Annotated in this window: 51 protein-coding genes and 1 pseudogene (1 of these 52 running past the window's edge); 28 read left to right on the top strand and 24 right to left on the bottom strand. The window is 64.1% G+C overall.

Features of this window, described 5'->3' with window-relative positions:
* Window positions 1-101 precede the first annotated feature (101 nt).
* Window positions 102-734 (bottom strand): tetratricopeptide repeat protein, encoded by a 633-nt coding sequence (locus RAD10_RS29285; RefSeq protein WP_461620225.1) that lies wholly within the window; start codon window positions 732-734, stop codon window positions 102-104.
* Window positions 735-839: 105 nt separating this feature from the next.
* Complete coding sequence (ykgO, locus tag RAD10_RS29280; protein WP_006611362.1) at window positions 840-965, bottom strand: type B 50S ribosomal protein L36; 126 nt, start codon at window positions 963-965, stop codon at window positions 840-842.
* Between the two features lie 309 nt (window positions 966-1,274).
* Between ykgO and RAD10_RS29275 the strand changes: the two genes are divergently transcribed.
* A complete protein-coding gene (locus tag RAD10_RS29275) occupies window positions 1,275-2,159 on the top strand; it encodes a 4-hydroxyphenyl-beta-ketoacyl-CoA hydrolase (protein ID WP_018321552.1) in 885 nt (294 codons plus the stop codon).
* A gap of 242 nt (window positions 2,160-2,401) precedes the next feature.
* Here RAD10_RS29275 and RAD10_RS29270 read toward each other — a convergent pair whose 3' ends face one another.
* The gene (locus RAD10_RS29270) at window positions 2,402-3,136 is read right to left on the bottom strand and encodes an SDR family NAD(P)-dependent oxidoreductase (RefSeq protein ID WP_461620224.1); all 735 of its coding nucleotides are present in this window, start codon (window positions 3,134-3,136) and stop codon (window positions 2,402-2,404) included.
* An 86-nt stretch (window positions 3,137-3,222) separates the two neighbouring features.
* Here RAD10_RS29270 and RAD10_RS29265 point away from each other — a divergent pair, with 86 nt between their 5' ends.
* Window positions 3,223-3,645, top strand: a complete 423-nt coding sequence (locus RAD10_RS29265; RefSeq protein ID WP_461620223.1) for a winged helix-turn-helix transcriptional regulator — start codon at window positions 3,223-3,225, stop codon at window positions 3,643-3,645.
* A 107-nt stretch (window positions 3,646-3,752) separates the two neighbouring features.
* On the opposite strand, the gene RAD10_RS29260 is transcribed toward RAD10_RS29265, so the two are convergent.
* The gene (locus RAD10_RS29260; RefSeq protein WP_461620222.1) at window positions 3,753-4,100 is read right to left on the bottom strand and encodes a MerR family transcriptional regulator; all 348 of its coding nucleotides are present in this window, start codon (window positions 4,098-4,100) and stop codon (window positions 3,753-3,755) included.
* 82 nt (window positions 4,101-4,182) lie between these two features.
* Here RAD10_RS29260 and RAD10_RS29255 point away from each other — a divergent pair.
* Window positions 4,183-5,087 (top strand): annotated as a pseudogene (locus tag RAD10_RS29255) (zinc-dependent alcohol dehydrogenase family protein).
* A gap of 51 nt (window positions 5,088-5,138) precedes the next feature.
* Here RAD10_RS29255 and RAD10_RS29250 read toward each other — a convergent pair.
* Window positions 5,139-5,840, bottom strand: a complete 702-nt coding sequence (locus tag RAD10_RS29250) for an alpha/beta fold hydrolase (protein WP_461620221.1) — start codon at window positions 5,838-5,840, stop codon at window positions 5,139-5,141.
* Between the two features lie 129 nt (window positions 5,841-5,969).
* The gene (locus tag RAD10_RS29245) at window positions 5,970-6,674 is read right to left on the bottom strand and encodes an alpha/beta fold hydrolase (RefSeq protein ID WP_461620220.1); all 705 of its coding nucleotides are present in this window, start codon (window positions 6,672-6,674) and stop codon (window positions 5,970-5,972) included.
* Window positions 6,675-6,784: 110 nt separating this feature from the next.
* Between RAD10_RS29245 and RAD10_RS29240 the strand changes: the two genes are divergently transcribed.
* From RAD10_RS29240 to RAD10_RS29225, 4 genes are all read left to right on the top strand, one after another.
* Window positions 6,785-7,708 (top strand): LysR family transcriptional regulator, encoded by a 924-nt coding sequence (locus RAD10_RS29240; RefSeq protein ID WP_461620219.1) that lies wholly within the window; start codon window positions 6,785-6,787, stop codon window positions 7,706-7,708.
* Between the two features lie 84 nt (window positions 7,709-7,792).
* Window positions 7,793-8,524: a haloacid dehalogenase type II gene (locus tag RAD10_RS29235; RefSeq protein WP_461620218.1), complete on the top strand. Its 732-nt coding sequence runs from the start codon at window positions 7,793-7,795 to the stop codon at window positions 8,522-8,524.
* 41 nt (window positions 8,525-8,565) lie between these two features.
* Window positions 8,566-9,033, top strand: a complete 468-nt coding sequence (locus RAD10_RS29230; protein ID WP_461620217.1) for a YbaK/EbsC family protein — start codon at window positions 8,566-8,568, stop codon at window positions 9,031-9,033.
* Between the two features lie 58 nt (window positions 9,034-9,091).
* Window positions 9,092-9,922: an adenylate/guanylate cyclase domain-containing protein gene (locus tag RAD10_RS29225; protein ID WP_461620232.1), complete on the top strand. Its 831-nt coding sequence runs from the start codon at window positions 9,092-9,094 to the stop codon at window positions 9,920-9,922.
* Between the two features lie 170 nt (window positions 9,923-10,092).
* Here the strand turns inward: RAD10_RS29225 and RAD10_RS29220 are convergent, their stop codons facing one another.
* The gene (locus tag RAD10_RS29220; protein ID WP_091965988.1) at window positions 10,093-10,437 is read right to left on the bottom strand and encodes a hypothetical protein; all 345 of its coding nucleotides are present in this window, start codon (window positions 10,435-10,437) and stop codon (window positions 10,093-10,095) included.
* Window positions 10,438-10,749: 312 nt separating this feature from the next.
* On the opposite strand from RAD10_RS29220, the gene RAD10_RS29215 reads away from it, so the two are divergent.
* Complete coding sequence (locus RAD10_RS29215) at window positions 10,750-13,365, top strand: autotransporter outer membrane beta-barrel domain-containing protein (protein ID WP_461620216.1); 2,616 nt, start codon at window positions 10,750-10,752, stop codon at window positions 13,363-13,365.
* A 67-nt stretch (window positions 13,366-13,432) separates the two neighbouring features.
* Here RAD10_RS29215 and RAD10_RS29210 read toward each other — a convergent pair whose 3' ends face one another.
* Window positions 13,433-14,419 carry a tripartite tricarboxylate transporter substrate binding protein gene (locus RAD10_RS29210; RefSeq protein WP_461620215.1) on the bottom strand — a complete coding sequence of 329 codons (987 nt, stop codon included), beginning with the start codon at window positions 14,417-14,419 and terminating at the stop codon, window positions 13,433-13,435.
* A 147-nt stretch (window positions 14,420-14,566) separates the two neighbouring features.
* On the opposite strand from RAD10_RS29210, the gene RAD10_RS29205 reads away from it, so the two are divergent.
* The gene (locus RAD10_RS29205) at window positions 14,567-14,824 is read left to right on the top strand and encodes a hypothetical protein (RefSeq protein ID WP_038947524.1); all 258 of its coding nucleotides are present in this window, start codon (window positions 14,567-14,569) and stop codon (window positions 14,822-14,824) included.
* 280 nt (window positions 14,825-15,104) lie between these two features.
* On the opposite strand, the gene RAD10_RS29200 is transcribed toward RAD10_RS29205, so the two are convergent.
* Entirely contained in the window at window positions 15,105-15,449 is a 345-nt protein-coding gene (locus tag RAD10_RS29200; protein WP_461620214.1) for an REP-associated tyrosine transposase, read from the bottom strand.
* Between the two features lie 135 nt (window positions 15,450-15,584).
* Complete coding sequence (locus RAD10_RS29195; RefSeq protein WP_461620213.1) at window positions 15,585-16,520, bottom strand: LysR family transcriptional regulator; 936 nt, start codon at window positions 16,518-16,520, stop codon at window positions 15,585-15,587.
* A 117-nt stretch (window positions 16,521-16,637) separates the two neighbouring features.
* On the opposite strand from RAD10_RS29195, the gene RAD10_RS29190 reads away from it, so the two are divergent.
* The 3 genes from RAD10_RS29190 (at window position 16,638) to wrbA (ending at window position 18,877) form a co-directional block, all read left to right on the top strand.
* On the top strand, window positions 16,638-17,390 hold the full coding sequence (locus tag RAD10_RS29190; RefSeq protein ID WP_461620212.1) for an SDR family NAD(P)-dependent oxidoreductase: 753 nt from the start codon (window positions 16,638-16,640) through the stop codon (window positions 17,388-17,390).
* Between the two features lie 35 nt (window positions 17,391-17,425).
* Window positions 17,426-18,124: a pirin family protein gene (locus tag RAD10_RS29185; protein ID WP_461620211.1), complete on the top strand. Its 699-nt coding sequence runs from the start codon at window positions 17,426-17,428 to the stop codon at window positions 18,122-18,124.
* Between the two features lie 153 nt (window positions 18,125-18,277).
* Window positions 18,278-18,877 carry an NAD(P)H:quinone oxidoreductase gene (gene wrbA / locus RAD10_RS29180; protein WP_091965995.1) on the top strand — a complete coding sequence of 200 codons (600 nt, stop codon included), beginning with the start codon at window positions 18,278-18,280 and terminating at the stop codon, window positions 18,875-18,877.
* A gap of 61 nt (window positions 18,878-18,938) precedes the next feature.
* Here the strand turns inward: wrbA and RAD10_RS29175 are convergent, their stop codons facing one another.
* Entirely contained in the window at window positions 18,939-19,415 is a 477-nt protein-coding gene (locus tag RAD10_RS29175) for an Lrp/AsnC family transcriptional regulator (RefSeq protein WP_461620210.1), read from the bottom strand.
* A 122-nt stretch (window positions 19,416-19,537) separates the two neighbouring features.
* On the opposite strand from RAD10_RS29175, the gene RAD10_RS29170 reads away from it, so the two are divergent.
* Complete coding sequence (locus RAD10_RS29170) at window positions 19,538-20,077, top strand: RBBP9/YdeN family alpha/beta hydrolase (RefSeq protein WP_461620209.1); 540 nt, start codon at window positions 19,538-19,540, stop codon at window positions 20,075-20,077.
* 21 nt (window positions 20,078-20,098) lie between these two features.
* Here RAD10_RS29170 and RAD10_RS29165 read toward each other — a convergent pair whose 3' ends face one another.
* The 3 genes from RAD10_RS29165 to RAD10_RS29155 form a co-directional block, all read right to left on the bottom strand.
* Entirely contained in the window at window positions 20,099-21,241 is a 1,143-nt protein-coding gene (locus RAD10_RS29165; protein ID WP_461620208.1) for a GNAT family N-acetyltransferase, read from the bottom strand.
* 119 nt (window positions 21,242-21,360) lie between these two features.
* Complete coding sequence (locus RAD10_RS29160) at window positions 21,361-22,713, bottom strand: O-antigen ligase family protein (RefSeq protein WP_461620207.1); 1,353 nt, start codon at window positions 22,711-22,713, stop codon at window positions 21,361-21,363.
* A gap of 15 nt (window positions 22,714-22,728) precedes the next feature.
* A complete protein-coding gene (locus RAD10_RS29155; protein WP_461620206.1) occupies window positions 22,729-23,829 on the bottom strand; it encodes a glycosyltransferase in 1,101 nt (366 codons plus the stop codon).
* A gap of 245 nt (window positions 23,830-24,074) precedes the next feature.
* Between RAD10_RS29155 and RAD10_RS29150 the strand changes: the two genes are divergently transcribed.
* On the top strand, window positions 24,075-25,067 hold the full coding sequence (locus RAD10_RS29150; RefSeq protein ID WP_461620205.1) for a glycosyltransferase: 993 nt from the start codon (window positions 24,075-24,077) through the stop codon (window positions 25,065-25,067).
* 3 nt (window positions 25,068-25,070) lie between these two features.
* Here RAD10_RS29150 and RAD10_RS29145 read toward each other — a convergent pair whose 3' ends face one another.
* Window positions 25,071-26,099: a glycosyltransferase family 2 protein gene (locus RAD10_RS29145; RefSeq protein ID WP_461620204.1), complete on the bottom strand. Its 1,029-nt coding sequence runs from the start codon at window positions 26,097-26,099 to the stop codon at window positions 25,071-25,073.
* Between the two features lie 395 nt (window positions 26,100-26,494).
* Here RAD10_RS29145 and RAD10_RS29140 point away from each other — a divergent pair, with 395 nt between their 5' ends.
* The 5 genes from RAD10_RS29140 (at window position 26,495) to RAD10_RS29120 (ending at window position 32,293) form a co-directional block, all read left to right on the top strand.
* Window positions 26,495-27,295, top strand: coding sequence for a class I SAM-dependent methyltransferase (locus RAD10_RS29140; protein ID WP_461620203.1), 801 nt, complete (start codon window positions 26,495-26,497; stop codon window positions 27,293-27,295).
* A 291-nt stretch (window positions 27,296-27,586) separates the two neighbouring features.
* Window positions 27,587-29,956, top strand: coding sequence for an exopolysaccharide transport family protein (locus RAD10_RS29135; RefSeq protein ID WP_461620202.1), 2,370 nt, complete (start codon window positions 27,587-27,589; stop codon window positions 29,954-29,956).
* Window positions 29,949-30,752, top strand: coding sequence for a WecB/TagA/CpsF family glycosyltransferase (locus tag RAD10_RS29130; protein ID WP_461620201.1), 804 nt, complete (start codon window positions 29,949-29,951; stop codon window positions 30,750-30,752). The genes RAD10_RS29135 and RAD10_RS29130 overlap by 8 nt, the downstream gene beginning before the upstream one ends.
* A 19-nt stretch (window positions 30,753-30,771) precedes the next feature.
* A complete protein-coding gene (gene galE, locus RAD10_RS29125) occupies window positions 30,772-31,764 on the top strand; it encodes a UDP-glucose 4-epimerase GalE (RefSeq protein WP_461620200.1) in 993 nt (330 codons plus the stop codon).
* Between the two features lie 187 nt (window positions 31,765-31,951).
* Window positions 31,952-32,293 carry a hypothetical protein gene (locus RAD10_RS29120; RefSeq protein ID WP_461620199.1) on the top strand — a complete coding sequence of 114 codons (342 nt, stop codon included), beginning with the start codon at window positions 31,952-31,954 and terminating at the stop codon, window positions 32,291-32,293.
* Here RAD10_RS29120 and RAD10_RS29115 read toward each other — a convergent pair.
* Window positions 32,267-36,382 carry a bifunctional diguanylate cyclase/phosphodiesterase gene (locus RAD10_RS29115; RefSeq protein WP_461620198.1) on the bottom strand — a complete coding sequence of 1,372 codons (4,116 nt, stop codon included), beginning with the start codon at window positions 36,380-36,382 and terminating at the stop codon, window positions 32,267-32,269. The genes RAD10_RS29120 and RAD10_RS29115 overlap by 27 nt on opposite strands.
* Before the next feature lie 298 nt (window positions 36,383-36,680).
* On the opposite strand from RAD10_RS29115, the gene RAD10_RS29110 reads away from it, so the two are divergent.
* From RAD10_RS29110 to RAD10_RS29100, 3 genes are read left to right on the top strand one after another with little or no spacing between them, the layout of a single operon-like run.
* A complete protein-coding gene (locus tag RAD10_RS29110) occupies window positions 36,681-37,733 on the top strand; it encodes an Ldh family oxidoreductase (RefSeq protein ID WP_461620197.1) in 1,053 nt (350 codons plus the stop codon).
* 21 nt (window positions 37,734-37,754) lie between these two features.
* On the top strand, window positions 37,755-39,122 hold the full coding sequence (locus RAD10_RS29105; RefSeq protein WP_461620196.1) for an LLM class flavin-dependent oxidoreductase: 1,368 nt from the start codon (window positions 37,755-37,757) through the stop codon (window positions 39,120-39,122).
* Window positions 39,123-39,137: 15 nt separating this feature from the next.
* Window positions 39,138-39,923, top strand: a complete 786-nt coding sequence (locus RAD10_RS29100) for a fumarylacetoacetate hydrolase family protein (protein ID WP_461620195.1) — start codon at window positions 39,138-39,140, stop codon at window positions 39,921-39,923.
* 122 nt (window positions 39,924-40,045) lie between these two features.
* Here RAD10_RS29100 and RAD10_RS29095 read toward each other — a convergent pair whose 3' ends face one another.
* Window positions 40,046-40,501, bottom strand: a complete 456-nt coding sequence (locus RAD10_RS29095) for an Lrp/AsnC family transcriptional regulator (RefSeq protein ID WP_461620194.1) — start codon at window positions 40,499-40,501, stop codon at window positions 40,046-40,048.
* 152 nt (window positions 40,502-40,653) lie between these two features.
* Between RAD10_RS29095 and RAD10_RS29090 the strand changes: the two genes are divergently transcribed.
* Window positions 40,654-44,103: an indolepyruvate ferredoxin oxidoreductase family protein gene (locus tag RAD10_RS29090; RefSeq protein WP_461620193.1), complete on the top strand. Its 3,450-nt coding sequence runs from the start codon at window positions 40,654-40,656 to the stop codon at window positions 44,101-44,103.
* A gap of 75 nt (window positions 44,104-44,178) precedes the next feature.
* Complete coding sequence (gene iaaH / locus RAD10_RS29085) at window positions 44,179-45,603, top strand: indoleacetamide hydrolase (RefSeq protein WP_461620192.1); 1,425 nt, start codon at window positions 44,179-44,181, stop codon at window positions 45,601-45,603.
* Here iaaH and RAD10_RS29080 read toward each other — a convergent pair.
* Complete coding sequence (locus tag RAD10_RS29080) at window positions 45,598-46,509, bottom strand: LysR family transcriptional regulator (protein ID WP_461620191.1); 912 nt, start codon at window positions 46,507-46,509, stop codon at window positions 45,598-45,600. The genes iaaH and RAD10_RS29080 overlap by 6 nt on opposite strands.
* A 299-nt stretch (window positions 46,510-46,808) precedes the next feature.
* Between RAD10_RS29080 and RAD10_RS29075 the strand changes: the two genes are divergently transcribed.
* From RAD10_RS29075 to RAD10_RS29065, 3 genes are all read left to right on the top strand, one after another.
* Window positions 46,809-47,990 carry an HlyD family secretion protein gene (locus RAD10_RS29075; RefSeq protein ID WP_461620190.1) on the top strand — a complete coding sequence of 394 codons (1,182 nt, stop codon included), beginning with the start codon at window positions 46,809-46,811 and terminating at the stop codon, window positions 47,988-47,990.
* A 117-nt stretch (window positions 47,991-48,107) separates the two neighbouring features.
* A complete protein-coding gene (locus tag RAD10_RS29070) occupies window positions 48,108-49,718 on the top strand; it encodes an MDR family MFS transporter (RefSeq protein WP_461620189.1) in 1,611 nt (536 codons plus the stop codon).
* Window positions 49,719-49,745: 27 nt separating this feature from the next.
* Window positions 49,746-50,207, top strand: coding sequence for a carboxymuconolactone decarboxylase family protein (locus tag RAD10_RS29065; protein ID WP_461620188.1), 462 nt, complete (start codon window positions 49,746-49,748; stop codon window positions 50,205-50,207).
* Between the two features lie 136 nt (window positions 50,208-50,343).
* On the opposite strand, the gene RAD10_RS29060 is transcribed toward RAD10_RS29065, so the two are convergent.
* The 6 genes from RAD10_RS29060 to RAD10_RS29035 all read right to left on the bottom strand — a co-directional run bounded on the left by RAD10_RS29060 (window position 50,344) and on the right by RAD10_RS29035 (window position 56,069).
* Complete coding sequence (locus RAD10_RS29060; RefSeq protein WP_461620187.1) at window positions 50,344-51,204, bottom strand: D-amino-acid transaminase; 861 nt, start codon at window positions 51,202-51,204, stop codon at window positions 50,344-50,346.
* Window positions 51,205-51,383: 179 nt separating this feature from the next.
* A complete protein-coding gene (locus tag RAD10_RS29055; RefSeq protein WP_018321511.1) occupies window positions 51,384-52,115 on the bottom strand; it encodes an amino acid ABC transporter ATP-binding protein in 732 nt (243 codons plus the stop codon).
* Between the two features lie 12 nt (window positions 52,116-52,127).
* Complete coding sequence (locus tag RAD10_RS29050; protein WP_091966017.1) at window positions 52,128-52,820, bottom strand: amino acid ABC transporter permease; 693 nt, start codon at window positions 52,818-52,820, stop codon at window positions 52,128-52,130.
* A gap of 3 nt (window positions 52,821-52,823) precedes the next feature.
* The gene (locus RAD10_RS29045) at window positions 52,824-53,555 is read right to left on the bottom strand and encodes an amino acid ABC transporter permease (protein WP_104463171.1); all 732 of its coding nucleotides are present in this window, start codon (window positions 53,553-53,555) and stop codon (window positions 52,824-52,826) included.
* Between the two features lie 115 nt (window positions 53,556-53,670).
* Window positions 53,671-54,582, bottom strand: coding sequence for an amino acid ABC transporter substrate-binding protein (locus RAD10_RS29040; RefSeq protein WP_461620186.1), 912 nt, complete (start codon window positions 54,580-54,582; stop codon window positions 53,671-53,673).
* A 101-nt stretch (window positions 54,583-54,683) separates the two neighbouring features.
* Window positions 54,684-56,069, bottom strand: a complete 1,386-nt coding sequence (locus RAD10_RS29035; RefSeq protein ID WP_461620185.1) for a M20 family metallopeptidase — start codon at window positions 56,067-56,069, stop codon at window positions 54,684-54,686.
* A gap of 273 nt (window positions 56,070-56,342) precedes the next feature.
* Between RAD10_RS29035 and RAD10_RS29030 the strand changes: the two genes are divergently transcribed.
* A protein-coding gene (locus RAD10_RS29030; RefSeq protein ID WP_461620184.1) for an LLM class flavin-dependent oxidoreductase crosses the window boundary here: on the top strand, window positions 56,343-56,416 show its 5' end (the start). 1,306 nt of this gene lie beyond the right edge of the window; 74 of the gene's 1,380 nt are visible here — the first part of the coding sequence; it begins with the start codon at window positions 56,343-56,345; its stop codon lies beyond the right edge, outside the window.

Here is a 56,416-nt window from a genome sequence, read left to right as displayed (position 1 = left end):
CCGGCAATAGTCCGCACGATGCCGCGCTTCCGATCGTGGTTAATCGGCGCAGGCAGCCATCACTCGGAAGATGATCAAACTATCCGCGTCCGGATCGTGCGCTAGATATCTCGTCCCTCGACCTTCTCGGTCAGCGCCTTGACCTGGTCGGGGATCTTTTCGAGGTGCGGATTGACGGCGAGCGCCTTGCGATAGGCCTCGAGCGCGCGCTTCTCGTCGCCGACCTCCTGCATGATCATGCCGAGGCCCGCGAGCGCGCCGAAATGGCGCGGCTCGCGGATCAGCACCTGCTGGATATCCGCGAGCGAACGGCCATAATCGTTCTGCATGTAATAGAGCGTGGCGCGCCGGTTCCAGGCCTCGATGTAGTCGGGCCTGAGCTTGATGACGGAATCCAGCAACTTGATCGCGACCTCGATCTTCTTGGCGTCGACCGCGGTCTTGGCGCGGGCCATCAACAGCGCCGCGGTGTCGCTCGGGGTCTGGAGCCAGATCGCCCAGATCCGCGCCTCGACATGCTTGGCGCTGACCTCGTCCGGCGCCGCCTTCAGCGCGCCGAACAGGAATTCGAGATTCTTGTTGCGATCGACCTTGGGCAGCTTGGCCGGCGCCTCGGGGAGCTTCTTCTGCTTGCCGGGTGGATCAACCTGCTGTGCCAGGGCCGGAGCAAGGCCGGAGGCTCCCAGCACAAGGGCCAGACACAAGGTGCGCGCGAAGAGGAATCTCACTGCCATGGTCAAAGTCTAAACGCGCAAAGCCGCCCTTGCAAAGCAGGGGCGGCGTCAAACTCGTGTGAGACCGTGGTCTTGCGGGGCGCGCTCAGGAGCCCTCGGCAGGGATCAGCCCTGACGAGCCTTGAAGCGGCGCTGCACCTTGTTGATCACATAGACCCGGCCCTTGCGGCGGACCAGGCGGTTGGCGCGATGGCGACCGCGCAGCGATTTCAGCGAGTTACGGACCTTCATGGCGGAATCCTGAACGTTCGAAAGGCCGTGTTCGGCACTACCGTTTCGGCACGCGCGAATGTGGCAAAATGAGATTTTTCCCGCCGGCGGACGACCGCCCGGGACGGGGCGGTTCTTAAGGCATGGCGGGAGGTCATGTCAATGTTAACTGGCCCGTTCCGAACCGGCAAATTCGCGAAAACAACCCCATGCACCGTCAAAGCGGCCGGATCGGCCCGATTTATCGCTGGGGAATCAGACCTTTCGACGACACCTTGCCAAATTCGTTATATCATATAATCAATTCGGCAACCCATCCGGAGGAAACCCATGCCGAAGCTGAAGCTGCCCAATATCGACGATGTCGTCGCCATCGACATCCACACCCACGCCGAGGAGCCCTGCGGCTGCCACCCTGACGATGGCTATGACGATTTCCAGGCGCAGATGGCGGAGTATTTCAAGTCGCCGAACAAGCATCCGCCGACAGTGCCGGAGACCGCGGCCTACTACCGCTCCAAGAACATCGCCGCGGTGATCTTCCCGGTCGACGCCGAGCGCGAGACCGGCTTCCGCCGCTACAACAATTACGAGATGATCGAGGCCGCCTCCGACCATCTCGACGTCCTCATCCCCTTCGTCTCGATCGACCCGCACAAGGGCAAGCTCGGCGCACGCGAGGCGCGCAAGCTGATCGAGGAATACGGCGTGCGCGGCTTCAAATTCCACCCGACCATGCAGGGCTTCTACGCCAACGACCGCATGGCCTATCCGCTCTACGAAGAGATCAACAATGGCGGCGCGGTCGCGCTATTCCACACCGGCCAGACCGGCGTCGGCTCGGGCATGCCCGGCGGCATGGGGATGCGGCTGAAATATTCCAACCCGATGTACATGGACGACGTCGCGGCTGATTTCCCCGACCTCAAGATCATCCTCGCCCACCCCTCCTTCCCCTGGCAGGAAGAGGCGCTGTCGGTCGCGACCCACAAGCCGAACGTTTACATCGACCTCTCCGGCTGGTCGCCAAAATACTTCCCGCCGATCCTGGTGCGCTACATCAACTCGATCCTGCAGGACAAGATGCTGTTCGGCTCCGACTGGCCGGTGATCACGCCGGACCGCTGGCTGTCGGACTTCGCCAAGATCGAGATCCGCGACGAGATCCGGCCGAAGGTGCTCAAGGCGAACGCGCGGAAGCTGCTGGGGATCTGAAGCGGGTGGGCCGTGGGTGGAATCGCCTGATGCGCCACGGGCTCGCTGCAACCTCTCCCGCGTGCGGGGGAGGTCGACGCGCTCGGCAGCGCACTTGCGCGCCTGAGCGCGGCGGGTGGGGGCTTTCTCCACACGATGACTTTCCCGATGCGGCGACACCCCCACCCCAGCCCTCCCCCGCAAGCGGGAGAGGGAGCGCACCGTCCCCCTGACACCTAGCGGAAGGCTTCCGACCTGAGGTTTCAGACCTGCGCCAGGCCTCCATCGACGAAGACCTCGCCGCCCGTCATGAAGCTGCTGTCCGAGGACGCCAGGAACGCGGCCACCGCTCCCGTCTCCGAGGGATCGCCGACGCGCCCGATGGGCGTGGCACTTCCGAGCGCATCGAACGCTTCCTCGCCGACGATCTCCAGTGCCAGCTCCGTCTTGGTCGGCCCGGGCGACAGCACATTGACGCGGATGCCGGTGCCGCGCAGGTCCAGCGCCCAGCTCCGCGCCAGATTGCGGATCGCGGCCTTGGTCGCGCTGTAGATGCTGAACTGCGGCGTCCCCATCACGCCCGTGCTCGACCCGGTCAGGATGATCGACGATCCCTTAGTCATCAGTGGCAGGGCCTTCTGTACCGTGAAGACCAGCCCCTTCACATTGACGTCGAAGATATGATCGTAATGCTCGACCGTGATCTCGCCGAGCGGGGCGAACAACCCGGTGCCGGCATTGGCGAAGAGAATGTCGAGCCCGCCTCGTTCTTTCTTCACCGTCTCATAGAGCCGGTCGAGATCGGCCGGATCCGTCACCGAGCCCCTGACGGCGCGCGCCGAGCATCCGAGCTTTGCCACGGCGGCGTCGAGCTGCTCCTGCCGCCGCCCGAAGATGTAGACGAACGCGCCTTCGTCGATGAACCGTTTCGCCGCTCCAAATCCGATGCCGGTTCCGCCGCCGGTCACCACTGCCGTCTTGCCTTGTAGTCTGCTCATGATGTGCTCCTTCACTGAGGTTGCACTGAGCTGGCGGCGTACCCACCTATCGACAAGTATGCACCTTTTTGGTAAGTACCCAAAAAATGTCAGACACGACTTTCCCGCCTGCACAGGCTCCAACACCGGTCCAGAGCTGCACGCCGACTTTGCCCGGCTTCACCTGCGGCCTGGATGCAACCTTGCGGGTCGTCGCCGGGAAGTGGAAGCCGCTGATCCTGTACTTCGTCGCCCAGGATGGCCCGACCCGCTACGGCGAGCTCCGGCGCGCCATCCGCGACGTCAGCGACAAGGTGCTGATCCAGCAGTTGAAGGAGCTGGAGGCCGACGGGCTCGTGAAGCGGACCGACTACAAGGAGGTGCCGCCACGGGTCGACTACAGCCTCACCCCGTTGGGTCACAGCCTTGCCCAGGCCCTCGTGCCGCTCTGCACGTGGGGCACGGAGCACATGGCAGAGGTCAGCCAGGTCTTCGCCGAGCGGGCGACCTGGAATGCAAAGAGACGGTAAGCCGGCCACTTCGATATGGTCCGCGCGCTTGCAACTGAGGCACGACCCGCGTCTCTGGCAACCACTGCACGACGTCCGCCAACAGGCGACGTCGACGCGTTCTGCGATCAGTTCACGCTTGCCAGATAGCCCGCAAGAATGGTCCGGCTCTGGCTGAGCGTCTCGATACGTTCGTCGATCATGCTGACTTGCTGGGCAAGTATTCTTCGCAGCTCGTTACACGGCGTGAAGGCCGGATCATTGTTCCGCACGCACGGAAGTAACCGCTGAATCGTGTCCAGCGTCATCCCGGCAGAGCCAAGCATCTTGATCCGCCGCACGGTCTGCTCTTCCTCCGGACCATAGTCGCGGTAACCGGAATCCGTCCGCTGCGGCGCGAGCAGCCCTTCGGCCTCGTAGTATCGCAACATTCGGACGCTGACCCCGGTCCTCCGGGAAAGTTCGCCAATCTTCATCCGAGACCTCTTGACCCTGACAGCGCTGTTAGACCTTACAGACTGTGCTCACCCACGTGAATGCACTTGAGAGGGAGCAACAATGAAAGCCTACCATTTGAACAGCCAAGCCGGGGCCGGCCGCCTCGTGCGAGCCGACATCAGCAAGCCCGAACCCGCCAATGGTGAAGTCCGCGTCAGGGTCGAAGCAGCAAGTCTGAACTACCGAGACCTTCTGATCCTCGACCGCGCAGGCCAAAACGAACTCAACGGCCGCGTACCGCTCTCCGACGGTGCGGGCGTCGTTGACGCCATCGGCTCCAACGTCGCGCAATGGCATGTCGGAGACCGCGTTGCCGCGTCGTTCTTTCGCGATTGGATCTCGGGTCCGTTCAAGTCCAATTATGTTTCGTCGTCCCTCGGTGGCAACACGATGGACGGAATGCTGGCCGAGTATGTCGTGCTGCCGGCAACGGCGCTCGTTCCCGTGCCAGCGCACCTGTCCTTGGTCGAAGCGGCGACCTTGCCCTGTGCCGGCGTCACGGCATGGCACGGCCAATTGTGATCTCATCCTCGGATGAGAAGCTCGCCCGGACCAGGACACTGGGCGGCTCGATCCTCATCAACTATCGCGACACGCCCGACTGGGACGCAGCTCTCATGAAGGCCACCGGTGGCGAAGGTGTCAGTCACATTCTCGAGCTCGGCGGTCCCGGCACCTATGACCGGTCGCTGCGATCCGTCGCTTCGGGCGGCAAGATCGTTCAGATTGGCGTTTTGACCGGGTTCGGCCCGAAACCAGACCTCGCCCGCCTGCAATGGGAGAATGCAGACATCATCGGGGTCACCGTGGGATCGGTCGAACATTTCACCGCGATGAATCGCTTCCTGAGCGAACATGCAATTCACCCGATCGTCGATCGAATCTACGGCTTCGAGGAAGTCCCTGAAGCCTATGCTTACCTGCGAAGCGGCTTACATTTCGGCAAGGTCGTCGTGACGCTTTAGCTTGTTGGATCGATACCGCGTCGCCGGATATAGTCCCAACGCCGACGTCGATCAGCCTTTTTGAACGGCGGCTGCCGCCTTGCGAATGACGTCGATCACAATTTCGGGCCGGGAGAGCATCGGCACGTGGCTGCTCGCCACCTCCGTGACCGTCGCGCCCATGCGCTTCGAGACCCAGCGTTGCAAGTCGGGATGCACGGTGTGGTCTTCAGTAGCCAGGATGTACCAGCTCGGCTTCAATCTCCACGCGACCTTGCCAGCGCTAAGCTTCTGCTGCTGGAACAGATCGGCGACGGGCGCATAGTGGGTGGCCCATACCAGTTTCTGCTCAGCCTCGGAAAGGTCGCCGGCGAAAAACTCGGTGCCGTTCGGCAGCATCCAGGCACGACCGTCTGCGACCTCGACACGTGAGAAAATGTCCGACGGGAATTTGTTGAGCTGGTCTTGCACGGTCTCGCCCGCATCGGGCGCAACCGCTGCGATGTAGACGAGGCCAACCACGCGATCATCGGTGCCGGCGCCCGTGATGGTCGCTCCGCCATAGGAATGGCCGACGAGGAGGACCGGGCTGCCAACGCGGTTGAGCGTGCGCTTCACCGTCGCAAGGTCTTCTTCATAGGAGTCCAAACCATATTGGACGGCAATGACCTCGTGGCCATCCGCCTGCAACGCAGGAATGACCTTGCTGAAGCACGAGCCATCAGCCCAGATACCGTGACAAAAGACGATTGTTGGCTTCGATGTGGTGGACATGGGCACTCCTTAGGAGGCGCGATTGCAGCCCGAATTTCTGTCGAAGGATGCAGCTGCGTCTTTCGAAATCACCCGAATCGAACAGGGGAGACGCCTTGAACGGCGCCTCCCTCGCGGGCGAACCGTGATTTATTTCGACTGACCGCCTTCGACAGCCGCAGCAGCCTTGCGAATGACGTCGATGACGAGGTCAGGCTGCGAGAGCATGGTGACATGGCTGCTGTCGGTCTCGACGGTGATCGCATTCATGCGCTTCGCCAGAAAACGCTGAAGATCGGGATGCACGGTCTGGTCCTTGCGGGCGAGGATGTACCAGCTCGGCTTGGACTTCCAGGCGACTTCATCAAGATTTTGCTGCTCGAGCAGGTCGGCGGCCGGCGGGTAATGGGTCGCCCACACCAGCTTCTGCTCCTGCTCAGGAAGGTCTCCCGCGAAGTACTTGACGCCTTCCGGCTTGATCCAGACGCGTCCGCCTGCGACCTCGATCTGGGAGAAGATTTCGGTCGGGTATTTGTTGAGCTGGCTCTGCACGGTCTCCTGGACATCCGGGACGACCGCGGCGATGTAAACGAGGCCGGCGACGCGCTCGTCGGTTCCGGCGCCCGTGATGGTGGCTCCGCCATAGGAGTGACCAACCAGTATGGCCGGGCTGTTAACCCGACCCAGCGTGCGTTTCACGGTGGCGATGTCATCCGGGTAGTTGTTGAGCCCGTATTGAACAGCGATCACTTCGTGACCATCGGCCTGCAAAGCGGGGATGACCTTGCTGAAGCAGGAGCCATCGGCCCAGAGGCCGTGACAGAACACGATGCTAGGCTTGGAGGTTGTCGACATTCTTCCTTGTCCCTTGGTGGTTTGAAACTGCGCGAAGCTAAATCCCCCTTCTGTTGATGACTAAGACCTTGTACGCTCGGAGCTATGCCTCAAAGATATACGAGGGCGAATTGGAACTTCGGCATTTGCGCTATTTCGTTGCCGTGGCGGAGGAAGGCAGTTTTTTGACTGCTGCCCAGCGGCGGCTGAACACATCGCAGCCGTCTTTGAGTCGACAGATTCGCGATCTGGAAAACGAAGTTGGCGTACGGCTATTGGAGCGCCAGGCCCGCGGCGTGACGCTGACAGCCGCAGGAAGAGTGTTTCTCGATCACGCTCGGCTGGCGCTCTTGCAAGTCGAGGCGGCGACTGATGGTGCCCGGCGGACGGCCGAACCGCGACGACCCGCGCTTTCCATGGGATTTTTGGTTGGATTGGAGGTCATGTGGCTACCCCATCTGTTGCGGATCCTCCGCGAGGAAGCACCCGAGGTCGAAGTCACGCTCTGCACTCAATCCTCCCCGGAACTCACGCTCGCGTTGATGCGAGGAAAGTTGGATGTCGCCTTCCTTCGACCTGAGAAAGAGAGCGCGGGTCTAATCTTCAAGATGCTGGCGAAGGAGCCCTTGATTGCTGTGCTTCCGGCTGACCATCGTTTGGCCTCTCGCAAAAGGATTCGGCCGCAAGATCTCGCCCGGGAAATTTACGTCAGTTCGGCAAGAACCTCTCCGGTGCTGCAAGCCGCCATTGATGATTATGCATCCAGGATTGGGATCACGCTCAAGGCAAAGTACGAAGGCGAGAATATATCGTCGGCGATGTCGCTCGTAGCGTCCACAGGCGGAATTAGTCTTGTTCCCCTCTATGCGCAGAATATGCTGGCACCCAACGTTGTTGCCAGAGCGCTCGAGGGAGGAACGCCAACGGTCGATTTAGCCCTGGGGTTCAATCAGACAAATTCCTCCCCGTTGCTCCAACGGCTTTTGTCTCGCGCAGATGAATTGATCGCAAGCGTTCAGAATCAGAGCATCATCCGCTATGCCGAAGTTCAATAATTGGCAGTCGGTAGGATGGGTTGAGCTCATGCGCACTCACGAAGCCGAGTCCCTGCGCCCACACCGATCCTGGAAGGACAGCCCATGAGCCACAAAGCCGTCGTCTTCGACGCCTACGGAACGCTCTACGACATCCAGTCGGTCGCTGAGATCACCGAGGATGCGTTTCCCGGCTATGGCGAGATCATCACGCAGGTCTGGCGCATCAAGCAGCTCGAATACACCTGGCTGCGCTCGCTGATGCGGCGCTACCAGGATTTTGCCGCGGTCACCCGCGACTCGCTCGCCTATACGCTGCGCGTGCTCGGGCTGGCCTATGAGAGCGAGACCTTCGAGCGGGTGATCGAGAAATATCTGCATCTCGACCTCTATCCGGACGCGACAAGCGCGCTTGCAGCGCTCAAGCCGCGAAAGCTTGCCATCCTCTCCAACGGCAGCCCGGACATGCTGAATGCGCTGGTGCGCAACACCAAGCTCGATCGTCTGCTCGATGCCACCATCAGCGTCGATGCCAAGAAGATCTTCAAGCCGAGTCCGGAGGCCTACATGCTGATCGGGGAAGTGCTCGGCACCGCACCGAGCGAGACCCTGTTCGTGTCCTCCAACCCCTGGGACGTGGCGGGCGCGAAAGCGTTCGGGCTGAATGTCGCCTGGATCGAGCGGGTGACGCCGGAGGCGATGGCGCTGGCTTGCGTCGAGAACGAACTCGTGGCACCGCTGACCATGTTCAAGGCGATCCGCACCCAGATGGACGAGCTTGGCATTGTGCCGGACCACCGCGTCCGCGCGCTCTCCGAGCTGCCAGGGATCGCCTAGGCATCGCCGCCCGCCCGTAAGTCTGACATGAGCTGCCCGGAATGAGCCTGGAATCCGTTCGCGCCTTTTTCGCCGAGAAAGCCCCCGACATCTCCGTCATGGAATCCCCGATCAGCTCGGCCACGGTGCCGCTGGCCGCCGAAGCCTATGGCGTCGAGCCCGGAATGATCGCCAAGACGCTGAGCTTGCGCGTCGGCGAACGCGTGATCCTGATCGTGGCCGCCGGCACCTCGCGCATGGACAACAAGAAGGTCAAGGCACAGTTCGGCGGCAAGCCGAAGATGCTGGGGCTGGAGGAGGTCGCCGACATCACCGGACACGAGGTCGGCGGCGTCTGCCCGTTCGGCCTGAAGTCGCCGCTGCCGATCTATTGCGACGTGTCGCTGAAGGCATTCGACGTCGTGGTCCCGGCCGCGGGCTCGACCCACAGCGCAGTGCGCATCACGCCCGACCGGATGGCCGAGCTGACCGCCGCCGAATGGGTCGACGTCTGCGAGGTCAGGCCGTAAGGCGGCCCGGATATGATCCCTGGTGCATTTGCCGATCAGGGAGGCTAGCATGGCGCCGATGACCGACGACAAGGTGAAACGACGACTGACCACCGTGCTGTGCGCTGACGTGTACGGCTATTCTCGTCTCATGGAAGCAGACGAGACCGGAACGCTGGAGACGCTCCGCCGCTACCGCACCGCCATCGCGCGATTGGTCGAGCGCCGTGACGGCCGCATCGTGAATACCTGGGGCGATGCCGTGATCGCCGAGTTCGCCAGCGTCGTCGAAGCCGTGCAATGCGCGGTCGAGATTCAGCAGGAAATCTCCAGTCAGGCCGCGGACGCGCCGCAGGCGAGCCCGATGCGGTTTCGCATCGGCATCAACCTCGGCGATGTGATGGTGGACGGCTCCGACATCTATGGCGACGGGGTCAATATCGCATCACGGCTGCAAGAGCTCGCTGAGCCCGGCGGCGTCGTGATCTCGAGCTCCGTCTACGACCAGGTGCACAACAAATTATCCGTTGGCTTCGACTGTCTCGGCCAGCGTCCGATGAAGAACATTGCTCCCTTGACCAGCTATCGGCTGACCCTGGGTGGCCAAACGGCGATGCCGGGAGGCGTCCCGATCGAGGCAAGCGCAGCTGTCTCAGAGCGAGCGCGTGCGCCGCGGATTGACGACAGGCGCGAACCCTCTTTGTCCACGAATATCGTCTCGGACTGGCTCGCAAAGCTGCCCCGCCCGCTGGCAGCGGCCCTCACGGTGTCGGCCTTCCTGATTCTGATCAATCTTTTCACCGGCAATAAGATCTGGTTCCATTGGCCGGTCGCAGCCATTCTCTTCGGTGTCGTCCTGCGGATGGTGCTTGGACAACGACCTGAATCGGACAGCAAGACCGAGCGCTGAACGAGGCGGCACGACCACATCGTCGCGCCTAAAGCGCGATGAGATCTGGATGAATCGTCATCGCGCTTTAGGTTGTTGTTTGCGCATGATCTTTCCGGAAAACCGCTTCGCACTTTTCCGGATCATGCTTTAGCGCTGCGCAATTTTCCGGATCATGCGCCCTTCAGAGCCTAATCGTCGTAATCGTCATAGGGACGCTGCGGAGGTGGCGGCGGCGCATTGTTATAACGCGGCGGTGCGGCACGATTGCGTGGGACCTGCTGCTGCGGCGGCATCTGGTTGTTGGACTGGAACACGGCGCGGCAGCCGCTCGACAGCTGCGGCGTATTCTGCTGCAGGCAGGCGGTGATCCGGCTCACGTCCGGAATCTGGTCGCTGCACAGACGCCAGACGTCCGGCGTACATGCCATCTGCTGTTCCATGGTGCCGCGATATTCCTGGGCGAATGCAGCGCCCTGCGCGACGATGCCGCCGACCGCGAGCGCCACACCCAGCGCAATCCGCTCTGTTCGCATGTCCCGATCCTTCTTAATTCCCATCGATTTTCATCAATCAATGAGGCAGGACCCGGTTCTGAACCAACAACAAAATGTGAAAATGGCTTCGGAACCCAATTCGCCCTCGATACTCGAGTTGCCCGCAACGTCATCCCCTGCGCTTTTGCCCACGTGCCCGGGCGACATGCGGCGCCACGGTCCGTGGCACCGCCGCAACAGGGCCAGCGCAAACCGGCACCTTGCGCCTTTGGCCATAGGGCATTTCGCATAACGCCAAGAACCGCGGCGACGGCCCCGCTAGCAATCGTGCTGGAATGAGGGAATCCGTCGATGCCGACTGCAATACCGACCTGTGCGCAAAACACCACAAAGGCCGCCATCCTGCGCAACAGGCTGCTCGTCACCACGGCACTGGCCCCGCTGGTGCTCGTTGCACTCCCGGCCCTGACGACCGGCCCGGCCCTCGCGGCCTGCACGGTGGCGGGCACCGGCACGATCGGCGCGCTCAATTCGGGCGACGTTGCGACCTGCACCGGCCTCGGCAACACCGACCACATCAACGCCACCGGCCGCAGCAACGTCACGGTCAATATCGGCGACGGCACGTTGACTTCGCTGCTGCCGGGCGCCGGGATTCCCGCGGTCGTTTACGACGGCACCATCGGCTCGCGCGTCACCGTCAGCGATCAGGCGACGGCCTCGACCTACAGCGGGGCGGTTCTGCTCTCCAATGGATCGATCCACAACAATGTGACGATCGCGGCCGGCGGGATTGCGGAGGGGACGGGCAATGCCGAAGCGGCCATCGTCATCGACAATTCGGACGGCAATCTCGTCAACATTCGCGGGACGGCGGTCGGCACCGGAGCAAACACGACGGGACTCCGCATCAGCGGGACGTCGAGCGACAATATCGTCCTCGTCTATGACAGCGGATCGATCGGCGGCGGCCATACCGGCGTGCAATTCATCGCCGGCGGCAATACACTCATCAATGGCGGCACGATCTCCGGCAGTTTCTTCGCCATCCAGGGTTCTTCCGGCAGCGACACCATCTTCAACCCCGGCACCATCTCGGGCGGCAGCAGCGGAGCGGTCGACCTGTCCGGGGGCGATGATCTGCTCGGCCTCGCCCCTGGCTCGACGATCACCGGGACCGTTCGCGGCGGGAGCGGTACCGACACGCTGAACTTCGGCAGCATCGGCAGCGCCTCGTTCGACCTCGGCAATCTCGGCCCCGGCCTGCAATATGACGAATTCGAGCAACTGAAGAAAAACGGCAACTCCGTCTGGACCTTGATCGGCACCACCGTCTTCAATGGCGCCACCACGGTGGATGCGGGCGGCCTGATCGTGAACGGCACGTTGCCCTCCGTGGTCACTGTCAACGGCGGCTATCTCGGCGGCACCGGCACGGTCGGCGGCATCGTCGTCAACACTGGCGGCATGGTCGCGCCCGGCAATTCGATCGGGACCCTCAATGTCAGCGGCAACGTGGCCTTCAACACCGGCGCGACCTTTCGGGTCGAGATCAATCCCGGCGGCCAGTCCGACAAGATCGCGGCGACCGGGACGGCGACGCTCAATGGCGGCACGGTGCAGATCGTGCCGCTCGGCGCGGGCTTCCTCGCCAATACCCAATATACGATCCTCACCGCGACCGGCGGCGTCACCGGCACGTTCGCGACGCTGACGACCTCGGGCAGTCCGCTGGTCTCGGGGCAGCTCAGCTATGACGCCAACAATGTCTACTTCCTTCTGCAACAGATCGGTGGCTTCGGAACGCTGTCGGGCCTGACGCCGAACCAGACGGCGGTGGCCGGCGCGCTGGATCAGGCGCAGTCTGGCGGCGCATCCGGACCGCTCGGCACCGCGATCAATACGCTCGCCGCGCTCAATACATCAGGCATCAAGGCCGGCCTCGACGATCTCGCCGGGCAGATTCACGCCGATGGTCGCCGCTTCACCGCGGACCAGGCCGACATGTTCCAGAGCTTCATGTGGAACGCCGGCACGCAGTCGCGCGGCGAGAGCGTGCGGATGTCAGCCACAGCTTACGCCCCGGAGCCGGCGGACCCGATCGGCAAGGCGCTGCGTGGTCGCCGCGCTGCACCGGTGCAGAGCGTCTGGTTCGGCGGCTACGGAAATTGGGACAAGGTGGCGGCGAGCAACATTGCTTTCGGGACCAGCACGGCCGTTGGCGGCGCGGCCCTCGGCGCCGATCTCTGGAACCTGCCGGGCTTCACGGCCGGCCTTGCGATCGGCGCATCGACCGGCCAGCTGCGCATGGCAGGCCGGGCCGACCGCATCGACGCCAATGCCGGCCATGCCGGCTTCTACGCACGCGGTGAAGCGGGGGGATTCAATCTCGCATCCGCCATCAGCTATTCCTTCGCAGCGCTGGAATCCTCCCGCACGATCTCGTTCCTGGGACAGACTGCAACCGCTTCCTCGCGGGCGAATACCTTTGCCGCGTCGTTCGGCATCGCACGTCCTTTCGAGACCGGATGGGGTTTTACGGCCGAGCCGTTCGCCAAGGCCGACTGGTATTCGACGCGCCAGGGTAGCTTCTCCGAGACCGGCGCGCCCGGCGTCAATCAGCTGGTGCGCGCCGGCAGCTTCGACGTCGGCTACGGCACGGCCGGCTTGCGCACCCATCACCGCGTGATGATGCCGAACGGTCACGCGGCGCAGTTCGGCGCGACCCTTGCCGTACGCCATGAGTTCTCCGGCAACGCAGCAACCATTACCGCTGCGCTCGAAGGCGCGCCCGGCATTCCGTTCGCGATCACCGGCGTTGAGCGTGCCCGCACGGTGGCGCTCACCGGCGCCGAGATCCGATGGGACCTCACGGCCGCAACATCGTTCAAGGCATCCTACGAGGGCGCGTTCGCGCCGGGATACGACCGGCATAACCTGCGGGGCGTGGTCCGCAGTGAATTCTGAAGCATGATCCGGAAAAGTGCGCAGCGGTTTTCCGAAAAGATCATGCTTAAACAACAACCGAAAGCCCCTACTCCACTTTGCCGATCTTCTTCACCGCCGCGATCAGCCGCTTGCTGTCGGTCGCGACGAATTCGGAGAAGGCCGGCGCGTCCTGATAGGCGACGAGACTGCCCGAGGTTTCGAACGCCTTGAGCACCTCGGGACTCGCCATCACCTGCGCCATCGCCTCGCGCAGGCGGGTCGCGATCGGCGCGGGAAGAGAGCTCTGTGCGAACAGCCCGGCCCAGATGTACATCTCGACGTCCTTGTAGCCGAGCTCCTGGAAGGTCGGCACGTCAGGGAAGCTCGCGATGCGCTGCGCGCCGCAATTGCCGAGCACGCGGAGCTTGCCATCGTCGACCTGCGGCTTCAGCGTCCCCGGTGCGGCGGCGATCGCCTGCACGGTCCCACCGAGGATTGCGGTGAGTGCGGGACCTGCGCCACGGAACGGCACGTGCAGCAGCTTGATGCCGGCGCTGCTCGCGAACATCTCCATCGCCACATGCAGCGTGCCGTAAGGCCCTGACGAGCCGTAGGTGATCTGACCCGGCCGCTTCTTCGCATCCTCGACGAAATCCTGCGCCGTTTTCCATGGCGCGGAGGCCGGCACCGCCAGCAGCGTGGGATCGGCGAGCACGCGCGCGATCGGCATGAACTGCGAGACCTCGTAGGCGGCGGGACGGTCGAACAGCCGGTCGGCCTCGGGGAGCACCGCGAGCGAGGACAGCGTCATCAGCAGAGTGTAACCATCAGGCTCGGCGCGTGCCGCCGCGGCATTGCCGACGGAGCCGCCGCCGCCTCCGGCCCGGTTGTCGACGATGACAGCCTTGCCGAGAACCCGCTCCAGCGCCATCGCCACCGGCCGCGCTGCGAGATCGGCCTGTCCGCCCGCCGGAAACGGCACGATCATGGTGATGTTGCGGGCGGGATAGGTTTGCGCGAAGGCCGGTCCGGGTAACGCAGCGCGCAGCAACGGCAGTGCAGCAGCGGCGCGCAGGACGTCGCGTCGATCCATGGCAGGTCCCTCCCCGAATTTTCTTGTTTCGCGCCCAGCCTAGCGCCGCGATCGGCAAGAACAAGACGTTTACGAAGCGTTAGCCATGTTCGGCCGAGCCCGGAACGCATGCCTGGAGCCACTGTTGCCCTCTTGAGGGAGTGCGTGATGCCTAACATTGGAACCATCGATGTCGCCCTGGACGAGATGCTGGTGAATCTCGCCGCGATCGTTCTGCGGCTTGCAAGGCCCGAAGTGACGCGTACGCCGGAAGCGCGCCGCGCATTGGCGCAATCGGTCCATCAATATGCGGTTTGTGCGAAGCGTTCGAGGGACCCTCGCGTTCACGAATTGAAGTCGCAGCTGGAAGAAACGCTGAAGCCAAGCCTGCGTATCGTCGCGATCGACGGCGTGAAGGTGGCGTAGTCCGGCCCCAAGAAAAGATGCCGTAGGGTGGGCAAAGGCGCTCTTGCGCCGTGCCCACGATCACTCCCCGAAATGTCCCGCGATGTCGCGCATATCCCCTCCCCGATCCAAAGGAAGAGTGCCTCCCTGCGCGCATCGATATCGAGACACCTGTGATCTCCTCAGGCGAAGCCGTGGGCACGCTTCGCTTTGCCCACCCTACGATAGTTTGCACAAACGATAGATTGGCGAGATCCCGTAGGGTGGGCAAAGGCGCGCTCTTCGCGCGCCGTGCCCACGATCACTCTCCGAAATGACCGGCGATGTCCCGCATGTCCCCGCCCTTCTCACGCTTCTTCAATTTGCTCATTGAAGGCGGCCCGCCCTCCAAGCCTCGCGAAAAGCCGCCTTTGATCAGATTCCACCGCGACGAAAATTCGGCATCGTCCTCCGGAAGCAACCAAACAGCATGGAGATGTTGGGGCAGGATACAAATGGCGATTGTCTCGAACGGGCGGCGCTGCTGAACTGTTCGGTAAATTCGCCTGAGGCGATCAACGTGGTCCACGAGCAGCGTGCTCGACCGGTCGGCGAGCACGACGGTGAAGAAGAACGCGCTGCCCTGCGCGCGCCGATACCGAGACACTTGCGATCCCTCAGGCGAAGCCGTGGGCACGCTTCGCTTTGCCCACCCTACGGTAGCTCGCGCAGACCATAGACTAGCGAGGTCTTGTAGGGTGGGCAAAGGCGCGCTCTTGGCGCGCCGTGCCCACCATCGGAGTTACCCAGCCTTGACCTTCCCACGCGCCCGCCGCTTGCAGGTGCCCGGCAGCTTGGCCGCGAGGAAATCGCCGAGCGCTTCGACGCGGGCGGGACGGGGGCCGCCGGGCGGCGTCACCAGGTGCACGGCGCCTTCGGCCTGCTTCCAGTCCTTCAGGATCACTTCGACGGCGCCCGATGAGATCGCTTCGCCAACGATGAACTCGGGCAGCTCGGCGATGCCGAGCCCAGCGATCAACGCCGGCATCACGGCTTCGCCGTTGTTGACGCGGAGCTGTCCACCCGGGCGCACGCTAGCCTGCTCGCCGGCCGAATTGGTGTAGTGCCAAATGTTGGGCGTCGACAGATAGGCGTAGCTGAAGCATTTGTGCTCGGCCAGATGCATCGGATGCGTCGGCCGACCGTGCTTCTTCAGATAGGACGGCGCGGCCACGGTGAAGCGCGGCATGGTGAAGAGCCGCCGTGCGATCAGCGAGGAGTCCGGCAGCCGGGCGATCCTCACCGCCATGTCAAAGCCCTCGCCGATCAGGTCGACGGTCGCATCGCTCAAATGCAGATCGACCGAGACTTCCGGATAGGCCTCAAAGAACTCAGGCAGCAGCGGCGCCACCGCCTTGATGCCGAACGTCATGGGCACGGCGAGCCGCACCAGGCCCCGCGGCGCCACCGATTGCGCCAACGCCTCGTTCTCTGCCGCTTCGCCGTCGGTCAGCAGCCGCGTCGCGCGCTCGGCGAGCTTGTGCCCGGCGTCGGTCAGCGCAAGCCGGCGTGAGGTGCGGTTGAACAGCCGGGCGCCGAGCCGCTCCTCCAGACGCGTGACCGCCTTGGACACAGTCGCCTTGGACATCACGAGCTCGCTCGCGGCCCCCGCAAACGACCGTAATTCCACAACTTTTGCGAAAATCGCGAGCGCCTCGAAATCGGGAAGTTTTGCCATGGCGGCCTATCCATCTGGATACTTATGGAAACAATGCGTTTCAACAGTTTCTATTTCTATACCACAGACGAAGGCTTATCCAAGGGGTCATCAGACATTCAGGACTGGAGAAATCCAATGACCAAGAAGCTCTCAGGTAAGGTTGCCCTCGTCACCGGCGGTTCGCGCGGCATCGGCGCGGCCTCTGCGCGCGCTCTCGCCGACCAAGGCGCGGATGTCGCCATCAGCTATGTGGCCTCGCCGGAAAAGGCGGAAGCCGTCGTCACCGAGTTGAAGGCCAAGGGCGTCAGGGCCCGCGCTTTCAGGGCGGACCAGGCTTCCGCGAAGGACGTCGCGCAACTCGTCAACGACGTCGCCAAGGAATTCGGCCATCTCGACATCCTCGTCAACAATGCCGGCGTTGCCACTGGCGGTGCCATCGACGACGCCAATGCCGACACGGATGCCCTCGCCCGCCAGGACCAGGTCAACGTGCACGGCGTGATCGCGGCGATCCGCGCCGCCTCGCAGCTGATGGGTGAAGGCGGCCGCATCGTCACCGTCGGCTCCATGCTCGCCGACCGCGCCTCGTTCCCTGGGCTTGCCGACTACGTCGCCACCAAGGCTGCCGTGGTTGGCTACACCAAGGGCGCGGCACGCGACCTCGGGCCGCGCGGCATCACCGTGAACGTGGTGCAGCCGGGCTCGATCGACACCGACATGAATCCGAAGGATGGCGGCGAGTTCGCCGAGACCCAGCGCAAGCAGCACGCGCTGCAACGCTTCGGCCGTCCCGAGGAAGTCGCCGCCGGAATCGTTTTCCTCGCAAGCCCGGACGCCTCCTTCGTCACCGGCACGGTGCTCAATGTCGACGGCGGGTTCGGCGCCTGATCGAGGCGCCAACCACCCACACAAGGATTACGCAGATGATCGAACTCAGACCTTTCGACAAGCTCGGCGGCGCCGATCACGGCTGGCTCAAGGCCAAGCATCATTTCTCCTTCGCTGGCCATTATGACCCGAACAACATGGGTCACGGCGCATTGCGGGTGTGGAACGACGACGAGATCGCGCCCAACACCGGCTTTCCCGCCCATCCCCACGCCAACATGGAAATCATCACCTATGTGCGCGAGGGCGCGATCACCCATCAGGACAGCCTCGGCAACGAGGGCCGCACTGAAGCGGGAGACGTGCAGGTGATGAGTGCCGGCAGCGGTATCCGCCACTCCGAGTACAATCTGGAGCCGACCAAGACGCGGATCTTCCAGATCTGGATCGAGCCGACGGCGCGCGGCGGACAGCCGACCTGGGGGTCGAAGCCGTTTCCGAAAGCGGATCGCTCCGGCAAGCTCGTCACCATCGCGAGCGGGATCGAAGGTGACACGGACGCGCTGCCGATACGCGCCGATGCGCGTGTGCTCGCAACTACGCTGAAGGCCGGCGAGAGCGCGGAGTACGCGCCGCAGAAGTCGCGGCATCTCTACCTCGTGCCCGCAGCGGGTGCTGTCGAGATCAACGGCGTGCGCGTCAACGCCCGCGACGGCGCCGCGATCCGCGACGAGGACCGGCTGAAGATCACCGCGCTCGAGGACACCGAGCTCGTGCTCGTCGACGCAGCGTGAACGCTGCCTACACGCCAACTCGTCATGCCCGGCCTTGAGCCGGGCATCCATCACCTTCGCAAGGACCTTCTTCAAGCCCGATGGATTGCCGGGTCAAGCCCGGCAATGACAGCGAACAAGACAACTCAACGCATCCCCCCAACGGAGACCACCATGACCAAAGTTCTCGTCCTCTATTATTCCGCCTATGGCCATATCGAGGCGATGGCGAATGCCGTCGCCGAAGGCGCGCGCGAGGCCGGCGCCACCGTCGACATCAAGCGCGTGCCGGAGCTGGTGCCGGCCGAGGTCGCCAAAGCTTCCTATTACAAGGTCGATCAGGCCGCCCCCATCGCCAAGATTGAGGATCTCGCCAATTACGACGCGATCATCGTCGGCACCGGCACCCGCTTCGGCCGCATGGCTTCCCAGATGGCCAACTTCCTCGATCAGGCCGGCGGCCTCTGGGCCAAGGGCGCACTGCATGGCAAGGTCGGCGGCGCCTTCACGTCGACTGCGACCCAGCATGGCGGCCAGGAGACGACGCTGTTCTCGATCATCACCAACCTCCTGCATTTCGGCATGGTCGTGGTCGGCATGAACTATGGCTTCGCCGGCCAGATGAAGCTCGACGAGGTCACCGGCGGCGCTCCCTACGGCGCCACCACGATCACCGGCGGCGACGGCAGCCGCCAGCCCAGCGCCAACGAGCTCGCCGGCGCGCGCTATCAGGGGCGCCAGATCGCGGAGACCGCCAAGAAGCTCCATGGCTGAGCTATACGGCTGAACTGCACGGCTGATGCGACGGGCGGCATTCTCTTTCGGGAATGCCGCCTCAGCTCCGCTCGGTCTTCTTCCCGACGAGCTCGCGGCCGATCGGCCGCGGCGGTTCGCTCCGCAGCACCAGCGAGGTCGTCACAGTGCCGAAACCGGCAATGCGGTCCACGATCGTCTCGAGATCTTCCGGCGCCGGGACCAGCACCTTCAGCACGAAGCAGTCATCGCCGGTCACGCGATGGACCTCGATGATGTACGGAATCTCGCTGAATCTTTTCAGGCAGGTCTTGATGTGCTCATGCGACGTGCGTAGGCGCACCAGCGCCATCAGGCCAAGCCCGAGCGCGCGCGGGTTAATCCGGGCACCGTAGCCTTCGATGATTCCGGCTTCCTCCAGCCGCTTGACGCGCTCGGAGACAGCCGGCTGGGACAGGCCGACGGAACGGCCAAGCTCGGACAACGGCACGCGCGCATTGGCCTGCAGCGCCTCGAGGATCTTCAGGTCCTTGGCGTCGATACTTCCGAAACGATCCAAGAAAATTCTCCATTCCGCCTTGAGATCATCGGCAGATGATCGATTCCGCCGATGATCTGCCATGTCACGCAGCATCGTGACCGGCCACACTGCGCCTCCATCTCAGATATCACGGGACGATTATGCACGACATCATCACCTTGCCCGGCCTCGGCGGCTCCGGCGACACCCATTGGCAGACGCTCTGGGAGCGCAGTGATGCGTGCTTCGGACGATTTCAGCCGACGAGCTGGGACCAGCCCGAGCTCGACGACTGGGAGCAATCACTGGAGCGAGCGGTCAGGCGCTGCGCGAAGCCGCCCGTGCTGGTGGCCCACAGCCTCGCCTGCCTGCTCGTGGCGCACTGGTCCACCCGCTTCCCATCCGCGATCGCGGGCGCATTTCTGGTCGCGGTCCCCGATCCTGACGGCACCAGCTTCCCAGCGGAGGCCGCCGCCTTCAAGCCGGTCCCCGACCGTGCGCTGCGCTTCCCTTCGCTCATCATCGCCAGCACGAACGATCCCTATGGCGGCATCGAGGTGACACAGCGGCGCGCACGCGCCTGGCAGTCCGGCCTGATCGTGCCGGGCGCACTCGGCCACATCAATGGGTCGAGCGGGCTCGGCGACTGGCCGCAGGGTCGCGCATTGCTGGATGCCTTCTGCGCGGGCCTTCCGAGGTGACGGGCGAGCAGACAGCCGCTGTCAGCGCATCTTGCGTATCGCCTTCGCAGCGACGTCGGCGAGCGCGGGATAGCGACGCAGACCCTGCGCGGCATGGTCGCGCCAAGCAAACGGACCGCCGCGCCAGGACAGCGCGATGCTGACGTCGGTCAGCGGCACCCTCTCGGCACCGAAGCGCCGCTTGTAATCCTGATTGCCGATGCTGAGGTCGAAACGGCGCACGCCCTCTGCATGCAGCGCCGCCATCGTGCGCTCGGCGACGAGCAGTCCCGGCGAGCAGCTCGACCATGAATTGCCGGCGTGGCTGATGCGTAGAAGGTAATAGGTCGCGCCGGATCTGACGCCGAACGCGGTGGCGACAATATCCCTATCGCAGACGAGCGCTGTGACGACGGCATAGCCTTCCGCGACGCCCTGGCGGGCGACCTCACGGTAAAACCGGGCATGGGCATCGTCGTTGAGGACGAACCGCGAGCCGAGTTGGCGCATGCGCGCCTGCTGCTGGACATCCATCACGTCAAGGAGCTCATGCGCGCGCGCAACGTTCGCGGCGATCTCGAACCGCGCACCTTCGTGCCGGCTGAAGACGCGCCAGCAACGCGGCATCTGCATGCGCTTGATCGAGGCCTGGTAGTCCTCATAGTCGTCGCCCAGCAGCACGACATTGCCGTTGAGCGAGGAGGATCCGATCCGCCCGAGCGACACCAGCGGATTTGGCTTGCCGCCGACCTGGGTCGGCATCTTCTTCAGGCGAAGCAGGTCGAAGCGGTCGGGCAAGGCGCGCAATGCCTCGACCAGTGCCAAGCTGATCGCATCCATCGCCGCCGCATCCAATGCGGCATCGAGCGCCAGCATCGGCGCGTTGTTGTCGGAGACGCCGAGATCGGCGAATTCGACGATGCGGATGCCGCGCCTGATGTGGCTGACCATCGGTACGACCGCGATGTCCTTACCGGTGGCGGCATCCGAGATCATCGCGATCAGCGGCGCAAAATCGTGAAACGCCTCGTACCATGCATCGAGCCAGTAACGATGCTGGAATGCGGTGCGGTGCCCGGCGCTCAGACGCGACGCGGCCTGCCGCCAGTCACGCACAAAATCGACAGCGATGTTCGACGTGCTGGACACGAGGCCATCTGGTTGCTCGACGCTGAGGAACGTCATCTGCGGGGCATACGATTACTGAATGTTTCGAGATAGATTATGTTTTGTCGCACACCAGAAGAGACGTAGCCGCTCAATCGTTAAGCCGATGCCACCATCGCGCCGACTGCGACAAGCTGTCAGCGCTGCGGTTCCATCTGCGCGACGCATTGGAACCTGGCGAGGAAGTGCAGGCCGGCCACTGCGAGCGCGAACATGAACCAGATCGGGTTTTGCCGTTCGAGCAGGAAGGTCTCGGTCGCGCCGTAATACAGGCCAAACAGCCAAACGGTCAGGAACAGCTTTGCCAGCGCCCCACTGCGGCTGTGAGCCTGGGCTGACTGGAAATTGCCGAGCGGTGCGAGCACGAAGATGAGGATCACGAGCAGCAGCCCCGGCAGACCGATGGTGACCGCGAGGTCGAGATAGCTGTTGTGGCTATGCGCCGCCGACGTCGCCCATTCGGCGCCCTGGGCGGTCTGCCGCGCCGTGACATCATCCCAGAAGGCCGCATAGCCGTGACCGATGATCGGCTTCTCGGCGACGGCCGCGAGCGCGAACTCCCAGATCGCGGAGCGGCCGGTGAAGGTCGGATCAAGGGGAAGCAGCCGCGTCATGCCGCCGAGCGTCGGGCTCAAGACACTGCCGACCGTCAGCAGGTTCATCACGATCAGCGGCACGAAGCAGATGATCCGCTTCAGCCACAGGCTCGGCGTCACGTAGACCAGCGACGCGAGCGCGTAGATCGCAAGGCACAGCACAGACGACGTCTTGCCGCCGGTGAAGATCAGGAAGATGCCGGCCAGCGCGGCGATCGCGGGTCCCATCACGAACGAGCCGACGGCGGCCAGGTAGATGCCGACATAGACCAAGATGGTCATCACGGGTGAGGCGATGTTCTTGTGGCCAAAACTGCCGCGCCAGTCGCCGGCAAGCTGCGGCTCGCCAATATCAAGCCCGGTGTGGATCGAATAGTGCGGCGCGAGGAAGACGCCGAGATAGCAGAGCGCAAGCAGCACCAGCGCGGCCCCGCCCAAACACAAGTTGAAGCTGCGCTGCGTCGGCGGCAGCAATGGCAGCAGGACGGCGAGCGACGTCACGCTGGCGGCGAGCACGAAGCGCTGGATCGAAACGCCGCGGCTTTCGGAGAGGACAATGTTGATCACCAGCCAGCCCGCGAGGCAGAGATGAAGCGGCGTCACCAGGGTCCTCAGCGCGGGCGCATCCGTGGTGGCGACGAGCAGCGCCGCGACCGCAGCGAGCAGTCCCCAGGACACATAGGCCAGCGCCATTCGTCCGCCGACGACGGTGGTGACGTCGGGATTCCGTAGGTCCGGGAACGGATCGAGCGTCACCAGCACCAGCAGCAGCGAGGCGACGGCGACGAGGCAGCGCGCCGCCTGCACGGCATTCAGCTGCGCCAGGCCGTCGCGGAAGGCGCGGCCCAACGGTCGGGCCTCGAGGTCAGTCATGTCGGCGGCGCTACGGTCCATGCTGCGGTCCACGGCTCAAGACACTTGGTGACGCCGGTGAAGCTCGACGTCCTGGCTCAAGCCCATTGAGCGTCCGTCACCAGCCCTTTCGGAAGTCTGCGCCGCCGGCTGCCGCACGATGCTCCGCGCAATCTCGTAATATTGCAGCGCCCGTTGCTCCAGCGTGAGGCTGTCCAGGATATAGCCGCGCGGATCGAACGCGCCCGCGGCACACCCTTCCCAGAAGTTTTCCCAACCAGCCTCGAACCCGGTGACGTCGACGAATTTGGCCCCGCAGCGCTCATCCCAATACGGCACCGACGACACCGGCGCGAACTGCACGCGGTGCGGATAGTAATCGGGGTCTCGCCACGGGCCGCCCGGATCCCAGGCGAAGACCGGCACGCCGCAAGACAGGGCCTGCTGATAGGCGATACCCTGGCTCTCGTTCTGACACAGGAAGATCATCGCGCGCGAGGCCGCCAGCGCCGCCTGATAATCCTCTTCCTTGTAGCTGCCATAGCGCAGCTCCGTGAACGAGCGCCCCTCTTTTCGCAGGCGGGCGCGGACGGGTTCGATCAACTCCGGCGCATAGCGCTCGCGGTCCCAGTGGACCTTGTCGTAGATCAGCACATCGACGGCCTTCTGCGAGGCCCGCGACGGCGCCCAGAGATCGGTGTCGATGCCGACCGGCCAAGCCTCCGTCTCGGGCCAGTACGGCCGGTACATGTCGACGTACCAGGGGCCGGGCACCACAACCTTCTTCACCGGCAGACGCTTGAACAAATCGAGGTCGTCGAGCGGATGATTGTGGGCGGCGACGCCAAGCAGGATCGGGTTCTTCCACGCGAACTTGTCGAGCAGGAAGGTGCGGCCGACGATGCAGGCGAGCTCGTCGGGATGCCGCGCGATGTAGCCGTAATCGTTGACGCGGTAGCGGATACCGAGCCGGTCGAGCCCCGCACAGAGATTGAGGAACACGCGGAGCTGGCCGCTCATGCGCGGCTCGCCGAGCAGCAACCGGCGCGCCATGCGCCGCAGATGCCGGTCGCCGGGAAACCAGCGATCGTCCTTGTCCTCATAGAAGAGGTTGAGGATCATCGCATCTGGGTCGTGTTCGAATGTCTTTGCGGGCACTGGATTCCATCCGCGGCAACCGGATGCGCATTCTCGCATGGGACCGGCGGTCGCACTCTTCCAAATTTGCCACAGGCTTAATGCCGGCGGCTTAACGCTAACTGACGAAACCAGCGCCGCGCACGGCTTCCCGACAACGATCTGGCTGTAATGCGAGTATCATTCGCAGGCCTGCCCATGTTGCGATCGATCGCATCATCCAATCAGCGCAAGCGTCCTGGTTAACAGACTCTTAAAGGCGAGCCGTGGCTCAGATCACCGCCGAAGACGTTCTCGATTTGCCGGCCACCACACGCCTCGTTCCGGCGCTACGCCAACCGCTGCCGTCGAGCTCGACCTGGTCAGTGTCCGTCGTCATTCCCGCCAAGAACGTTGCGGCCTATGTCGGCGAGACCCTCGCCAGCGCACTGGCACAGGGCGAGGTGGGTGAAGTGATCGTCGTGGACGACGGCTCGACCGACAACACCGCCGCCGTCGTCCACGGCATTCGCGATCCGCGGCTGCGCCTGATCACGAATGACTCCGCCGGCGTGTCGGCGGCGCGCAATCTCGGTGCGCGATATGCCGGCGGCGACTGGCTGCTCTTCCTCGATGCCGACGACCGCCTTCGCCCCGGCGCAGTGGCGGCGCTGCTGGAGGCGGCACGCGGGGCTCCGCAGGCGGTGCTCGTCTATGGCGATTACAACACGATCGACAGCGAAGGACATCAGATCGGTCGGCGCGGCCTGCTGAAGGGGCGCCGGAAGCCGTCCGGCGACGTGCTGACGCGGCTCGCCGCCGGCAATTTCATCGTCAATGGCGGTATTGCGCTGGCACGCGCGGAAGCCTTCCGCGCCATCGGTGGTTTCGACACCTCGCTCAGATATTGCGAGGATTGGCATTGCTGGTGCCGCTTGGCAGCGATCGGCGAGTTCGAGTTCGCGCCAAAACTGCTGCTCGATTATCGCTTGCATACCGCCAACACCATGAACGCGGCGGTGCGGACGCCGAAGGATTTCTTCCCTGCCATCGCGCGGGTATTCGACGACGGATTGATCCTGGCACGCCTGCCCGAGGGCTCGGCGGCCGGACTGCGCCTCGCCGCCGAACTTCATCTCATCACCTACTCGGCGATGCAGGCGGTTCGCTTCGGCCGATATCGCCAGGCTTTTGGCTATCTTGGAATGGTCGGCCGGCGCTCGCTCAAGGCGTTGCCGCGCGCCGCAGCCAGGACCGCCCTCGCCCGCTTCGGCATCTAGTCGTCACGACACGATCTTCGAGGCCTCATAGGGCTTCGGCTCGATCCCGAATGCCGCGAGCATCGAGCCGAACGCGACCATCACGGGGTGCATCGCGACGACGGCTTTCGACGACGTCAGCAGACCTGCGGACCGAACCAGCGAGAGCGGCAACCGTCCGAGCATCTGTACGAACACCCGCGCCCGCGCCGCCGCGCTCTGCGCGGCCTTGTACTGCACGCGATAATTGATCGCGCCGATGCGCAGGCCACGCTTGGCGATCCAGCCGAGGCTGGTGCGGCTTTGCGGCACGGTCTCGGTGATGACGGCCTCCGCCGTCCAGTGGAAGATCATGCCGGCATCACGGCACCGCACGAAGAAATCGCAATCGCCGCCGCCGAGGAAATTGAAGCGCAGGTCGAACGCGGGACGATCGAACCGCTCGAAGGCCGCGCGCGTGATCAGACAATTACCGCAGCCATAGATCAGCGGCACCGCGCCGGAATAGTCGTAGGCGGGACGGAAAGCGGGATGACGCGACAGCCACGGCTTGCTGTCGTCATCGAACACAGGCAGCACCGGCCCGCCGACCACGTCGGCGCCGGTCGCCTCCGCGGTGCGGACCATCAGTTCGAGCCAGTCGCTTGACGCGATCTCGTCGTCGTCGATCATCAGGAAGCGGGTCGCGGCAGGAAACAGTGCCTGCGCCGTCTCGAACGCAGCATTGATCGCCTGGCAATTGCCCTGCCGCTTCTCGACGAGGCAAACGCCCTGCAGCCTGCCGGCGGCCAGAAACTCCGCGGCAACCGGCGCGCTCTCGCGCTGCGCGGCGTCGTTCTCGACCATGACGACGGCAAAGGAACGCGGGGTCCGCTGGTTCGCCAGCGACTCCAGCGTCAGCCGCAGGTGCTGCGGACGGCGGAAACAGGGAATACAGACGACGATACCGACCGACAGGTCGATGACCCCGGAGCTCGCCACGATCTCCCGGTTGGGATCGCGCACTGCATCCGAGATACGCGTGGCAGACAGGTCTGTCGGGATCAATGTCATGACGTTCTAGATGTCCGAGATATATTGAAAAAGCCCTGCTTCATTCGTACGTCCCGCGACGGCACATCGTCACGAGACAGATGCGTCCCAAAACGAACGGCCAGTTGATGGCGCGTGCCTGCGCCTCACGCCAGTCTCCCGGCCGTCCCAAGATAACATCATGCGTTTAACCGCTTTCGCCTGTTTCTCCCGCGAAATCATGCGCACGTGGTACTGCAATTCGCGGTCCATGCGCCGACGAAGACCCCAACATGAACAATGCCGTAGTTAATGCGCATGCGCATTAACCCGACCGTAAGCACTGCGACCGGTGAGACGGCGCGGCATCAGATTTGCTCTTCGGGCTCGCGATATTTTTCCTGTAAATTTGAATAGAACAAGCGCGGTCAGAAAATATGAACAAGCCAGCCACGATTGATTTTGCGACAGCCACGGCGATCCAGATTCCCGCGGCCGCGTCCTCCGTCCAGGCACTTCACGATCTCGTCCCGGGCGAAGCCCGCGACAGCCTGCTCGCCGTTCACGATTTGCTGCGGCGCGAGCTGCCGCAAGGCCAGCTCGCCATCTATGAAGCCGGCGGCGGCTCGTGCAGCGTCCTGCCACCGGAATTGCCTGGACGCAGCAAGGTCACCGTCGTCGACATCGACGAGGACCAGGTCCGCAACAACACCTACGCGGACGAGGCTATCCTCGGCGACGTGCAGACCTACCGCTTCGGGCGCGAGACCTTCGATCTCGTGATCTGCTACAACGTGATCGAGCATCTGCCCCATGTCGACGCCGCGCTCCTGAACTTCCGCGATGCGCTCAAGCGCGGCGGCATGATCCTGATCGGCGCGCCCAATCCCCGCTCGCTGTCCGGCGTCGTCACCAAATATTCGCCACACTGGTTTCACGTCTGGTTCTACCGGCACATCCGCGGCATCAAGGATGCCGGCATGCCCGGTGAGCCGCCATTCCCGACCTTCTTTCATCCGCTGGTGACGCTGCCCCGCCTCGAAGCCTTCGCGGCTGCCAACGGCCTTGAGATGATCTACCGCCGCGAGGTCGAGAGTCCGCGCTATCCCGAGATGCGCCGGCGCAAGCCGCTGTTCGCGGCGCTCGTGGACGCCGGCGCCGCCGTTCTGAACGCCGTGCTGCCGCGGGGCGTCGACGTCCGCCGCGGCGACTATCACGTCATCCTGCGGAAAAGCTGAGCATCATGACGCGCGCGCGGCCCATTGCAAAACAAGCGGAGCCTCGCGGCCATGCCGTGCGCGGTAACGAACCGTTAATCTCCAGGGAGCCCCGGCGTCGCTGGCGTCACGAGGACGCACCGCGGAGTGGCAAGCGCTTAAACGCTTTGTTTGCCATTTCGGTGAATAGTCCCTCAATGAGTATGGTTAATTTTCCCTGTTGCGTTGATTGGGCACCTATATCCCGGGTGCATGGCGTAGAGCGAAGAGTAGCCCCTCAGCCTGCGGCAGTTGGAATGAAAGCTGGGGATCATGCTTGACTATAACCAGCCGATAGATCGGGCCAGACCGGAGTCGCCGCAACAGAGGCCCCAGGCTGGCTTCAACGTGCTGGAGCTCGCCAATTTGCTCTGGCGGCGCAAGATCGCGATTGCCGCGGCTGCCCTGCTCGGCGCAACGCTTGCCGTTACCGTGGGCAAGAGCCTGACGCCCCGCTACACCGCCACCGCCCAGCTCTATGTCGATCCGCGCGAGCTTCAGCTCGTCGATCGTGAGCTCACGCCGCGCGCGCAGGACGTCTCCGGCATGTCCATGGTGGTGGAGAGCCAGGCGCGCCTGATCACCTCCAACAGCGTACTGCTCAAGGTGATCCAGCAGGCGGGTCTCGACAAGGACCCGGAATTCGGCGGCGGCGGTGACGTCCAGAGCCTGATGTCGTCGCTGATCGGCCTGATCGGCCTGCAGCCGCGCGCTCCCTCTGCAGCGGACAACAAGGAAGTGCAGCTTGCGGCGCTCGAGGCGCTGAACAGGCACATCACGATCCGCAAGACCGAAAAGAGCTTCATCGTCGACATCGAGGTCTGGTCGACGGATCCGGCGAAAGCGGCGATGCTCGCCAACACGCTGACCAATGCCTACCTCACCGAATCCCGCAACTCGCAGGCTTCGGCCGCACGGCGCGCCACCAACGATCTCTCCGGCCGCCTCAAGGAGCTGCGCGAGCGGCTGCGCAACGCCGAGACCGCGCTCGCGACCTACAAAGCCCAGAACAATTTCGTCGGCACCCAGGATGCGCTGATCAGCGATCAGCAGCTCTCCGCCAGCAACCAACGGCTTTCCGCCGCCCGCGCGGCGACGATGGATGCGCAGGCGCGGCTCGACCAGATCGAGGCCAGCCGCCGTACCGCTGCCGATGCAGGTGCGATTCCAGAAGCGCTGCAATCGCCGACGATCGCGAACCTGCGCGCGCAATATGCCGATGCGCGCAAGAAATATGCTGAGCAGGCCGGCGAGCTCGGGCCGCGCCATCCGGCGCTGCGCCAGACCGAGAAGCAGGTCGAGGATCTCAAGCGCACCATCAGCGAGGAGATCGATCGCTTCGCCCAGTCGGCCAAGAACGATCTGACGCGCGCCCGCGACTATGAGGCCTCGCTGAACCGGGCCATGGAAGCGCAAAAGCGGCAGAGCGTGCAGCTCAGCCAGGCCGCCGTCCGCCTGCGCGAACTGGAGCGCGAGGCCGATGCCAGCCGCGACGTCTATCAATCCTTCCTCAAGCGCTCGCGCGAGACCGAGGAGCAGGAGACGCTGAACACTTCGGCGGCCCGCGTCATCGGCGAAGCGACGGTGCCGCAGCGGCGCTCGTTCCCGCCCGCCATGAGCCTGTTCGCCATGATCGGCTTCATCTTCGGCGCGCTCGCGGCGTCAAGCTGGTTCGCCGCGGTCGAACTCCTGCTCGTCGGCGCGCCGGCGCCCGCGCCAGCCCGCCGTGCGGGCAAGCCGGCACCGGAGAGAACGCGCACTCCCGAGGTTTTGCCGGCTCCGGAAGCTCCGCAGTCTCCACAGGTTTCGCGACCTCAGGAAGTGGCGGAGGCCCTGCCCGAACTTGCCGCGCCATCGCTGCAGCCTGCGATGGTCGAAAAGCCCCTGATCGAAAAGCCGCTGATCGCGCGCCTCCAGGAGGCCGACGTCATCCACACGCTCGGAGCGATTCTCGCCACCGGCGGCGGCGTCGACCTCACCCGGCTGGGCTGGCCGACATTGCGGCCCGGCTTTCCCCTGACGAAACTGCTCAACGCCTGGCGCGATATGCGCGCCGCCGTAGCCCGGCGCGCCGGCGACAAGACGATGCCGGTCATCGCGCTCGTCGCCGCCGGCGAGACCAGCGGGCGCAGCGTGATCGCGCTGAATTTCGCGCTCGCGGCCGCGCGCGACGGCGCCCGCGTGCTGATGATCGATGCCGACCATCAGGCCCACGTGCTCTCGAACAAGGTCAGCCGCCCCGGCAAGAGCGAGCCGAGCAGGCTCGGCTGGCTCTCGATCGGCAGCAAGGCCGCACGCGAGATCAAGACGGTCAATGGCATTTCGGTGCTGCCGGTCGGCGAAGGCGACGCCGGCAAGGCCGCCGACGCGATCCGCAAGGCGATTGCGCAGGCGCGCGCCGCAGGCGGCTATGACCTCGTGATCCTCGACGGCCCCGCGATGCCGCTTCTTGCCGGCGGCCGCAAGCTGCTCGACGACACCGACGCGCTGGTGGCGGTGCTGCCGACCAGCCACGACATCAACGACAGCCTGGAAGAGATCCTGACCGCGCTGGGCCGCGCCGAGCGCAAGCTCGTCGGCGTCGTGCTGGACGAGCTCACCCCTGCAATCCAAACGCGCCAGCGAGGCAGACAATATGCTTGAGCGTCGCGTCAACCTCGACGGACGGGCAGCAACGGCCGACGTGCCGCGAATCACCGTCGGCGGGCTCCGCATGGCCGCGATCGATCTGGAAGCGACCGCCGATTTCATGATCGAAGCGACCGATCCGGACAATCGCATCGGCCGTCCGTTGTTCCTGACCTCGGCCAATGGCGAGGTGCTGGCGCGCTGCTCGACGGAACCGCAGACCGAGCGCCTGTTCCGCGCCGCCGACCTGATCAACGCCGACGGCCAGCCGCTGGTGGCAGCCTCTAGGCTGCAATCCTGGTTTCCCCTGCCCGAGCGCGTCGCGACCACGGACCTGTTCCACGTCGTCGCGCGCAAGGCGGAAGCGGTCGGCCGCACCTTCTACATGTTCGGCGCCAGCGAGGCCGAAAACATCGTGGCCGTCGAGAACGTCCAGAAGATGTATCCGGACCTCAAGATCATCGGGCGCAGCCACGGCTATCTGCGAGGCGAGGCGCTGCGCGCCAAAGTCGAGGAGATCAACGCGCTTGCGCCGGACTATCTGTGGGTCGCGCTCGGCGTGCCCAACGAGCAGGCATTCGTGGAGGAATTCACGCCGTACCTGACCAATGTTGGCGTTATCAAGACATCAGGCGGCCTGTTCAACTTTTTGTCGGGCAGCCGTTCCCGCGCGCCGCAATGGATGCAGAAGGTCGGACTCGAATGGGCGTGGCGCACCTTGCTCGAGCCGCGCCGCCTGTTCTGGCGCTATTTGACCACCAACCCCCGCGCGCTCTATCTTCTCTTCAGCCGCAACCGACCCCTCCGCTAAGAGAAGAGCAGAAGACGATATGACCGACCGACCGACTGTCCTCGTCACTGGGGGCGCGGGCTATATTGGCTCGCATGCCTGCCGCGCATTGACCGCCGCCGGCTACCAGCCCGTCGTTTATGACAATCTCTCGACAGGTCATCGCAGCTTCGTTGCCGGCCCCCTGGTGACGGGCGATCTGCTCGACGGCGCGGCGCTGGCACGCGCCTTCGCCGACCACAAAATCACGGCGGTGATGCATTTCGCGGCGGCCAGCCTGGTCGGCGAGTCCATGACCGATCCGCAGAAATACTACATCAACAACGTTCAGGGCACGCTGTCGCTGTTGCAGGCGATGCGTAACGCAGGCTGCCATCGCATCGTGTTCTCCTCGACCGGCGCCGTCTACGGCAATGCCGATTCCAAGGAGCTGCCGGAAGACTTTCCCTGCGTACCGATCAACCCCTATGGCGCGTCGAAATGGATGATCGAGCGGATGCTCGCCGATTACCGCTCGGCCTACGGCTTCGGCGCGTTCTGCCTGCGCTATTTCAACGCCAGCGGCGCCGATCCGGCCGGCGGCATCGGCGAGCTGCGCGACAATGAAACCCACCTCATTCCCCGCGCCATGATGGCGCTGCAGGGCCATGTCGACTTCGCGGTGTTCGGCGACGACTACGACACGCCCGACGGAACCGCGATCCGCGACTACATCCACGTCACCGACCTCGCCGCGGCGCATGTCGCGGCCCTGAAGCTCCTGGAAGACGGGCATGCCGGCGGCAGCTTCAATCTCGGCACCGGCTCCGGCTTTTCCGTGCGCGAGATCCTGAACGCGATCAGGCAGGAAACCGGCCGCGAGGTGCCGCACACCATCAAGCCGCGCCGCGCCGGCGATCCGACTTATCTGGTCGCGGATCCTTCCGCCGCGCGAAAGGTGCTGAACTTCGTGCCTGGCCATTCCGACCTGGCGACGGTCATCCGCACCGCCTGGGCCTGGCACCAGAAGGCGCATCCGTTCAGACAGCGTTAGGCAATCGGGGCGCCCGCGCCTTGCTCGGCGGAGGCGTGAACGGCTAGACTGGGCCTTCGCTGCCGGCGACGATGCCGGCATGCCTGGCTCGTCCGAATGCGCGAGCCGATTTTTCCGAGCGTCAGGTCACGATCATTTCGGCGCGAAGGCCTGTCATCGGTCGCGGATCCCTGGGAGCATGGAACGAATGCATCAGGCCGCCCGCCTGGAGTTCGAGCGCGTGATGGAGGAGTTTGCCCGCTGGCACATTGTGCCCGCGGACGAGCGCTCCCCTGCGCCCGCCTGGTGGTGGGGACCCGCCATGGCGGTGTTCGACGACCGGGAGCCGATGAGTTGCGCATGGTGCGCCGAACTCGGTTTGAACGAGGGCGCGAGCTTCGCCGAGGGCGCGCACACGATTCTCGCGCTGTTCGTCGAGCAGACGTCGCTGACGGGGCCTCAGGATTTTCCGAGCAAGGCCGAGGGCGGGGAACACGAGGTCCGCGAGCTGCACCCGCAGCCGTCAGACGACAGCGCGTTTCAGCCGTGACGCCGCAGCTTCCGTGGCGGCAACGTCCGGCTCCGGCTGGAGCGGCGGGGCGACAGGCAGGATCATCGGCCGCAACAGCTCGGCCATCTGCTTGGCCGGCAGCGGCTTCGAGATCAGGAAGCCCTGCATCTCGTCGCAGCCATGGGTGCGCAGGAAGGCCTCCTGCTCGGCGTTCTCGACGCCTTCGGCGACGACGGTCATGCCGAGCGCCTTGCCCATGCTGATGATGGCCTGTGCGATCGCCTGGTCCTCCGAATCCTGCGGCAGGTCCCGTACGAAGGAGCGGTCGATCTTGATGGTGTCGATCGGGAAGTGCTTCATCAGCGACATCGACGAATAGCCGGTGCCGAAATCGTCGATGGCAAGGCGGATGCCGCGGCTCTGGATGGCATCGAGCACCTTGAGCGCGCGACCGACATTGCGCATCATCATGCTCTCGGTGACTTCGAGCTGGAGCAGCACCGGCGACATGCCGCTGGCCGCCAGCGCCTCGTCGACGTCCTGCAACAGATGCTCGTCGGCGAACTGCCGCGGCGACAGGTTGACCGCCATCGACAACGGCAACAGGCCGCGGCGCTGCCAGGCCATGGCCTGCGCGCAGGCTTCCCTCAGCACCCAGCGGCCGATCGGCACGATCAGGCCGGTCTCCTCCGCGAGCGGGATGAACTGAGCCGGCGAGATGTTGCCGAGATCGGGATGCGCCCAGCGCAGCAGCGCTTCCACGCCGGTAATCTGGCCGGTCGCCATGTCGACCTTGGGCTGGTAGTTCAGCGAGAACTGCTCGCGCTCCAGCGCGCGGCGCAGCGCGCTCTCCAGCGACAGCCGCTCGATCGACTGCGTCGTCACTTCCTTGGAGAAGAAGCGGTAGCCGTTCTTGCCGTCCTCCTTGGCGAGATACATCGCCATGTCGGCGTTCTTGGTCAAGGTCTGCGCATCGGAGCCGTTGGCCGGATACATCGCGATACCGATCGAGGCCGTGGTGTGGCACTCGTGTCCGGCCAGCTCCATGGGCTCGGCGAGTGCAGCGAGCAGCCCGGTCGCGATGCGCTGGACGTCGTCGATCTCGCCGCACTGGTCGAGGATCACCACGAACTCGTCGCCGCCGAGGCGGGCCACCACATCGCTTTCCCGCAGCGCGCCGCGCAAGCGGTTGGCGACTTCGAGCAGGAGCAGGTCGCCGGCCTCATGGCCGAGCGAATCGTTGATGACCTTGAAGCGGTCGAGATCGATGAACAGCACCGCGAAACGGTGATCGTGGCGCTCTGCCGTGTCGATCGCCCCCCGCAGCAGCCCGTTGAAGGTCTCGCGGTTCGGAAGGTCGGTCAGGCTGTCATGCGAGGCGAGGTACTCGATCCGCTCGTCCGCCTCGTTCTTCTCGTCGGCGCGATCGAAATTCTCCATCGCAAAGGACACATTGTCGGCCAGACGCTGCAACAGCTCGACGAACTCGGCCGTGAAGGTAGCCGGCTCGGTCGACATGTAGATCATGACGCCGACGGCCTGATCGTGCACGATGAGCGGAAACGCTGCGCCCGACCGCGCCCCGTCGCCGCGGACAACGGCGTGGAATGCGCTGACGCGATCGTCGTTGAGATAATCGTTGCTGATGCAGGGCTGGCGCGTGCGGAACGCCGTGCCGCTCATCCCGCGCCCTTCGGGCCGCTCGGGGTCGATGGAGAGGCGAACGTTGCGCGTGGTGTCGGAAGACGGCCCGGCGCTCGCCACGATCTCCAGATGGTCGCTGTCGACCCTGGCCAGCGCGATGGTCGTCGACGTGAACTTGGCACCGTTCGAGGCCGCGAGACAGACGAGATCGAACAGCTCGGCGCGCGATTTCGCCCGCATGATCGCCTCGTTAGTCGCGCTCAGTGCCGCGAACATGCGCGTCAGGCGCTCCTTCTGCGCCTCGGTGCGGGCCTTTTCCTCGGCACGGTCGAAATTGTCGAGCGCGAAGGAGACGTTTTCGGCAAGGCGCCCGAGCAGTTCGACCAGATCGGGCGTGAATGTGTTCTCCTCGGGCGCGAGGAAGAGCAGGATGCCGATGGGCTCCTGGCCCGCCTTTAGAAGCGGGAAGCTGGCGGCGGCCCGCGTTCCGTCCTCGATCGCCTTCGCCCGCCAGTATGCCGACCGCGGCTCGTTCAGATAGTCGTTCATGACGCTGGGCCGGCGGGTCCGGAGCGAGGTGCCGATGATCCCCTCGCCTTCGGGATGGTCGGCGGAAATGCTGCAGGTCCGTCCAACCATTTGCTGCTGCAGGCGCCCCTTCACCGCGACGACGCGAACGAGCTCGTTTTCCTCGTCGATGATGCCGATCGTTGCCGACGCGAACACGTCGCCGAGAATAGCTGCCTGGCACGCGGCCTCGAACAGGTCCTCGCGCGTCTTGGCGCGCATGATCGCTTCATTGGTTGCGCTGAGCGCTTCGAACATTCCGCTCAGGCGATTGCGCTGCTTGTCCACTTGCGCCTTCTCCTCGGCGCGATCGAAGCCTTCCAGCGCGAAGGCGACGTTGGCCTGGAGCTTGCGCAGCAATTCGACGAATTCGGGTGTGAACGTGCCGCACTCCGGAGAGTTGAATAGGAACACACCTTCGACCTGATCGCCGTTGAAGAGCGGCAACGCCGCGGAGGACGCGATCCCGTTGCGGCGGGCGCTGGCGTGCCACGGCGCGATGCGCTCGTCGGCGAGCACGTCGTTGCTGATGGCGGGCTTGCGCGTGCGGAACGCGATGCCGGTCAATCCGCGCCCTTCCGGCACCTGCTCGGAGATGGATAACTTGAAGTTGCGAACCTGATCGGCGTTAGGTCCGTAACAGGCGACGACGCGCAGCAGCCCGGCGTGAGGGTCGACCAGTGCGATGTTGGCCGAAGTGAACTTGGCGCCCTTCGCCGTCGCCTCGCAAACGAGGTCGAACAGATCGGCGCGCGACCGCGCCCGCAGGATCGCCTCGTTGGTGGCGCTGAGCGCCGCATACATGCGTGCCAGCCGTTCCTCTTCGGCGGCGATTTTGGCCTTCTCGGACTCGCGGCCGAAATTATCGATCGCGAACGAGACGTTCTCCGCCATACGCAGCAGGAGCGCGACGATCTCCTCGTCCTTGGCCCAGGAGCGGCTGATGAAGAACAAGAGCACGCCGACACTTTCACCGTGCCTGATCAGCGGCGCGACCACGCAGGCGGCAACGCCAGTGTTGACGTTGGCCTGCTCCCACGGCGTGCCTCTGGTGCGGCTGGCGAGATCGTCCTCGACGATGGCCTTCTGCGTCCGGAACACCTCGCCGGATATTCCCTTGCCGTAGGGATTCTCCGGATCAATCGAATAGCGCGCCTGGGTGATCAGTGCGAGGTTCTGGCCGGTGGACGCGACCGGACTCATCCAATGCGAATCGGGTTCGCGGAGCAACACGATGGTCGCCAGCGATTTGCCCCCATGAACGGAGGCGTCACATACGAGCTGATACAGCTCCTGCTCGGTTTTGGCGCGTAGGATGGCTTCGTTGGTGGCGCTGATGGCGCCGAACATGCGATTGAGCCGCCGGGTCGCGCGCTCGCTGGTCTGCCGCGCGGTTTCGCGCGCGAAATTGTCCAGCGCATAGGAGATATTAGCCGACATGCGCCCGAACAGCGACACCATCTGCTCGTTCAGCGAACCGGCTTCGCGGCGGGTCACATAGAGCACGCCGACACTCTTGCCGTTGCAGAGCAGCGGCAGCGCCGCAGCCGCACCAATGGCGGCGGAAGCTGCACCCTCACGCCAGGCCAGCGAACGCGGGTCGTTCAGATAATCATTGCTGACGCACAGCTTCTGATCGCGAAATGCCTCGCCGCCGACGCCCGAGCCTTCGGGTGTGCCGGCATCCGTCGTGATCTCGATCGAGCGCAGCCGCGCAACGTCGTCGCCGCAGCCGGCCGCAAAATGGAGTCGCCGGTCGTCCGGTCCGACCAGAAACACGGCGACAGCCAAGAAATCCCCGCTCGAAAACCCGGCGTTGCAGACCTTCTGGTACAGCTCGTCCGGCGATTTCGCATAGAGGATCGCTTCGTTGATGGCGCTCAACGCCGCAAAGGTGCGCGCGAGTGTCGTCGGCACGATCTCAGCTCCCGGGCATTTCTGCCTATTTCTCCCGGGTGCCTTTATGAGGGGCCATCGCCTAAGTGGTGGTTATTGCGCGCTGCAAACAATCGATCAAAGTGAACGAGCTGCGAACGACCCGGGGGAAACTACCGAAAATACCGCCGCACGGGACGAATCCTGAGCGAGAGCCGCGATCTCTTTACGAATTTGCAGCCCTGTATTGGTTTACGGGAGATTGATATCGCAGCGGCGCTTTGAGACGATGGCCTCCAACAATCAGTGCCCGCCAAGGGCAAAGACCCCGGGGAACGCCATGCCGATCGTCACGGCCGATCGCCTCACGCGCGTCAGCGCCGCCCTGCTCCGCGCCGCCGGAGCCTCCGAAGAAGAAGCCGACGCCGTCGCGGTCGGCTGCGTCAACGCCAATCTCGCCGGCCATGATTCCCACGGCGTGATCGCCGTTCCCACCTATATCGACCGCATCAAGGCCGGCCACATCGTTCCCGGCGCCAAATGGACCGTGGTCCAGGAATCACCGACCACGACCGTGATCGACGGCCATTGGGGCTTTGGCTTCCACGTCAACGCCAAGGCGATGGCGCTGACGATCGAGAAAGCCAGGACGGCGAATGTCGCTGCCTGCACCGTGTTCCGGCAAAGCCATGTCGGCCGCCTCGCCGCCTACCCCTTGATGGCGATGCGCGCAGGCATGATCGGGATTGCGACGGCGGACTCGGGCCGCTCACCGAAACACGTCGCCCCGTTTGGAGGCAAGGAGGCGCGGCTCGGCACCAACCCGATCTCGATCGCGGTGCCGTCCGATCTCGATGCACCGTTCTATCTGGACATGGCGACTTCGGCGGTGGCGGCCGGCAAGATCCAGCTCGCCGTCGCGCGCGGCGAGGAGATTCCGACGGGCTGGATCATCGATGCCGAGGGACGGCACACCACCGATCCCACCCAATACCGCAAGGGCGGCGCGCTGCTGCCGCTCGGCGGCACCGAGGGCTACAAAGGCAGCGGCCTTGCCGCCATGGTCGAGGTGCTGTGCGGCCTGCTCACCGGTCTCGGCTTTGGCGTCGAGCCTACGGGGCGACACAATGACGGATGCTTCATGGCGGTGTTCAATGTCGCCGCATTCCGCCCGCTGCAGGATTTCAAGCGCGAGGTCGCCGAGTTCGCGCGCTATCTGAAATCGACGCCGCCGTCAGAGGGCAGCAAAGGCGTCTACTATCCCGGCGAGATCGAGGGCCTGCGCGAGCAGCAGCGCCTGCGCGACGGCATCGAGATCGAGGATGCCACCTGGGAAAAGCTGCGCGCGCTGGCGCGGGAATACCGGCTCGACACGGTCCTCGATCTGGTCTGACGGCATCAGGAGAACAGCAGCATGAATCGACAGATGGTCCTGGTCGGCTTCCTCCAGGCGCAGAACTGCACCAACCTGCCGAGCTCCTGGCGGCATCCGGATTCGCGCGACGATTCGATGTCGGCGGACTATTATCAGGAGATCGGCAGGATTCTCGAAGCCGGCAAGTTCCACATGGCCTTCTTCGACGACCGCCTGGCGATGCCGGACCGCTACGGCAACGACCACGCCCATACCGTCGAATACGGCATCCGCTGCGTGAAGATGGATCCGCTGATCGTGCTGACCACGATGGGCATGGTCACCGAGAAGCTCGGGCTGGGAGCAACCTGCTCGACCACCTATTACGAGCCGTTCGATGTTGCGCGCCGTTTTGCGACGCTCGACCTCATGTCCGGCGGACGCGCCGGCTGGAACGTCGTGACCTCGCTCAACGACGGCGAGGCCCTCAACATGGGGCGCGACTCCCATCCCGAACATGATTCCCGCTACGACAAGGCCGACGAATTCATGGAGGTCGTGCTCGGCCATTGGGACACCTGGGAAGACGGCGCGCTGATCATGGACAAGAAGACCGGCCGCTTTGCTGATCCGACCAAGGTGAAGCGGCTCGACCACAAGGGCGCGGCGTTCAAGTCACGCGGGCCGTTCACCGTGCCGCGTTCGCAGCAAGGCCACCCCGTGATCATCCAGGCCGGGGCATCGGGCCGAGGCCAGCGCTTTGCCGGCCGCTGGGGCGAGGTGATCTTCACCGCCGCACGCAATCTTCAGGGCGCCAAGGACGGCTATGCGTCCGTGCGCAACGAGGCAGCAAAGGCCGGCCGCGATCCCGACCAGATGTTCCTCTGCAATTTGACGACGCCAGTCTGTGGCGCGACCAAGGCGGAAGCCGAGGACAAGATGGCGCTGATCAACAAGCTGCCGCTCCAGATCGACGCGCTGTCGCTGCTTGCCGAAGCGCTCAACTACGACTTCGCCTCCAAGGACCTCGACGAGCCGCTGACCACTGACGAGCTGAAGAGCATGCAAGGTATTCTGGGCATCCGCGACGGCGTGCTGAAGAATTCAGGCAAGAGCAATCCGAGCGCGCGCGACTTCGTCACTTTCTCCGGCCGCGGCCAGGTGCAGGACGCGATGGTCGGCGGCCCCAAGGAGATCGCGGATAAGCTCGAGGAAATGTTTGTCGAGCGCGGCTGCGACGGCTTCGTCATCGCGGCGACCTACGTTCCCGGCTCCTACGCCGATTTCGTTCAGCATGTCGTTCCGGAGCTGCAACGCCGCGGCCTGTTCCAGAAGGACTATCGCGGCAAGACATTGCGGGAAAACCTTGGGCTCAAGCGTCCGGCCGCCGGCGCCTGGAAGGTGCCGCCGCGCGATGCCGCGGAATAGCAACGAGGACTTGGCATGCGCTGGCTGAAATTTACTGATGCAGGCAAGACCTCGTGGGGGATCGTCGAGGGAGATAAGGTCGTCGCGGTCGATGGCGATCCCTTCGGCGAATGGCAGCGCACCTCGCGCACGCATTCGCTGTCGCAGGTCAGGATCGAGCTGCCGCTGATCCCGCGCACCTTCTATTGCGTCGGCCTGAACTATATGAAGCACCTGAAGGAGGCCGCTGACAAGCGCGGCGAAGTTCCGGCCGTGCCTGATCGCCCCGAGATAGGCTATCGCGCGCAGAACGCGCTGATCGCACATGACGAGGATGTCGTGATCCCGTCCTTTGCGACGGACAAGATCCATTACGAGGGCGAGCTCGTCGTCGTCATCGGCAAGAAGGTGAAGCATCTCACCGAAGCGAACGCGATGGATTGCGTGTTCGGCTACACCATCGGCAACGACGTCAGCGAGCGCAGCTGGCAGAAGGCCGACCGCAGCCTGTGGCGCTCGAAGAACGCCGACACGTTCAAGCCGATGGGGCCGTGGATCGAGACCGAAGCCGATCTCGAAAAGATGGAAACGATCGTCCGGGTCAACGGCAAGGAAACCAACCGCTTCGCTACCGGCGACATGATCTTCGGTGTGGTGCCGTTCCTGGTCGAGCTGACGAAGTATTTTACCTTATGGCCAGGCGACGTGATCTGGATGGGCACGGACGGTGCCTCGCCCGACATCAAGCACGGTGACGTCGTGGAGATCGACATCACCGGTGTCGGGACGTTGCGCAACAGGTTTGTGCGGGAGGGGCGGTAGCGGTCCCGCAGCACCGGTGCCGTAGGGTGGGCAAAGGCGCTCTTGCGCCGTGCCCACCATCTCTTGATGCTTCGACGAAAGACGTGGGCACGCTTCGCTTTGCCCACCCAACGACACCTTCTTCAAAACGGCAGCGCCACGCTCGACTTGATCTCCTTCAGCACCACGTTTCTGCGGACATAGCGGATACCGGGAATGCGGAACATGAACTCGTCGAGGAAGCGGTTGTAGGCCGCCATGTCCTGCACGACGACGCGCAAATGATAATCGGCGTCGCCCGTGGTCGCAAAGCACTCCAGCACCTCGCGGCGTTTGGTTACCCGCGAGACAAACTCGTCGACAAACTTCGCGTCGTGCCGTTCCAGCGAGACGTGGAGGATGGCCGACATCGCAAAGCCCGCCTGCTCGCGCGCGACCAGCGCCGCGTAACCCTGGATGATGCCGGCCTCCTCCAGCGCGCGCACCCGGCGCCAGCAGGCCGAAGTGGACATGCCGACCTCGTCCGCCAGTTGCTGGTTGGTGGCGCGGCCATCCTTCTGCAGATGAGCGAGAATCTGCGCGTCCTGGTCTTCGATCATCGATCGGCCCAATCTGGTGTATTCTACCACATGATAGCCTAATTCGGGACAATTCACCAGAATCAGCTTGCAGCTAGGAAAGATAGGTAAGACCTACCAACCATCAGGGCCTACCCTCCGCTCATTCGGCAAGGATGCCGCGGGAGGTCCGCATGGACGCCTTTCCGTCACTCGACCCCTACGAACTCTCCGATCGCTACGATCGCGAACACGGCCGCGTCTTCCTTACGGGCACACAGGCCATCGTCCGCATCGCGCTCGATCAAGTCAGGCGCGACCGGGCCGCGGGGCTCAACACCGCCGGCTTCATCTCAGGCTATCGCGGCTCGCCGCTCGGCGGCATCGACCTCGAGCTCTGGCGCATCCAGGAGCGGCTGAAGCGGGACCGTGTCGAATTCCTGCCAGCCGTGAACGAGGACCTCGCCGCGACCGCGGTGCTCGGCTCGCAGCAGGTCGAGACGCAGGGAGATCGCGAGGTCGATGGCGTGTTCGGGCTCTGGTACGGCAAGGGACCCGGCGTCGACCGCTCCGGCGATGCGCTGAAGCACGGCAACGCCTACGGCTCCTCGCCGCATGGCGGCGTACTGGTGGTCGCGGGCGACGACCATGGCTGTGTCTCCTCCTCGATGCCGCACCAGTCCGACGTCGCCTTCATGAGCTGGTTCATGCCGACGCTGCACCCCTCGAGCGTTGGCGAGTATCTCGCGTTCGGCGAATATGGCTATGCGCTGAGCCGCTTCTCCGGCATGTGGGTCGGCTTCAAGGCGATCTCGGAGATCGTCGAGTCGGGCGCCTCCGTCGCGCTGCAGCCGCCGCGCCTCTTCCGCACGCCTGACTTCACGCCGCCGCCTGATGGACTGCACTACCGCTGGCCTGATTTGCCGGGCCCGCAGATCGAGGAGCGGCTGGAGGCGAAGAAGCATGCGGTCTACGCCTTCGCCAAGGCCAATCCGATCGACCGTCACATCTACGACATTGCGGACGCCACTTACGGCATCGTCACCACAGGCAAGGCCCATCTCGACCTGATGGAGGCGCTGCGGCTGATGGGGCTCGACGAAGCCGCCTGCCGCAGCATCGGCATCGACGTCTACAAGGTCGGCATGGTCTGGCCACTGGCGTTGCATGACGCCATGGATTTCGTGAAAGGCAAGCGCGAGATCCTCGTGGTCGAGGAGAAGCGCGGCATCATCGAGAGTCAGTTCAAGGAATATTTTTACGACTATCCTGGCAGCAAGCCGGAGCGCATGGTCGGCAAGCACGATGAAACCGGGGCAAGGCTGATCTCCTGGATCGGCGAATTGTCGCCTCGCGCGCTCGCCGGCGTGCTGGCGCGCCGGCTCGATCCGATGTTTCCAGGCCTCAATCTCGCCGCACGCGCGGCCGCCCTGATGCCAGAGGCCGCACGCACCATCAACGTCTCGGGCGCAACGCGCACGCCCTACTTCTGCTCGGGTTGCCCGCACAACACATCAACAAAGGTACCTGAAGGCTCCAAGGCGCAGGCCGGCATCGGCTGTCACTTCATGGCAAGCTGGATGGACCGGGAGACCTCGTCGCTGATCCAGATGGGCGGTGAAGGCGTCAACTGGGCGGCTTCGTCACGCTTCACCGGCCACAAGCACATCTTTCAGAACCTCGGCGAAGGCACCTATTACCACTCCGGCTCGATGGCGATCCGGCAGGCGATCGCCGCCAAGGCCAACATCACCTACAAGATCCTGTTCAACGACGCCGTCGCGATGACCGGTGGCCAGCCGGTCGACGGTCCCATCAGCGTGCATGCCATCGCCCACAGCGTCCGCGCCGAAGGTGTGGCGCGCATCGCGCTGGTGTCGGATGATCCCGCACAGTTCTCGCCCGCCGACCTGCCGGCCGGCGTCACCCTTCATCCGCGCGAAGAGATGGATGCCGTGCAGCGCGAGCTGCGCGATATCCCCAACGTCTCGGTCCTGATCTATCAACAGACCTGCGCCACGGAGAAGCGACGCCGGCGCAAGCGTGGGCAGATGGCCGACCCCAGGCGCTTCGCCTATATCAACGATCTCGTCTGCGAAGGCTGCGGCGACTGCTCGGTGGAATCCAACTGCCTCAGCGTCGAGCCGAAGGAGACGCCGTTCGGCCGCAAGCGTCAGATCAATCTGTCGGCCTGCAACAAGGATTTTTCCTGCCTCAACGGCTTCTGCCCGAGTTTTGTGACCGTCGAAGGCGCGACGCGCCGCAAAAAGAGCGCGAGCCAGATCGACGCCGTTGGTCGGGCCGCCACACTTCCGTTGCCCGCGACGGCAACGCTCGACCGTCCCTACGATCTGCTCATCACCGGCGTCGGCGGCACCGGCGTGATTACTGTCGGCGCGCTGATCGGCATGGCCTCGCACCTCGAACGCCGCGGCGTCTCGGTGCTGGACTTCACCGGCTTCGCGCAGAAATTCGGGCCCGTGCTGAGCTACATCCGCCTCGCCTCGAGCCCCGCGGTGCTGCATCAGGTCCGTATCGACCAGGGCGCAGCCGATGCGCTGATCGGCTGCGACCTTGTGGTGAGTTCCTCGCCAAAAGCCTCAGGCACCTACCGCCGCGGCACGCGCGCCGCTGTCAACACCGCGGAGATGCCGACCGGTGACGTGGTCCGTTTCCGCGACGCCGATCTCGCCTCCCCCGCGCGCCTGCGCGCCATTGGCCAAGTCATCGGCGAGAGCGATCTCAGTACCGTCAACGCCAACGCATTGGCTGAACGACTGCTCGGCGATGCCGTCTATGCCAACATCATCATGCTCGGTTTTGCCTGGCAGCGCGGTTTGGTGCCGATCTCGCTGCAGGCACTGCTGCGCGCAATCGAGCTCAACGGCGTCGCGGTCGAACGCAACAAGCAGGCCTTTGCCTGGGGCCGGGTGGTCGCAGCCGATCCGGACTCCTTGCCGAAAGTCGATGAAGCGCCAACGGCCGAGACGCTCGACCAGATGATCGACCGTCGCGCCGATTTCCTCACCGCCTATCAGGACGACGCCTATGCGGCGCGCTACCGGGCGACCGTCGCGAGGGTCCGCCGAGCCGAAGCTGTCCTGAACAGCGAGGCCCTGACCGAGGCCGTCGCCCGCGCCCTTTTCAAGCTGATGGCCTACAAGGACGAGTATGAGGTGGCGCGCCTGCACATGCAGGGCGGATTCCTCGATGAGCTGAAGCGCGAATTCGAGGATGGCTTCACAGTCCGGTATCACCTCGCCCCGCCCTTCCTGCCGTCGCGGCGCGACGCACGTGGGCGTCCGCGCAAGCGCGCCTTCGGCCAATGGATCCAGATGCCGCTCGCCATGCTCGCGCGCTTGAAGGGGCTACGCGGCACGCCGTTCGATCCGTTCGGCTACACCCGGGAAAGGCGCACCGAGCGCGAACTGATCGCCTGGTATGAAGGCTTGATCGAGCGGATGCTCGGCGGGCTCGATGCGGCGCATCTGCCAGGTCTCGTCGCAATCGCAACAGCGCCGATGGACATCCGCGGCTACGGCCCGGTCAAGGACGCCGCGATCGGGAAGGCGAAGATCGAGGTCGAGCGGCGGTTCAATGAACTCCACCCGTCGTCGCCGGCAAAGCTGCGCGCCACCGGTTGACGCGGGGCCAGCAAGGCTTCAGCCTCTATGGCCGGAGGGCGCCCTGACGGCAGCCCGCCAATCGGGTGACGCATCATGGATTTCGACCAGTTGACCCTGACCAAGGCCGCGGCCGCCCTCCGCGCTGGCACAGTCACGAGTACCGCGCTCACAACGGAGGCTCTTGCCCGCGCCAAGGCCAATGCCGATCTCAATGCCTTCATCACGCTGGACGAGGCCGGCGCCTTGAAGGCCGCCACGGCATTCGACACGACGGGCGACAAGAACAAGCCGCTCGGCGGTGTGCCCGTCGTGATCAAGGACAACATCGAGGTCGCGGGACTGCCCTGTAGCGCCGGCACACCCGCACTCAGAGATTACGTTCCGAAGGCCGATGCGCCGGTCGTGGCAAAGCTGCGCGCTGCGGGCGCGATCATCATCGGCAAGACCAGCATGCATGAGCTGGCCTTCGGCATCTCCGGCTACAACACCGCTTTCAAGACCGGCGCCGAGTTCGGCGTGCGCAACGCCTATGACCGCACCCTGATCGCCGGCGGCTCCTCGTCCGGGACCGGCGCTGCGATCGGCGCGCGGATCGTCGCGGGCGGGCTCGGCACCGATACCGGTGGGTCAGTGCGCGTGCCCGGCGCGCTGAACGGATGTGCCTCGCTGCGCCCGACCGTCGGCCGCTATCCACAAGAAGGCATCGCCCCGATCTCGCACACGCGCGACACCGCGGGCCCGATGGCCGCGACCATGGCCGACGTCGAACTGCTCGATCGCGTGATCTCGGGTCGCGAGGCGGTCCTACCTGCCGACCTGAAGCAGGTGCGGATCGGCATCGTGAAGACGATGTTGAGCAATCTCGATGTCGACACCGAAACCGCCTTCCAGGTCGCCATCGTGCGGATGAAGGCGCAGGGCGTCACGGTCGTTGAGGTCGAGATGCCGCAGCTCGCCGAACTCAACGGCCAGGTCGGCTTCCCCGTCGCGCTGTATGAAGCCTATGACGACATGGTCGGATATCTCGCCCACACCGGCACAGGCCTGACCATCGAAGCGCTGGCGAGGGAGATTGCGAGCCCCGACGTGAAGGGCACCTATGATGGCCTCGTCATCCCGCGTAAACTGCCCGGTCCGGACAATACGCTGCTCGATGCCGGGCCGATCTATGACGCGGCGATCAAGACCGCACGACCGGCGCTACAGGCGCTCTATGCCAGGACCTTCGCCGATCATCGGCTCGATGCCATCGCTTTCCCGACCACGCCGCGCGTCGCAATCGCCTCCAATCCCGACTCCAGCAGCCTCGAGAACTTCGGACTGTTCATCCAGAACACCGACCCCGGCAGCAATGCCGGCATTCCCGGAATCCAGATCCCGATCGCGCTTGGCGCCACCAGCGAGCTGCCGATCGGCCTTGAGCTGGACGGCCCGGCGGGCAGCGATCCGCAGCTCGTTGCGATTGGCATGGCGCTGGACAAGATATTTGGACGGCTGCCGGCGCCGCGCCGATCATGAATACGGATTGATCAGCTTTTGCTGCTCGGCGCTGTGGTGCGCGAGCAGGTCGATGAAGGTCCTGACCTTCGCCGACAGATGGTGACGATGCGGATAGACCGCGTTCATGGACAGCTCGATCGTCCGATATTCCGGCAAGAGGCGCACGAGGCGACCGGCTTCGAGGTCGTCCTGAATGAGAAATCCCGCCATCAGACAGATTGCGGCTCCCTCCAGTGCGACCTTGCGCAGCGCTTCCCCGCTATTGGTGACGAAGCTGCCCGAGATGCGTACGGAGGCCGGTGCGCCTTTGCGATCGAGGAAGCGCCATTCATCGCCGAACGGATAGTTCAGGTGCCGGCCACAATTATGCGCGGCGAGCTCGTCGAGTTTCTGCACCCGGCCGTGCTTCTCGAGATAATCGTGCGAACAGCACAGCACGTGACGCCAGGTGGCGAGGCTACGGACGATCAGGCTTGAATCCGGCGGCGAGGTCATGCGCAAGGCGACATCGTAGCCTTCCTCGATGAGATCGACGTCAGCCTCGCCCATGCGCAGATCGATCTTGAGCTCCGAATAGGTCGACAGAAGCTTTGCCACCACAGGCGCGACGAACTGCACCATGTGCGTGGCGACGTGGATGCGCAGCGTGCCGCGGGGCACCGACTGCAATTCACTTGCGATATCGTCGGCCTGTTCGATGTCGGCGAGGATCTGGACGCAACGGTCGTAATAGGCCTTGCCGATCTCGGTGAGGTTGACCTTGCGCGTGGTCCGCTGAAGCAGCCTCACCCCGAGCCGGTCTTCCAGCGCCTGAACGTGATTGCTCACCATGGTGGTCGACATGTTGAGCTTGCGGGCGGCTGCAGAGAAGCCGCCGGTCTCTACCACCCGGCTGAAGACTTCGAGGCTGGTCAATCGATCCATGGCGCCGGATTATCCGCCTTTGATGGATAATCGCAAGGAATTCGCTCCGATTATCTATCAAAACATGGGGTTCATCCGGCTTGGAGGCTCCGGTGCAGCAGGACGCATGCGTTAGCAGCAATCGCTCGACGGGCGCGGCAATCGCTCTGGGGCGGTCACGGGTCCTGGTTCGCTAGACATAACGACCAAGGCGACCTCTCCGGATTATCCAGTTCTGATGGATAATCCTTCCAGCATTTCGCCGATTATCACCTGACCCAGAAAGACCAATAGTCTCAGCACGCCGATAGGAGACTTCCATGTCCGAGATGCCCCGCGCCGAGACTTTTCAGCAAGGAACTGAAATCACCCCTGATGCCCCCAAGCCGCCGCCGACTGCCCCGGCCCGGAACAGGGTGCGGCGCGCGGCGCTGGCGCTCGCGTTCCTCGCGGGCACGGCAACCGCCGTCTATTACGGGCACGATTACTGGACCAACGGTCGCTACCTCGAGACAACCGACGACGCCTATGTGAAGGCCGACTCCACGATCATCGCGCCAAAAATCTCCGGCTACATCGCCAAGGTGCTGGTCAGTGACAACGAAAAGGTGAAGGCCGGCCAGGCGCTGGCCAAGATCGACGATCGCGACTTCAAGGCCGCGCTCGACCAGGCCAAAGCCGACGTCGCCGCCGGCGAAGCCTCGGTGCGCAACATCGATGCCCAGCTCGAACTGCAACAGCCGATCATCGAGCAGAGCACGGCTGATGTCACCGCTGCCGACGCCAACCTGAAATTCGCGCAGGAAGAGCGCGCCCGTTACGACGACCTCATGAAGACCGGCTCCGGCACGATCCAGCGCGCGCAGCAGACCGACGCGGCGCTACGCGCGAGCAGCGCGCAACTGCAGCACGCGAAATTTGGCCTGCTGGCCGCGCAGCGCAAGATCGACGTGCTCACGACCCAGCGCGCCCAGGCGGCGGCCCAGCTCGAACGGGCCCGCGCAGTCGCGCAGCAGGCGGCGTTGAACCTGTCCTATACCGAGATCACCGCGCCGGTCGACGGCACCGTCGGCGCCCGCTCGCTGCGCGTCGGTCAATACGTCCAGGCCGGTACGCAGCTGATGGCGGTGGTGCCGCTCGATGCGGTGTATGTGGTCGCCAACTTCAAGGAGACCCAGCTCACGCATGTGCGGCCGGGTCAGCCGGTCGAGTTGCACGTCGACAGTTTTCGCAATCGAACCCTGCACGGCCATGTCGACAGCCTGTCGCCGGCCAGCGGGCTCGAATTCGCGCTGCTGCCGCCCGACAACGCCACCGGCAATTTCACCAAGATCGTGCAGCGGGTCCCGGTGAAGATCGTGCTCGACGACCACAGCCTCACCGGCCTGCTGCGCCCCGGCATGTCGGCGGTGCCGACGATCGATACCAAGCAGGCGGTGCTGGCCGAGCGCGAGACGGCGAAGCGTCTCGCCGACAACACGTCCCGCCCCAACGGCGGCTGAAGCCGGAAGGCATCGGCGGGATTATCAAATCCTGCCGAACGATCCTTCCACAGCTTCATCGATTATCGAAACCATTCGCCCAACGCATCCTGTCTCCGTACCCGAGACGAGGCTTCCATGAGCACGCTGCAACCGACCGTCGACGCCGCCACCAATCTCGCCGCCCCCGCAGCTCCGACCACGCCGGCGGTATCCACAAAAACCTGGATCGCTGTGATCGGCGCGACGCTCGGCGCCTTCATGGCCGTGCTGAACATCCAGATCGTCAACGCCTCGCTCGCCGACATCCAGGGCGCGATCGGCGCCGGCATCGACGACGGCGGCTGGATCTCGACCTCCTATCTGGTCGCGGAAATCGTGGTGATCCCGCTCTCCGGCTGGCTGGCGCAGGTGTTCTCGATCCGGATTTATCTTCTGACCAACGCGATCCTGTTCCTGATCCTCTCGGCGGCCTGCGCACTGGCGCAGGATTTGCCGCAGATGATCGTGTTGCGCGCCGTGCAGGGATTTACCGGCGGCGTGCTGATTCCGATGGCGTTCACGCTGATCATCACGCTGCTGCCGCGCGCAAAACAGCCGGTCGGCCTTGCGCTGTTCGCGCTGTCGGCGACATTCGCGCCGGCGATCGGCCCGACCATCGGCGGCTATCTCACCGAGAATTTTGGCTGGGAGTACATCTTCTACGTCAACCTCATCCCCGGCGCGGTGATGGTCGGCATGCTCTGGTACGCGCTCGAGCCCAAGCCGATGAAGCTGGGGCTGCTGCGCGACGGCGACTGGGCCGGCATCATCACCATGGCGATCGGGCTTTCGGCGCTCCAGACCGTGCTGGAGGAAGGCAACAAGGACGACTGGTTCGGCTCGCCCTTCATCGTCAGGCTGTCGGTGATCGCGGCCGTCGCGCTGACCGCCTTCCTGCTCATCGAGCTCACGGTGAAGAAGCCGCTGCTCAACCTGCGCCTGCTCGTCCGCCGCAATTTCGGCTTCGGCATGCTCGCGAACTTCCTGCTCGGCATCGCGCTGTACGGCTCGGTCTTCATCCTGCCGCAATATCTGTCGCGCATCCAGGGCTACAATTCCGAGCAGATCGGCATGGTGCTGGCCTGGACCGGATTGCCGCAACTCCTGCTGATTCCGCTGGTGCCGCGCCTGATGCAAAAGTTCGATGCGCGGATCATCATCGGCATCGGCTTCGTGCTGTTCGCGGCTTCCAACTTCATGAACATCTATATGACCAATGATTACGCCGCCGACCAGCTGCTGTGGCCTAATGTCGTCCGCGCCATCGGCCAGGCGCTGGTGATGGCGCCGCTGTCGGCGGTCGCCACCGCCGGCATCGAGCCGGAGAACGCGGGCTCGGCCTCGGGCCTGTTCAACATGATGCGCAATCTCGGCGGCGCCGTCGGCATCGCACTGCTCCAGACCGTGCTGACCAAGCGCGAGCAGTATCACTCCAACGTGCTGATGCAGTCGGTTTCGGTATTCGAGCAGGCCACCCGCACACGGCTGGAACAGCTCACGCAATATTTCGTCAATCATGGCATCCTCGACCGTGCGGATGCGGCGCATCGCGCCTATGTCGCGATTGGTCATATCGTGCAGAAGCAGGCCTATATCTTCGCCTTCAGCGACACGTTTTATCTGCTCGGCATGGCGCTGATCGTCGCGCTCGCCGCGGTGCTGTTCCTGAAGAAGCCCGGCCAGACCTCAGCAGGTGGCGCCCACTGACTCAACCCAGCAACAAGGAGAACGACCATGAAACCCCGCATGAACTACTATCAGGCCGCGCCCGACACAATCAAAGCGCTGATGGCGCTGGAGACGCAGATCCAGTCCACGGGGCTCGAGAAATCGCTGATCGAGCTCGTCAAGATCCGGGCGTCACAGATCAATGGCTGCGCTTTCTGCATCAACATGCACACCGAGGACGCCCGCAAGCGCGGCGAGACCGAGCAGCGCATCTATCTGCTCGATGCCTGGCGCGAATCCCCGCTTTACACCGATCGCGAACGCGCCGCGCTGGCCTGGACGGAATCGGTAACGCTGATTGCGCAGACGCACGCGCCTGACGACGTCTACGAGCAGATCCGCGCGCAGTTCTCCGAGGAAGAGACGGTAAACTTGACCATGCTGATCGGCGCCATCAACGCCTGGAACAGGATCGCGATCGCGTTCCGTGCGGTTCATCCGGTGAAGGTGAAGGCGTCCGTGGCGTAGGTCGCGACACGCGCTTCAGCGCAGGTCTCGTAGGGTGGGCAAAGCGAAGCGTGCCCACGTTCTTCCAACATGCGAGAGAAGACGTGGGCACGGCGCAAGGGCGCCTTTGCCCACCCTACGCAGCGACGTATGCCGCCTAAACCGCCGTCGCCTTGGCGAACTCCACGTAGATCTCGCGCAGGCGGGTGGCCATCGGGCCGGGCTTGCCGTCGCCGACCTTCTTGCCGTCGATCGCAACCACGGGCTGGACAAACAGTGACGCCGAGGTGGCAAAAGCTTCCTTTGCAGCCAGCGCCTCGGCCACCGTGAAGGAGCGCTCCTCGACGCGAAGCTGACGCTCCTCGGCGAGCGCCACCACGGCCTTGCGGGTGCAGCCCGGCAGGATCGCGTTGGAGTTCTTGCGGGTGACGATGACGTCGTCCTTGGTGAGGATGAACGCCGAGGAGGAGCCGCCCTCGGTGACGTAGCCATCTTCCAGCATCCAGGCTTCGCCGGCGCCGGCTTCGGCCGCGGCCTGCTTTGCCAAGACCTGCGCCAGCAGGGCCACGCTCTTGATGTCGCGCCGCTCCCAGCGGATATCAGGCACCGTGATCACGTTGATGCCGGTCTTCGCGGAAGCGGCGTTGATGATGTCCTTTTCGGAAGTGAACATCACCAGGCTCGACTTGACGTCACCCTTGGGGAAGGCGAAGTCGCGGCCCTTGTCGGCGCCGCGTGTCACCTGGAGATAGACGAGGCCGTTGGCGACTTTGTTGCGCGCGATCAGCTCCTTCTGCAGCTCGGTGATGCGCTCGACCGTCTCCGGCAGCTTCAAGCTGATCTCGCCGACCGAGCGCTCCAGCCGGGCCAGATGCGAGGCGTTGTCGACCAGCTTGCCGTCGAGCACGGCGGAGACCTCATAGATGCCGTCGGCAAACAAGAAGCCGCGATCGAGGACCGAGATCTTGGCGTCCGAGAGCGGGACGAATGAGCCGTTGACGTAGGCGATCGGGTCCAAGGCAGGTCTCCTGGGGAGAAAGGGGGAATTTGGGGCGTTATACGCCGATTGAGGGGCGCAATCATCCCTCGTTTCGTCATTCCGGGGCATTCGCGCAGCGAATGAGCCCGGAATCCATAACCACCATCGGGAGTATGGATCCCGGGCTCGCGCTACGCGCGCCCCGGGATGACGACCGACTAATGCGACAAGATCTTCGACAAGAACTTCTGCGCGCGGTCGCTGCGCGGTTGGCCGAAGAAATCGTCCTTCGCCGCGTCCTCGACGATCTCGCCGCGGTCCATGAAGATCACGCGATTGGCCACTTTGCGGGCAAACCCCATCTCGTGGGTGACGACCATCATGGTCATGCCCTCATGGGCGAGATCGACCATGACGTCGAGCACTTCGCTGACCATTTCGGGATCGAGTGCCGAGGTCGGCTCGTCGAACAGCATCACGATCGGGTCCATGGCGAGCGCGCGCGCGATCGCCACGCGCTGCTGCTGGCCGCCGGAAAGCTGCGCGGGAAACTTCTGCGCCTGTTCCTTCAGGCCGACGCGATCCAGCAGCATCATGCCCTTCGTCACAGCCTTGTCAGACGACCTGCCCAGCACCTTCTGCTGCGCGAGGCAGAGATTGTCGATGATCTTGAGGTGCGGGAACAGCTCGAAGTGCTGGAACACCATGCCGACGCGCGAGCGCAGCTTGGGCAGATTGGTCTTGGGGTCGTTGACCTTGGTGCCGTCGACGCTGATGTCGCCGCTCTGGAACGGCTCCAGCGCATTGACGCACTTGATCAGCGTCGACTTGCCCGAGCCCGAGGGTCCGCAGACCACGACGACCTCGCCCTTGGTGACGCTGGTGGTGCAATCGGTCAGCACCTGGAAGCTCGGAGTGTACCATTTGTTGACGTGGCTGATTTCGATCATGACCGACACGCTCTATCGAATGATGGCGATGCGCGCCTGGAGGCGACGGACGCCGAAGGACGCGATACAGGAAATGGTGAAGTAGACGACCGCCGCGAACAGATACATTTCGACGAGGCGCCCGTCGCGCTGCGCGACTTTGCTCGCCGCTCCCAGGAAGTCCGTGATCGAGAGGACGTAGACCAGCGATGTGTCCTGGAACAGCACGATGGTCTGCGTGATCAGGACCGGCAGCATGTTGCGGAAAGCTTGCGGCAACACGACGTAGCGCATGGTCTGGGCGTAGGTCAGCCCCAGCGCGCTGGCCGCGGCCGGCTGGCCGCGCGAGATCGACTGGATGCCGGCGCGCATGATCTCGGAGAAGTACGCCGCCTCGAACATGATGAAGGTGATGAGCGAGGACGCGAACGCGCCGACGCTGATCGGGCGCGAGGCGCCGGTCACCCACTGCCCGATATAGGGCACCAGGAAGTAGAACCAGAAGATCACCAGCACCAGCGGCAGCGAGCGCATGAAGTCGACATAGACCCCGGCGATCCGGCCGAGCAGCTTGAGGCCGGACAGGCGCATCAGGGCGAGCGCCGTGCCGAAGACGAGGCCACCGAGGGCTGCAAGGCCCGTCAGCGTCAGTGTGAACGTCATGCCCTCGTAGAACAAATAGGGCAGCGCGCGGCGGATGACGTCGAAATCGAGATTGCCGAACATCGCTTATTTCCCCGTGATGTAGCCGGGGATCGCGACCCAGCGCTCGAGGAAACGCATCGCGGTCACGACGACGGCGTTGACGAGAAGATAGAGGATGGTCGCGGCGGTGAAGGCCTCGAACACCTGGAACGAGAATTCCTGCATCGAGCGCGCCTGTCCGGTCAGCTCCAGCAGGCCGATGGTGATCGCCACCGCAGTGTTCTTGATGGTGTTGAGGAATTCGGACGTCAGCGGCGGCAGGATGATGCGGAACGCCATCGGCAGCAGCACATAGCGATAACCCTGCGCGGTGGTCAGACCCAGCGCGGTCGCCGCCATCTTCTGCCCGCGCGGCAGTGAGCCGATGCCGGCCTGCAGCTGCACGGCCACGCGCGCCGACATGAAGAAGCCGACGCCGATCGCCGCCGTCCAGAACGGCGCGTTCGGCAGCTGCTTCAGCCAGGTGCCGGCGCCTTTCGGCAGCAGTTCCGGCAGCACGAAGAACCACAGGAACAGCTGCACCAGCAGCGGCATGTTGCGGAAGAATTCGACATAAGCGAAGCCGAACCAGTTCGCACCCTTCGACGGCAGCGTGCGCATGACGCCGACGAGCGAGCCGGTGATCAGCGCGATGACCCAGGCCAACGCCGCGGTCTTCAGGGTCAGCACCAGGCCCGACAGCAGCATGTCGAGATAGGTGCCGGTCCCCATCGGGTTCGGCTGGAAAAAGATTCCCCAGTTCCAGTTGTAGTTCACGTGTCCCCCGCGCGAACGCGCCAGTCAGAGATATCCTGGCTGCCTATGCAAATGTCCGGCCACCCCTGTGTCAAGAGTGGCCGGACATGATCCCGATCGAAAGATCGAGGTTATCTTACTTATAGTCGTCCGGGTTCGGCGAGTCCGAAGGTTTCGCGAACTCGTTCTTCAGCTCGGCCGAGATCGGCGTATTGAGGTTGAGGCCCTTCGGCGGGATCTTGGCCGTGAACCACTTGTCGTAGATCTTCTGGGCCTCGCCGGACGTATAGAGCGCAGCGGTCGCCGCATCGACCACCTTCTTGAAGGCGGCGTCGTCCTTGCGCAGCATGATGCCGTAGGGCTCGGGCTTGGAGAACGCGTCCTTGGAGACGGCGTAGTCATCGGGCGCCTTCGAGCCGGCGACGAGGCTCGCGAGCAGGATGTCGTCCATGACGAAGGCGACCGCGCGGTCGGTCTCGACCATCAGGAAGGCTTCGGCGTGATCCTTGGCGGGGATGATGTTTGCGCCGAGGCTTTTCGCGACGTTGGCCTCGGTGAGCTGCTTGATGTTGGTGGTTCCCGCGGTCGAGACCACCGTCTTGCCCTTGAGGTCCTCGATCGACTTCAGGCCGCTCGACTTCTTGAAGACGTAGCGGCTGGCGGTCAGGAAGTGGGTGTTGGTGAAGGCGACCTGCTTCTGGCGCTCGGCATTGTTAGTGGTCGAGCCGCATTCAAGGTCGATGGTGCCGTTGGCCATCAGCGGGATACGGGTCGCCGACGTCACCGGATTGAGCTTGACCTCGAGCTTGTCGAGCTTGAGCTCCTTCTTCACGGCGTCGACGATCTTGTAGCAGATGTCCATCGCGAACCCGACGGGCTTCTGATTGTCGTCGAGATAGGAGAAGGGGATCGAGGAGTCGCGGAAGCCCAGCGTGATGGCGCCGGTGTCCTTGATGTTCTTCAGCGTGCCTGTCAGCTCCTGGGCCCCGGCCTGGCTGACGGCGAAGGTCGCGGCGAGCGCGAGCCCAATGCTACGGAAATGTTTCACTTTTTTGGTCCCCTTTCAGGATGATGCGGCCCGGATGCAAGCACAGATTGGGCCGGATTAGAATGTGACTTTCGGCTGGCTTGCGGCAGAGGTTAATGGGCTCAGGTCAGCGGCTTGGGCAATTCCCCGAGATCCCAGAACAGGCCGGCCATCACCGTCAAGGCTTCTTCCGTCAATGGCAGCAGGATGTGCTCATTGGGCGCATGCTGGGAGCAGCCGGGATAGGAGTGAGGGACCCAGATCGTCGGCAGACCCAGGATCTCGGAGAATACGTCGTTGGGCAGCGAGCCGCCGAAGTTCGGCAGCACCGCCGGCGGCTTCCGCGTGGTCTCTTTCACCGAATCCGCGGCCCATTTGATCCAGGGGCTGTCGAAATCGGTCCGCGATGCAGCAAAGCTCTGCGCCGCCCGCACCTCGACCATCGGAAAGCCCTTCTGGACAAGGTGCGCGCGGATCGCCTCGATCAAGCCGCCGACCTCGGTGCCGACCACGAAACGCAGTTGCAGCACGGCATTGGCATGGCCTGGAATGGCGTTGGCCGGCTTCTCGATATTGCCCGATGACATCGCCAGCACTTCCAGCGTGTTCCAGGCGTAAAGCCGCTCGGCGGCCGACAGCCCCTCCTCGCCCCAGTTCGCGGCAAGCGCCGGCTCGTCCTCGGTCGGCACCACCTGTACGTCGGCAAGATAGCTGCGGATCTGGTTGGTGAGGCGCGGCGGTTTCAGGGCGTCGAGCTGCAGGCGGCCATGGCCGTCGACCAGCGTCGAGATCGCGTTGACCAGAATGGTCGCGGGGTTGGCGAGCACGCCGCCCCAATTGCCGGAATGGTGGCCGCCATCGCGCAGGTTCACATCCAGATGAATGCGGATGCCGCCGCGGCATCCCAGGAACAGCGTCGGGCGGTCGGCGGACAGGCGCGGCCCGTCGGAGGCCATGAACAAATCGGCCTTGAGCGCGTCGCGATTGAGGTCGCAGACCTTGCCGAGATCGGGCGAGCCGATCTCCTCGCCCATCTCGACGATGAACTTGGCGTTGAAGCCGAGCTTGCCGCCACGGGCGTCGCGCACCGCGCGGAGTGCCGCCATGTTGATGCTGTGCTGGCCCTTGTTGTCGGCGGTGCCGCGGCCATAGAGCCGGGCGCCCGCAACCGTCGTGCGCCAGGGATCGCGGCCCTCGCGCCACTCGCCCTCCATGCCGTCGACGACGTCGCCATGGCCGTAGATCAGCACGGTCGGCGCGGAGGCGCTTTCGTGATGCTCGGCGAACAGGAGCGGCGACTTGCCACTGGGGGACTCGACGATGCGGCTGGTGAAATCGAGCGCCGCGAAGGCCGGCACCATCTCCTGTTCCAGATAGGCGCGCAGCTCGGCGCCGCGCGAGGGATTCTGGCTTTCGGTCTTGAAGGCGACGCGGCGGTCGAGTTCAGCGAGGAACGCACCGGATTTGAAATCCTCACGGGCGCGGGCGATGGCGTCGGCTCTGGTCATGATTTTCTTTTCGGACTTCGAGGCGAAGGACCCTACCCGAGACAGGGTGGCCTTCGAAAGTGGCAGGGACTTGGATAGCTCTTGTAGTTCTCTTGTAGTTCTCTTGTACTTCTCTTGGGATTTCGTTCTTGCTCTCTTGAGATTGTCTTGCCAAAGGCGGCAGCCCGCTGATTTTGGCCTTGCCAAGCGCAGGTTATATGCAAGAACTTCGCCAAGTTCGGGCGCACATCTACCATTCGAGGAGCGCTCAGTATAGAGCGCCGGGGAACGATCATGGCCAAGCAGATCAGGCTCAACGCCTTTGCGATGAATTGCGTCGCGCACCAGTCGCCGGGTCTGTGGACCCA

This window comes from Bradyrhizobium sp. 23AC, from assembly GCF_054863025.1.
The sequence above is the reverse complement of the archived record's forward strand: the minus strand, read 5'-3'. Positions and strand labels throughout refer to the sequence as shown.

What these genes read in the sequence shown, in the direction of transcription:
- iaaH (WP_461620192.1), top strand. Translation starts at nt 44,179, where the DNA reads ATGGATTTCGACCAGTTGACCCTGACCAAGGCCGCGGCCGCCCTCCGC.
- RAD10_RS29260 (WP_461620222.1), bottom strand. Translation starts at nt 4,100, where the DNA reads ATGAAGATTGGCGAACTTTCCCGGAGGACCGGGGTCAGCGTCCGAATG.
- RAD10_RS29230 (WP_461620217.1), top strand. Translation starts at nt 8,566, where the DNA reads ATGAGCCTGGAATCCGTTCGCGCCTTTTTCGCCGAGAAAGCCCCCGAC.
- galE (WP_461620200.1), top strand. Translation starts at nt 30,772, where the DNA reads ATGACCGACCGACCGACTGTCCTCGTCACTGGGGGCGCGGGCTATATT.
- RAD10_RS29265 (WP_461620223.1), top strand. Translation starts at nt 3,223, where the DNA reads ATGTCAGACACGACTTTCCCGCCTGCACAGGCTCCAACACCGGTCCAG.
- RAD10_RS29135 (WP_461620202.1), top strand. Translation starts at nt 27,587, where the DNA reads ATGCTTGACTATAACCAGCCGATAGATCGGGCCAGACCGGAGTCGCCG.
- RAD10_RS29170 (WP_461620209.1), top strand. Translation starts at nt 19,538, where the DNA reads ATGCACGACATCATCACCTTGCCCGGCCTCGGCGGCTCCGGCGACACC.
- RAD10_RS29120 (WP_461620199.1), top strand. Translation starts at nt 31,952, where the DNA reads ATGCATCAGGCCGCCCGCCTGGAGTTCGAGCGCGTGATGGAGGAGTTT.
- RAD10_RS29185 (WP_461620211.1), top strand. Translation starts at nt 17,426, where the DNA reads ATGATCGAACTCAGACCTTTCGACAAGCTCGGCGGCGCCGATCACGGC.
- wrbA (WP_091965995.1), top strand. Translation starts at nt 18,278, where the DNA reads ATGACCAAAGTTCTCGTCCTCTATTATTCCGCCTATGGCCATATCGAG.
- RAD10_RS29070 (WP_461620189.1), top strand. Translation starts at nt 48,108, where the DNA reads ATGAGCACGCTGCAACCGACCGTCGACGCCGCCACCAATCTCGCCGCC.
- RAD10_RS29195 (WP_461620213.1), bottom strand. Translation starts at nt 16,520, where the DNA reads ATGGCAAAACTTCCCGATTTCGAGGCGCTCGCGATTTTCGCAAAAGTT.
- RAD10_RS29215 (WP_461620216.1), top strand. Translation starts at nt 10,750, where the DNA reads ATGCCGACTGCAATACCGACCTGTGCGCAAAACACCACAAAGGCCGCC.
- RAD10_RS29065 (WP_461620188.1), top strand. Translation starts at nt 49,746, where the DNA reads ATGAAACCCCGCATGAACTACTATCAGGCCGCGCCCGACACAATCAAA.
- RAD10_RS29145 (WP_461620204.1), bottom strand. Translation starts at nt 26,099, where the DNA reads ATGACATTGATCCCGACAGACCTGTCTGCCACGCGTATCTCGGATGCA.
- RAD10_RS29165 (WP_461620208.1), bottom strand. Translation starts at nt 21,241, where the DNA reads ATGACGTTCCTCAGCGTCGAGCAACCAGATGGCCTCGTGTCCAGCACG.
- RAD10_RS29095 (WP_461620194.1), bottom strand. Translation starts at nt 40,501, where the DNA reads ATGATCGAAGACCAGGACGCGCAGATTCTCGCTCATCTGCAGAAGGAT.
- RAD10_RS29105 (WP_461620196.1), top strand. Translation starts at nt 37,755, where the DNA reads ATGAATCGACAGATGGTCCTGGTCGGCTTCCTCCAGGCGCAGAACTGC.
- RAD10_RS29075 (WP_461620190.1), top strand. Translation starts at nt 46,809, where the DNA reads ATGTCCGAGATGCCCCGCGCCGAGACTTTTCAGCAAGGAACTGAAATC.
- RAD10_RS29110 (WP_461620197.1), top strand. Translation starts at nt 36,681, where the DNA reads ATGCCGATCGTCACGGCCGATCGCCTCACGCGCGTCAGCGCCGCCCTG.
- RAD10_RS29235 (WP_461620218.1), top strand. Translation starts at nt 7,793, where the DNA reads ATGAGCCACAAAGCCGTCGTCTTCGACGCCTACGGAACGCTCTACGAC.
- RAD10_RS29190 (WP_461620212.1), top strand. Translation starts at nt 16,638, where the DNA reads ATGACCAAGAAGCTCTCAGGTAAGGTTGCCCTCGTCACCGGCGGTTCG.
- RAD10_RS29055 (WP_018321511.1), bottom strand. Translation starts at nt 52,115, where the DNA reads ATGATCGAAATCAGCCACGTCAACAAATGGTACACTCCGAGCTTCCAG.
- RAD10_RS29100 (WP_461620195.1), top strand. Translation starts at nt 39,138, where the DNA reads ATGCGCTGGCTGAAATTTACTGATGCAGGCAAGACCTCGTGGGGGATC.
- RAD10_RS29225 (WP_461620232.1), top strand. Translation starts at nt 9,092, where the DNA reads ATGACCGACGACAAGGTGAAACGACGACTGACCACCGTGCTGTGCGCT.
- RAD10_RS29270 (WP_461620224.1), bottom strand. Translation starts at nt 3,136, where the DNA reads ATGAGCAGACTACAAGGCAAGACGGCAGTGGTGACCGGCGGCGGAACC.
- RAD10_RS29080 (WP_461620191.1), bottom strand. Translation starts at nt 46,509, where the DNA reads ATGGATCGATTGACCAGCCTCGAAGTCTTCAGCCGGGTGGTAGAGACC.
- RAD10_RS29220 (WP_091965988.1), bottom strand. Translation starts at nt 10,437, where the DNA reads ATGCGAACAGAGCGGATTGCGCTGGGTGTGGCGCTCGCGGTCGGCGGC.
- RAD10_RS29205 (WP_038947524.1), top strand. Translation starts at nt 14,567, where the DNA reads ATGCCTAACATTGGAACCATCGATGTCGCCCTGGACGAGATGCTGGTG.
- RAD10_RS29160 (WP_461620207.1), bottom strand. Translation starts at nt 22,713, where the DNA reads ATGGACCGTAGCGCCGCCGACATGACTGACCTCGAGGCCCGACCGTTG.
- RAD10_RS29050 (WP_091966017.1), bottom strand. Translation starts at nt 52,820, where the DNA reads ATGTTCGGCAATCTCGATTTCGACGTCATCCGCCGCGCGCTGCCCTAT.
- RAD10_RS29250 (WP_461620221.1), bottom strand. Translation starts at nt 5,840, where the DNA reads ATGTCCACCACATCGAAGCCAACAATCGTCTTTTGTCACGGTATCTGG.
- RAD10_RS29245 (WP_461620220.1), bottom strand. Translation starts at nt 6,674, where the DNA reads ATGTCGACAACCTCCAAGCCTAGCATCGTGTTCTGTCACGGCCTCTGG.
- RAD10_RS29210 (WP_461620215.1), bottom strand. Translation starts at nt 14,419, where the DNA reads ATGGATCGACGCGACGTCCTGCGCGCCGCTGCTGCACTGCCGTTGCTG.
- ykgO (WP_006611362.1), bottom strand. Translation starts at nt 965, where the DNA reads ATGAAGGTCCGTAACTCGCTGAAATCGCTGCGCGGTCGCCATCGCGCC.
- RAD10_RS29130 (WP_461620201.1), top strand. Translation starts at nt 29,949, where the DNA reads ATGCTTGAGCGTCGCGTCAACCTCGACGGACGGGCAGCAACGGCCGAC.
- RAD10_RS29090 (WP_461620193.1), top strand. Translation starts at nt 40,654, where the DNA reads ATGGACGCCTTTCCGTCACTCGACCCCTACGAACTCTCCGATCGCTAC.
- RAD10_RS29140 (WP_461620203.1), top strand. Translation starts at nt 26,495, where the DNA reads ATGAACAAGCCAGCCACGATTGATTTTGCGACAGCCACGGCGATCCAG.
- RAD10_RS29035 (WP_461620185.1), bottom strand. Translation starts at nt 56,069, where the DNA reads ATGACCAGAGCCGACGCCATCGCCCGCGCCCGTGAGGATTTCAAATCC.
- RAD10_RS29275 (WP_018321552.1), top strand. Translation starts at nt 1,275, where the DNA reads ATGCCGAAGCTGAAGCTGCCCAATATCGACGATGTCGTCGCCATCGAC.
- RAD10_RS29285 (WP_461620225.1), bottom strand. Translation starts at nt 734, where the DNA reads ATGGCAGTGAGATTCCTCTTCGCGCGCACCTTGTGTCTGGCCCTTGTG.